Here is a 57,056-nt window from a genome sequence, read left to right as displayed (position 1 = left end):
ATCGTAATTGTTGAACCGCGCCAGCATGGCATACTGCCCGACAAAATCAATTGCAGGATAAAGTTGCTTGCGCTCCGCCTGCGCGCGAAATTCTTTTGCTCGCGCGGCTGCGTCCGCCACCTTCACCACTGGATTGTTCTTCAGCGCCTCGCTCGGCAAGTCCTGGTCCTGCGCCACCGGCGGCATCTCCGGAATTGATTCGGTTGACGTCTGGATTGCCGCTACTGGTAGTCCGGTCAGCTGTGATAAGCGCAAGCGCAGCTGGTCGGCCGCGGCCTGTGTTTGCGCGATGTCCAGCCGCGTTCTTGCGCCCGCAAGTTTAGCCCGCGTGCCCTCCACCTGGCTGTCCAGCCCAGCCTGTATGCGCTGCGCGACTATATCTTGAAATTTCTGTGCAGACTGTTGCTGTTCCTTTTGAACTGTCAACGATGAGTCCAGCAGATCAAGCTGCACATAATCCAGCGCCGTCTCCATAATCACGTCATTGCGGCGATCGGCATTTTGGGCCGTCGTGACATCTACATCGCTCTTTGCGGCCTTCACGTAATTGCGCTGCGCCAGGTTGATGAGCGCGCCCTGAAAATTCACGTTAAAGATTGAAGGCGCGGCGCCTTCAAGGCTCAGCGGAAAGCCATACGATCCGCCCAGCCCGGAGCCCAGCACGAACTGCGGCAGAAATACGTCCTTCGTCTGCCTCACTGCGGATTGCGCGCGCTGCAGGTCAGCTTGTGAGAGGCCAGTGGTAGCGCTGTTTTTAAGCGCCAGTTCAATGGCCGTGCGGAATGCCAGCGGTTTGTCCTTGCCGGAAGAAGTATCTTGCGCGAGTAGAGTTAGCGGGAGCGCCACGATCCACGCTGCAATCAGGACTAGACGGGCATGCAATTTCATTTTTCACCTGCGCGAATTTGTTCGGATGGTGTGGAAAGACGTGATTCTATCGGGAAACGCGCGCCAGCGCATCCTGCGCCGGGCGGTACTCTGAGGCCATGTTCAGCGCAGTCTGGAACTCGGCTGCGGCTTCTTTCTTTTTGCCTTGCTTTTCCAGCAAGACTCCCAGCAGGTAGTGCGCACGGAACGCCGGTCCATCTTCTGAAGGATCTTCCTCTGAAACATAATGCCGCAGCATCTGCGCTGCGCCGGCAAAGTTGCGCCCGGAATGCACCAGCAGCGCGGCTGCATCGAACTCGCTGGGTTCTCCCTGCTGCACCGCGCCAGCAGCACGGCGGACAGCGTCTTCCATTTCGCCCATCCGTCCTGTGCGCCGATAAAAATGTGCCAGCTCCACCCAGTAGCGCGCGGGCCGGCTGCTGGCCGCAATCGCCTTCTTGTATTCTGCTTCCGCGCCGGTGTTGCCCTGCTTTTCCTGCACTCGGGCATAGATATAACTGGCTAGGGCGCGATCATGCTCCGCAACGTAGTCGGCTTGCTGCCTGGCTTTATTTTTGTCGCCACCCAGAAAGCCGGGAGCTTCCAGGTAATACTCGCTCAGGTCAGAGCGCGCGGGCAAATTGTTGGCGTCCAGCGCTACGGCTCGTTCGAATTCAGTTTTTACTTTGCGCGCGAGCCCAAACGCGGTAAAAGGATTTGCCTCTTCCGCTTTTCTGCCCATCGCGCGGCCCAGCCACAAATGATACGAACTGTTTTCCGGATCAAGCGCCAGCGCCTTCTCCGCCATGTGCATGGAGTTGTCCCAGAGCTCAAGCTGGTAGTAGACACGGCAAAGTAAATGGTATGACCGCGCATCGTTTGGCGCGCGCGCAATGGCCAGATTTAGCGCGTGGATTGCCTGGTCGGCCCTGCCTTCCCGGAGCAGAGCTGCCGGATCGGCGTCCGCGCCTGCCATGGAACAAGCCACCAATAATAAGAGAGCTGCCAACCGGAACAGGGACCTCAACGCTCGACCACCTTTATGTCCATGCCGTTGCGCAAGGGCTGCGCGTTGATGGCGCCCAGCGCGATTACGGCGCCTTCTGGGATTCCTTTCAGCACTTCCACCCGCGTCAGGCTGGAAAGGCCAGTCTGCACTTCCTGCGCCAGGATCTTTTCGTCTTCAATCTTGTAAACATAGCGCTTGCCGTCCACGTCATGCACGGCCTCGCGCGAGACAGTAAGCGCATTGTCATGCCGCGCGGAAATAATGCTCACGTTTACGTTCACGTTCGGCAGCAGCTTGCGGTCTGTATTGTCGATCTCAGAGGTGATTTCGCCCACAGTGCGCGTTCCCACCATGGTCACTGAGGTCGGAACGCGCGTCAGCGTGCCGTCCCATGTGCGGCCGGGGATGGCGTCCCATTTGATTTCAACTTTTTGGCCTTTCGCCAGCCGCCCGATTTCTGGCTCATCCACAAAGGCGCGCACTCTCACTTTTTCCAGGTTCGCCACCTGCACCAGCAAGTCGCCGCCATTCACATAGCCTCCCGCTTTTACCGGGAGCTGGTAAACCGTCCCCGCAAAGGGCGCGGTCACGTTGGCGTGATGCAGCAATTCCTGCGCGGCGGTATAGGCCGCTCGGGCCTCCGCTGCTGAAGCCTCTACCCTGGCTACCTCCGGTGAAGAATAGCGGCCATTCACTTTGGCTTGCAGCAACTGTACGTCGGCATCGGCTTTTTTCGCCCGGTCCTGTGCCGCTTCCAGCTCTGCCGGCGATGCTCCGCCACTCTGCTGTAACTTCTGGATCGCTTTCAGGTTGCGTTGCGCTTCGGCCTGCTCCGCCTGCGCTTTAGTCAAATCAGCGCGGCTTGTCAGCAGCTCTTCCTGCGTTCCGCCGGCTTTAATGCCGCTCAGCGCCGCCTCTGCTGACCGCAACTGCGCCAGCGCATGCGCTGCCTGCGAGCGCGCTTCAGCGTCATCAAGCTTCACCAGAAGCTGGCCTACTTTTACGCGGTCGCCTTCCGCCACCAGGACTTTATTCACGGTGCCCGGCGCGGGGGCATGTGCCTCAAAGCTGTCGATCGGCTCAATTTTGCCGTTAGTGGAAATAATGCTGGCAATCTCCTGGCGAACAACTTTTTCCGCGCGCACAGGCGTCACTACGCGACGGCGGTTGATGCCGGTGAATATCAGCACCGCCAATATCACCAGGGACACTACCACTATCACAGGCCTGCGACCGTTATTTGCGCTTTGTCTCGCCATCGTCTAAAAAGTCAGTTCAATTGCCCAAACTTCCAAGTATATCCAAGCCGGAAGCGCGGCGTAGAATCCCCATCGTCTTGCGCTCTTCGCCTGACGCGATTCCAAACTCTTCTGCCGGGTGTTTCTATTTTAGATGATCGTCCCGCTCTCGCGGTTACGTCCTGAAAAAGCGGTTGTTACAATAGGTTCCTGATGTCACATCGTACAGGCTATACCGACGATCACGCAAAATCAGGGCTCGACCACGCCTTCCCTGAAATCGACACCTGGCCCAACCAGTTTCCCGCCTACGAAATCCTGATTGACGTGCCGGAGTTCACCTCCGTCTGTCCCAAAACCGGTCTGCCCGACTTTGGCGTGCTGGAAATCCGCTACATGCCCGCCAGACTCTGCCTGGAACTGAAGTCCCTCAAGGAATACCTCCTGCACTATCGCAATCTGGGCATCTTTCAGGAAAACATCGTGAACCAGGTGCTGGAGGATGTTGCGCGGGCCGGCAAGCCCAAGTGGGCGCTGGTGAAAGGCGTGTTTCGTCCGCGCGGCGGGATTGGAACGACCGTGGAAGCCAGATGGCCGAGGCCGAAGAAGTGATTTTGTATTAAATTTTCGGACCTATATACGAAAGTAAGGCCAAGCCTAGGCAAGCCGCACCCGAGCGTGTTTCGGCCAGACCGACCTGCAATATTCCCAAGCAGTGAGGTTGCACTCTCTGAGATAATACACTGGCCGTTCGGATAAGCGGGTGGGCGATATGTTCCCAGATGACTACGAGAAGCGCAGCCGCGATGCGGCGTCAGCGGCTATCTCCAAGGGGCATGTAGACGCTGAAAACCTGCGGGAACTGTTGATCTGGACTACCTCCGGAACAACAGAACCGATGGTGTCCGAGTATTTTTCCCGCCATCTCGATGACGAGCAGCTTCTGTCGGCCTTGTTCAAAATAGCATTGGAAGGCGAGGACAGTGGTGATGCGCCTTGGGCCGCGGCCAATATCATCGCCGAGTTCCCGGCCACTCTACTCGCGCGGCATAAGCCGGAATTACTCGCTCTCGCTGACGAGCAATGGGATTACCTGAACAGACCCGCGCGAGCCGCGCTTGCTAAGCTTGGAGTATGATCCGAGACCAAACCAGTCTCCATCCTGCGTCTTAGCATCGTATATAGCTTGTTAAATTTTGGTGTATGAAGAGTTCCAGAATTTCAATCTGGAGGCGAAGGATTGGGCTTGTTAAGTACTGTCCTTGGCTCCCTTTTGTTCGTAGCCGCCCTCTTCCTTTACTGAGATACGCATCATTAGCTTTGGACGACGAAGAAAGAATTCGGCATGCTCAGATTTTAAAGCTGATCTGGTGAAGATTTTTCTCGGATCGCCACTTCTGTTTATCGTCTCAATGTTTAGACTCGGTTGGAGTCGCTGGGCCGGAGTTTTGCTCAACGGAGCTGCGTTATTCTACGCTCTGGCGATAGTAGGCGCGATGTGCGCCCCCACGGATGTAGTTAGCATTTATCCTCACGGGTATAATCCCTCCAGCCCATGCCGCCAAAACTCTATCCTCGCCTTTTGCTGGCGGTGCTTACCGGACTGAATATCCTTAATTACATTGACCGCAATGTTCTCTTCGCGGTGCAGTCTGACGTGAAAAAAGAATTTCTGTTAAGCGACGCAAAGATCGGCCTGCTCACCAGCGCCTTCTTCTTCACCTATATGTTTGCCGCGCCTGTCGTCGGCTGGATGGGCGACCGCTTCCCCCGCAAAAGCATTGTAGTCTTCGGCATTGTTATCTGGAGCGGCTTCACGTTTCTTACCTGGTTCGTGCATGACTATAATCAGCTTCTTTTTCGTCACGCCATCGTTGGCATTGGTGAAGCCAGTTATGCGACCATCGCCCCCACGCTGATCGCCGACTCTTTCCCGACGCTCAAGCGTGGCCGCATGCTCTCCATCTTTTTTCTGGGATTGCCCGTAGGCAGCGCCGCCGGATACTTTGTCGGCGGCTACCTGGCGCACTATTTTGGCAGCTGGCGCGTGCCGTTTATGGCCGCCGGAATCCCCGGCTTTCTGCTCGCTCTTTTGCTCTGGATGCTGCCTGAACCGCCGCGCGGTCAACATGAAAAGACCGCACCGGCGGCCAGCACATGGGGTATGCTTCGCGGGCTTGTGCGCAATGGCGCATTCATCACTTCCACTCTCGGCATGGCGGCTTACACATTTGCCATGGGCGGCATGCAGGTCTGGATTCCCACATTCCTCGTTCGTCTGCGTGGGCTGGATTTAAAGACCGCCAACATCGACTTCAGCATTATCGTGATCATCAATGGCATTGGCGCAACGCTGCTGGGCGGATGGATTGGCGACCGCCTGCTCCGGCGCTTTTACGGCGCATATTATTCGTTCTCCGGCATCGCCATGCTCTTGGCGGTGCCATTCATGGTGGCCGCCATTTATGCCACCGGCTCGTTGATGTTTCCGGCCATGTTTGTTGCGGTATTTTTTGTCCTCGTCGGCACCGGTCCCACCAACGCGGCGCTGGTTAATTCCGTGAGCGCCAATATTCGCTCCACCGCGCTGGCCGCAAACGTCTTTATCATTCATCTACTAGGAGACGCTTTCTCCCCGACACTGATCGGCCGCATCTCAGACAAGACTGGGTCGTTGCAGACCGCTTTCTGGGTGGCCTTCGTCGCCGCTGGCATCTCCGGCCTCATTCTTCTTTACGGCGCAAAGTTCGCTCCGCGCTTCCAGGCGCAACAAACATGATTGTGTTGGACTGGACATTACTTTACTGGATATCAGGCCTGCTGCTGGCCCTGATCTGGCTTGTTCCCGCCCTGCAGCTAGCCATGCATTTTTCTGAAGTCGCCGACCTCACGCAGCCTGAGTGGAATCCTCCGCTAGATTCACCGCTGCCTTGGCTCACCATCGTTGTTCCGGCGCGCAATGAAGAAGCCGAGATTGAAGCCGCGCTTCGATCTCTTCTCCAACTCAACTATCGGAACTACCAGATCGTTGCCGTCAATGACCGGTCCACTGACCAGACCGGCGCGATCATGGAACGCCTCGCCGCAGAACCTGCCTCTGCCAGCAAGCTACGAGTAATCCATGTACACGAGTTGCCTTCAGGCTGGATGGGAAAGGTGCATGCCATGTGGCTGGGTTCCCGAGGAAACGCCGCACAGAGGGACGCCGCACAAGGAAACGCCTCACAGAGAAATGCACAGCAGACCAGCAGTGACTGGCTGCTGTTCACTGACGCTGATTGTGTCTTTCGGTCTGATACTCTGCGCCGCGCTATTCACTACGCGTCAAAGACCGAGACCGACCATCTTGTGCTTTTTCCTACCGCACACATGAAGACCCTGGGCGAGCGCATGATGATTTCATTTCCTCAGGTCATGTCCAGCTTTGCCATGCGACCGTGGAAGGTGCGCGATCCCAAGGCGCGCGATCACATCGGAGTCGGCGCGTTCAATCTCATCCGACGCTCAGCTTATGAAGCCATTGGCACCTATGAAAAACTCCGCCTCGAAGTGGTCGACGATATCAAACTGGGTGAGTCCATCAAGAGCGCGGGGCTTCGGCAGGACGTAGTCTTTGGCCCTGACCTTGTAAGCCTGCGCTGGGCCGTGGGCGCAGCAGGCGTGGTCGCCAACCTGGAGAAAAATCTTTTTGCCTTTCTGCAGTTTCGCATCAGCCTGGTGCTGGCCGTCTGCGCGGTTACTTTTTTTCTGTGCGTCTGTCCCTTTTTAGGGCTTCTGCTGGCTTCTGGCTGGGCGCGCGCCCCATTCGCCGTGGCCGTCGCCATGATCGCGCTCGCTTACACGCTCACCGGGCGATACATGGCCAGCTCTCCATGGATGTTTCTTACCTGCCCGGTGGCCGCGCTGGTATTCAACTTCGCCACTTTGCAGTCCGCCTTCCTCGCCCTGCGTGATGGAGCCATTACCTGGCGCGGGACAAAGTATTCGTTGGAGGAGTTAAGAAAGAAGCGCTGAAGCTGGCCACAGATAAGCGCCGATCAGAAAAATCAGCCGCGAATCAACGCGAAAAACGCGAATCGTGTTCATTCGCGAAATTCGCGGCCAGAACTGGCTTTGGTTTTTATCAGCCGCTCTCTGCGGAAATCTGCGGCGAAAAAATCCTACCTAAAAAGGTTCTTCAAGATAAAGATGGCGTTTGCCGGGCGCTCTGCCAGCCGCCGCATCAGGTAGGGATACCACTCCGTTCCGAACGGAATGTACACACGGCAGCGCCAGCCTTCTTTCACCAGCTTCTGCTGCAAGTCGCGACGCACGCCGTAAAGCATTTGGAACTCAAATGTCGAGGCGGCAATCTTTTCTTTTTGCGCAAACTCAATCGTGGCCCGGATCATGTTCTCATCGTGCGTGGCGATGCCGTGATAGACGCCGCTCTTCAGCAGCATCTTCATCAGCTTGACGTAATTCGCGTCCACGTCATCTTTCTTCGGGAACGCGATCTCAGGAGGCTCTTTGTATGCGCCTTTGCACAACCGTATTCGTATCCGCTGTGCCAATAGCTCTTCAACATCTTTTTCGCTTCGGAACATATACGACTGGATTACCGCGCCCACGCGGCCGGCATTTTCCGGCTGGCTGTGCAGCTTATGAACAAAATCCAGCGTCCGCTGCGTATACGGCGAGCCTTCCATATCAATGCGGACGAAATTATTGATCCGCACCGCGTGCTGCACCACACCCGAAGCAATCTCATAGGCCATCGCTTCGTCCACATCCAGGCCCATGTGCGTGAGCTTCAAGCTCACGTTGGCATTCAGTCCCAGCGCGTTCATTTGGTCCAGCATCTGGTGATAGAGCTGTGCGCTGTGCCGGGCTTCGTCGGCGTTGGTCACGTTTTCGCCCAGATTGTCCACGCTCACGCTCAGGCCCAGTTTGTTCATGGCCTGTGTGGCGGCAAGCGCATCTTCAATGGTGGTTCCGGCGACAAAGCGGCGAGAGAGCCGCTGGCCGATCCATGTTTTCTCCGCCGCCGAGCGCAGAGACTTGCTTTCTGACAGGGAAATGAAGGTGGCCCTTAACAATTGGGCTCCTGGATGGTTTGAGATGCGGGCATAGAAAGGAACTTACTTTTTTAACACAAGTGCGAGGGATTTGTAATTTGCGATTGGCGACTTGTGATTGGTTGTCTCGGGCAGAAAAGAACAATCACAAATCACAATTCGCAAATCATTAGTGTCGCTTACCTTCCGTGCTCTTCCAGAAACTTCTCCGCCTCGATCGCTGCCGCGCAACCTGATCCCGCAGCGGTAATCGCCTGCCGATATCGGCGGTCCTGTACGTCGCCGCAGGCAAAGACGCCGGGGACACGCGTCATCACAAAGTCACGGGTCTTCAGGTAGCCGTCGTCGTCCATATCAAGCTGGCCGGTGAACATCTTGGCGTTGGGCTCATGACCAATTCCCAGGAACATGGCGCTGGTAGGGAAGTCCCAGACCTTTCCGGTCTTTAGATTCTTCAGCTTGAGCGCGACTACTTCCTTCAGGCTGGGGTCAAGGACATCTTCCACCATTGTGTCCGTGAGGAACTCGATTTTCTCGTGCTTGCGCGCGCGGTCCAGCATGATCTTGGATGCGCGGAAGTGCTCGCGCCGATGGATTATCGTGACCTTGGTGGCAAAGCGGCTGAGGAACAAAGCTTCTTCCATGGCGGAATCTCCGCCGCCGATCACAGTAATCGGCTTGCCTTTGAAGAAGAAGCCGTCACACGTTGCGCAGGAAGAGACGCCATGGCCGATCAACTTGTGCTCGTTCGGCAGTCCCAGCCATCGCGCTGAAGCTCCGCTGGCGATGATGAGCGTTCGCGTTAGCACGGTCTTGTCACCCCCAAAGTCTAGCTTAAAGGGCCGCTCGTCCAGATTGGCTTTTACCAGGTGCGCGCGCATGTATTCTGCGCCAAAGCGCGCTGCCTGTTTGCGCATGTTCTCTATCAGCTCCGGCCCTTGGATGCCTTCAGGGAAGCCGGGAAAGTTTTCCACCAGCGTAGTAAGAGAGAGCTGGCCTCCAGGCTCGTGGCCTTCAATCACCAGCGGTTTCAGGTTGGCACGGGCCGCATAGATTGCGGCCGTAAGGCCGGCGCAACCGGTACCCAGCACTACTGTATCGCGAACGGAATTTTCCATGGCATCCATTAGATTCATAACCTTCGATTTAGTTTCAGTGCTTGGCCGCGGCCGGTTTTCGCTTGGGGGCCGGCGCTGCCGCCTTGGCATTGGCGTTAAGCCACGCGAGATCCGAGCGGAAGGCGGTACGCAGTCCCAGCGCCGCGCGATATTGCGCCATGATTTCAGATGCCTGATGAAACACCGGTTCGTAGGCGCTCTGGTCAACTTCCTCACAGCGTGACAGCACGGCAGAACTCTTGTTGAGCCGCTCAACTCTCACGCGAGAAGTCGGCGTATCCACCTGCAAGAGAGAAAGCGGCTTGGCTGCACTGGCAGACATGCGGTCTTCCATCACTACCTGCAGAAAATCTTTAGGATCGCGCGGCCGCAGCACCAGGATCTCAACCGTATTGGTTGCGTCCGTGCTCATGGAGTACTGCGCGGTAAGCAGCGGAGACTCCGCCGCAAAGTCCCTGCGCAGGCGGACGTACTTTGCGTCGGGAGCGTCTTTCAGCGAAGTGCGTCCGCGGGAAAGCTCAAAGTCCGTGCTGAAGGCCGGCTTGGACTGCACTGCCGCCAGCGCGCTCTTGATAATCGCTTGTTCATCGGTTCCCGGCGTACAGACGTTCAGGTAATTCACTTTGACCTGCGGCTTGCCGTCTGGCGAAGGCGCGGCAGGCTGGGCACTGGGTGTTGGCGCGGGTTGCTGGTCTTGTCCCATGGCCGCCGCTGCCACCAACAAAAATAGGATTGCGAGTGCGCTTTTGAACACGGTTTGGATTGTAGCACCAGGAGCGAAGTCAGGTGCCTGGGAGATTGTGTGACCGGATAACCTGAACAAGAGACGAACGGCACGGTTCGCCCAACCCCCAACATGGCACCCGATTCCCGTTGGGGTTCCTTAAGAGCCAGAGGCTAACATTTGAGTTTGCCCTGCGTCCAAGTGGCTGAAACACTTCTGTGCATTGCTATGAACGGGCCATTGGGCCAAGTGGTGGCATGGTCATGTTTCTACTCTTCGTCCAAGAAATTCTTTGTTAGGCGGCTCAAATGAAAAAGAATTATGCCCTGTTGTTGATCCTGGTCATGCTGCTTGCATTTGGGAACATTTCCCCGGCGCAGGACTTCGCCGAGATTCCCATCCCGCCCAACGGAAATAATGAAAAGGCCGAAGTGGCCCAGTGGATTGGGCTGGTGAAGGTGGCTATCTCTTATCACAGTCCTAATCTGCATGGCGGAGGCGGAGCGGACCGGAGCGGGCACATCTGGGGAGAAGTGGTGCACTATGGTTTTATTGACGAAGGCTTTGGGCCAACCAAGGCCGCGCCCTGGAGGGCCGGCGCCAATGAAACTACTACCATCTCGTTTTCGCACGATGTGAAGGTGGATGGCAAAACGCTCAAAGCTGGAACGTATGGCCTGTTTCTGGACGTGGAGAAAGATGGGCCGTGGCAGTGGATCTTCTCCACGAACAATGCGGGGTGGGGAAGTTTTCAATATGATCCAAAAGAGGATGTTCTGAGGGTGCCGGCCAACCCAGTGTCCGCGCCGCATACAGAATTTCTTACATTTGGATTTGACGAGCGTAAGCCGGATTCGACGGTCGCCTATCTCCAGTGGGAAGACAAGAGAGTCTCCTTCCGTATTGACGTGCCCAATGCCAACGAACTGTACGTGGCGCAGATGCGGCATAACCTGCTGTCATGGCCGGGTTTCGACTACAAGAATTGGCAGAATGCCGCGCAGTTTTGCGCGGCCAACAAAATCAATCTGGATGAAGCCTTGATCTGGGCTGATAAAGCCATTCATGGTCCGTTTCGCGGAGCTACCATCGGAAGCGAAGATTTCTCCACGGTGCAGACCAAAGCGGACGTGCTACAGGCAATGGGCAAAACCGACGAGGCAGATAAGCTGATGGACCATGCGTTTCAGCTCACCGGTGCCGATCTGCTGCCAGTCCATATTTACGGGATGCGCCTGCTGGGCGCCGGTAGAAAAGAAAAAGCTATTGAAGTCTTTAAATTCAACCAGAAAAGGCACCCAGAAGATAAATTCTGGGGTTACCTGGGGCTGGCGCGGGCATACACGGCTACCGGCGATAAGGAAAAAGCAATAAAGAACTGGGAGATTGTGGTGCAAAATATTCCGGCGGACCGGAAAGGCCAGCTTCCTGCATACGAAGCTGCCCTCAAAAAACTCAAGGAAGCGAGCTGAAATCCCGAATCCCGCATAGCGGGTGAGGGAGCCCTATTGTACCGAAGCGCTATCGGGTCGACACTGTGGTATCCCTTCCGACAGTGACTATAGGGCCAAAGTCTTCGTCGCTAAAGGGATCCCTCGCTTCGCTTCGGACTACGGAAAAAGCAACTCGCAACCCGCTACTTTTTCAAATACGAGTCCACCCATCCATTCACGGTCTTGTACCATAGCTCGCTGTTCTGCGGTTTGAGTATCCAGTGTCCTTCATCGGGGAAGTACAGCATTTTTGAAGGGATATTCAGCCGTTGCAGCGTGGTAAATAACTGGAAGCCTTCAGAGACGTCCAGCCGGTAATCAAGCTGGCTGTGGACAACAAGCGTCGGCGTCTTGAACTGCGCGGCAAAAAGATGTGGCGACCATTTGCGGTAGCCTTCGCGGTTGTTCCATGGCGTATCGCCAAACTCCCACTCCGGAAACCACAGCTCTTCCGTGCTGCCGTAAGCGCTTTCCGTGTTGAACATTCCATCGTGCGATACAAGGCACTTGAATCGATTGGTGTGTCCAAGGATCCAGTCAATCATGTAGCCGCCATAGCTCGCGCCCAGGGCGCACTCGCGGTCTTTGTCGATAAACGGGTAGGTTTTCTCCGCGTAATCAAGCCCATTCATCAGGTCGATGTAAGGCTTGCCGCCCCAATCCTTGTTCACGCCATCCACAAACGCCTGCCCATAGCCGGTTGATCCGCGAGGGTTGACCATGATCACCACGTAGCCATCGGCGGCAAAAAGTTCGGCATTCCAGCGGTAGGACCATTCGTCGCCCCACTGGCCTTGCGGCCCGCCATGGATGAGAAACTTGACGGGATATTTTGCGTCCTTGTTGAACCGTGGCGGCTTCACCAGAAATCCCTGGACCTTGGTCCCACCAGCGCCGGCAAACCAGAATGATTCCACCGGCTGCATGTCAACCTTTGCCAGCGTCGCATCGTTCAGGTGGCTAAGTTCCTCGGCAACATAGTTCGACTTGTATGCCATTGTGGAGGTGGGGCCGGTCCTGCCGGATTTTGCGGTTGAGCCGGATGTCTGACCTTCGAGCGCGATTTTGTAAACCTCGCTAGGCGCCGCCACAGAGAGCTGAGTAAAGACCATCGTCTTGCCATCCGCGGAGACGCTCAACTCGTCATTGGTGCCGCCGAGGATTTCTTCAATGTCCTTTATGCCCGTCCCTGTGGGTCTGGCGCCGGCGAGGGCGACGGGCAGATTCAGCCGGTAGATCGGCGATGCGCCTTCTTTTTCCGATGTGAAATAAATAAACTTCGAATCGGGCGACCAGGCGATGGTTTCCACCCACTGATCAAAATTTTCAGTCAGGTTTTTGATCTCGCCGCTCTTGCGATCGTAAACAACCAGCCTGAACCGGTCGCTCTCATACCCGGCGCGCTTTTGCATGCGCCATGCGAGCCACTTGCCGTCAGGCGAATAGAGCGGCGTGGAGTCGCCTCCCGGACTGGTGCTGAGCTTTTTCGGTTCGCCGCCGGTTATGGGCACCACAAAAATGTCATTGTTCGTGCTTGTCGCGCCAACCTCATCCCAGTTGCTCGTAAACGCCACTTCTTTTCCGTCCGGAGAAATCGCATATGGATCCTGTCCGCCCAGGCTGAAAGGAGGAACGTCATGGTCGCCCGGAGTCAGGTCTTTTGCCGCTCCGCCTTCTGCCGAAACAACAAAAAGATGGCTGCGCTTGCCGCTGGTGTAATGGTTCCAGTGCCGGAACAGCAGATGTTCGAAGACCATTGCCTTAACTTTGGACTTGGCGCGCTCTTCATCGCTGAATTTGTTGCAGGCGTCGTCCATGCAGCCGGGAAAAACTTCAGAAATAAAAACAATATTTTTGCCGTCGGGAGACCAGATGGCGCCATCGGCTTCCGTGGAGATGCTGGTAATTTTCGTGGCTGCAACGCTGGGTGTACCTGAGGTTGAGTCAAAGCCCCTCACCCATATCTGCGTGCCGCCTTCCGCCGCACTCAGGTAGAGATAGCTCTTTCCGTCGGGCGCCCAATGTCCGCCACTCTCGCCCGCGGGGGTTACCGGGAGTTGTCGCGCGGCTCCGCCAGCCATGGGGACCACCCAGAGATGGGAAGTCCGTTTATTCTCTTTCAGGTCAACATCCACAGCGGCAAATAGCACCCATTTGCCGTCTGGCGAGATTGCCGGGCCGCCAATGCGCTTTAAGGACATCATGTCCTCAAAGGTGAAAGCCTTTTTTGCCGCTGGCTGGGCGGAAAGCTGAACAAAAACGCCTCCCATGAGTAAAATAGCCATGGCTGAAACGATTAAGAGCGTAAAACGGCGCATGCGGTCTCCTAAGAAGAGCAAGTTAGTGTAAAACCTTTTTGCGGTTTCAAGCCAGCATGCAATCGTTGACTCGGTCGAATAAGCCCATAAGATTCAATTGAGGACGATCAAAGGAACCGGAATGAACTGCTCCAGGATTATGCGTCTCGTTTTTATTTTTCTCTTTGCCCTGATGATGCCAGCCGCGGTCTTGGCCCAGACGAATTGCGATGAAGGCACAGGCCCGATGAATCCTGCCCAGCCACAGGGCATGACGCCGCAACAGATTATTGAGAAATTTGGCGCCAAAGAAGAAGTCTTCCGCCAGGCCCTCAACAATTATGTCTATACGCAGGACATCACCGTGCAGGAGCTGGACGGCAATACCGTGAGCGGCGAATTTCGGCTGGTGCAGGACATCACGTATGACGATAAGGGCGGACGCGTAGAGAACGTTACCTTCGCGCCGCAAAATACCTTGCGGCAACTGAGCCTGAGCCGTGAAGACTACGAGGATTTTCGCTACAAAATGGCCTTCGTCCTGACCACCTCTGACCTGCCTCAGTACAACCTGCTTTACGTGGGGCAGCAGCGCCAGGATGAAGTCGATACTTATGTTTTTGATATCGCGCCCAAGACGATCGTCAAGGGGCAGCGCTATTTCCAGGGTCGCATCTGGGTTGACAATCATGACTTGCAGATAGTGAAGAGCTGCGGCAAAACCGTGCCGGATGCAATCGCCACCAAAAAAAAGAAGAATGTGGAAGAGAACCTTTCACCGAAATTCGTGACGTATCGCGAGCAGATTGACGGCCAGTACTGGTTTCCCACGTACATTCGCGCTGACGATGTGCTGCATTTCCGCCAGAATGATGTCCACATGCGCGAGATCATCAAGCTGACAAATTACAAACGTTTTGGCTCGAAGACCAAAATTATCTTTAAGGGCGAAGCCAAGGAAGATCCGAAAGATGATCCCAAAGCCAGCCCAAAAACGCCAGATAAAAAACCATAGAACCTGCCAGCCTTTAAGCCGCTTAACACCAAAGGACCATTTCCATTGGGCGAGGAGCTTCTTCGTTTTTATTTGTTAAGCGCTCGTACATCATGCTGCGGTTAGCTCTCGGTGCGCATCTAAATTTAAGAGATATCTAGGAAAAATTTATGCGGCACCTTAGACTCACGTTGCATGCGTGCGCAATGCGCTTCGTCCTGAAGATCGTTGCTCTGACGATTTTGCTTTCTCCACTGGCTCTAACAGCCCAGACCAATTGCGATGCCGGCGATGGCCCGCTAAATTCCGCGCCTCCGCAGAGCATCAGCGTGCAGGACTTGATCCAGAAGTTCGCCGGGCAGGAAGCGGTCTTTAAAGAAGCACGCAATCACTATACATACACGCAAGAGGTATCGGTGGAAACCCTGGACGGCGACACCGTTGATGGCCAGTTCAAGGAAACTACCGACGTCCTGTATGACGATCATGGAAAACGCATTGAGAACGTGACTTATGCGCCCATGAATACGCTCACGCGCGTGCAGCTGACGAAGGAAGACTATGACGATTTCCGCAATCATCTGCCCTTTGTGCTGACCACGGAAGACCTTCCGCAGTACAACATTCTTTATGCCGGCCAGCAGCACGTAGACGAACTGGATACGTATGTTTTCGACGTGGCGCCAAAGAAAGTGGATAAAGATGGCGGGCCGCGTTTTTTCCAGGGGCGCATCTGGGTGGACAACCGCGATTTTCAGATTGTGAAGACCTGCGGCAAGAACGTTCCGGACACGCACAAGAAAGGGCAGGAGAACCTCAGCCCCAAATTCGTGACGTATCGGGAACAGGTGGACGGACAATATTGGTTCCCCACCTATACGCGCGCCGATGATATTTTGCACTTCAGGGATGGGGCCGGAGACGTCCACATCCGCGAAACATTGAAATACACGCGCTACAAGCGTTTCGGCGTGAAGACCCGGATTATCTACAATGGACAGCCGATCAAGAACGGATCAGAACCGAAGTGAACGAGCACCTGGCAATTGGCAAATAGCAATTAGCAGGGCCATTTTTCGAAAACACATTGCTGGGAATCAAACACTTGTGCGGTTCGTCACCAACACAGGATAACGCACGCAGCAAAATCAAAGCTCGGTGTCGGCGGCTTCTAGTCGGAGAACAGGAAAGGGTTTTGGCAAATTGCCAACTGCCAACTGCTAATTGCTAATGATGTAGCAGCCACATAAACCAGCCGGCAACAAACAGTCCGCCCAGGGCCATGGCAAAGCAATAAGCGCCGTAGCGAACCATTTCATTCGGTGTGTTGCGTTGCGTAATTCCGAACACGATGGAAAAAAAGAACGCAAACAGCGTTGCGGCGGTGAAGTGAGAGAGTTGCAGTGCCAGCATCATGGTTTTTTTCCAATCGCAATGTGGTATGCGTCCACGGCTGCCATGATGTTCAAGAGACCCGCCACAACAATGAATTTCGTTCCATAGTCGGCCACGGCGGACGTGATGGAAGTGCCGCCCCAATCAAAGATCCGCGCCATAAAGTAAAACGCCCCTGAGCCCAGATCGCCGATGAAGCCAAGAATGTCCAGCAGGTCGCCGGTATTGGCCTGATAAACCTTGCCCTGCATGGCGACACCAAAGGCAAACATTCCTGCCACGGAGCCAAAAAGAAGCAGGCCGCGTATCCAGCGCTTCTGGATCAAATGGCCCGCGCCGGGTATCAGCCAGCCGATCAACGGAGCCATGGCCGCCAGAGCGGTAAAGGGAACTGCCACGGCGGTGGATTGCGCGTCGGGTGTAGTGGTTTCTGTTTTCGCCATCAAATAATGACCAGTTCGTTTTGTATTTTACCTGTTACTTCAGCCGCGCCATTGCGCGTGAGCACGTTTACTTCACTGCGCACGCCAAATTCCGGCAGATAAATGCCCGGCTCAATGGAAAAACAGGTGTTGGGGATGATTTCGCGGTCGTCCTTGGTCTCAAGGTTGTCCATATTCGCGCCGTTGCCATGCACGTTTACGCCGATGGAATGCCCCGTGCGGTGCGTAAAGTATTGCGCGTAACCGGCGTTGGTGATGTGCTCACGCGTCGCCTGGTCCACTTCCCAGCCAGCAATGCGGCGCTTTCCGGCAAACGCTTCCACAACTTTCTTGACGCCCGCATCCCGCGCGCCGCTCACGATGTTAAAAATCTCGATTTGTTTTTCCGTCGGCGTGCCCAGCACCCCGGTCCAGGTAATGTCGTAATAGACGGCGTCCGGCGTGTTCTTTTTTGCCCAGATATCGAGTAGCACAAAATCGCCGTCTTTGATCGCCGACGAGCCTTGCGCTTGCGGCCCGTAATGCGGATTGCCGCTGTTGGCATTCACCGCCACAATCGGCAGGTCTTCAGTGACCAGCCCCTCGCGGCGGAAGGCCTCGGCCAGCCACTGTTGGATCTGGTACTCGGTTACGCTGCCCTTGCGGACGCGCCGGCCGATTTCCTTGAAGCATTCCGGTACAATGGCGTCAATGGCATCACGCGCGGCAAAATGACTGGCGATCTGCTCTTCACTCCACGCGGCTTCAAAGCGCGCCACCAAGTCGCCGGAGCTTACAATCTCCTTGCCAAAGCTACGGACAAGCTCCACCGTCCCGGCATCCACCAGCCCAATGTAGGGAATCAGGTTGTTGGGCGAATACTGCATGGCCACCGTGCGATGGCGCACCAGCATGGCCTGCAGGTTGTCCCAGAGTTCGCGCCAGCTGGAGTACTCGCGCTTTGTGCCCGGCACTGAATCCAGATGCCCCGCCTCAATGCGATGCACCAGCTTCGTCGGCTCGCCCTCACGGGGAATAATGTAAAACCAGCGGCGCGTTACCATCAGCCCTTCGGGCAGTCCCAGCACTTTGTAACCAATGGGATCGCGATGGTGATGGTCATAAAACAGCCACGCATCGATGTTGCGCTCATGCAGGGCTGACTGAATAGCTTTCAAATCCATAAGTGGTTCTTCTATTTAAACACATTTTTCGGAATGGCCGAGCGCAGCCGAGGGAGCCCTATTCCAACGATGAGCTTCCAGAGTTAAATGGAAGCCGCAGGGCTCCTCCGCTTCCTCCGATCCTCTGTGTTCCTTCGTATCCTTTGTGGTTAAAGATTTTGGGTTTCCGATCCCGGCGATCAACGCGCGATCACGGCGATCCTTGCAGCCCTCTGCCTGCGTCCCTCAGCCACGGACCCACCCCCATAAGACCTTTATTAAAAACAAAGATTAAACCTCAATTCGACCGAACGGTGACCGAGCGGTCGAAGTCCATTTTTTCCTTTTTCGGGTCTCCAATCGCGATCAATTTCAGCCGTGTCTTTGCATTTTTACTGTCCGGTCGGCAGAGGGTCGCAACGCGTGAGAGACGGCGCTTTCTTGCTGACTGCTGCGTGCTGATTAACTATGTTTTCAAAGATCTCTTGCGCTATGGCCCAAGCCACAGCATTTTATCGTCTTTTGTTCGCCAAGACAAGCAAATTGTAATTGGCGCACCCCAGGAAACCTTCCAGCAGCTTTCCCATATCCTTACGGAAATCCCGCAGCTTTGCCCTCGTTCGGTCACTTTCAGCTTGCTCAAATTGCGGGAGGCGGGATTCGATCAAATGCAAGGACAATCGGCATGTCCGGCATCCATCAACAAATGCCTCCCTATCTTGAACTAGCCCCGTACGTTTTTTACGCTAGTAAGCGATGAAAGCAGAGATGCCAAAAGCGCCCCAAGCGTGGACGAAGCGATTTGACAAACAACCCGGCTGCAATGAGATTTTGGCTCGGCTGAAGAAGAGAGGACGTGACCCTGACACCATACGTTGGTACTTGTGGTACGACTGTGACCCTGAAAACTGGAGCAAACTCCAAAAATCGCACGAGCACAATAGAAGGGAAATAAGGAGATTCAAGGAGGGACTCGCAGTGTTGAGGCTTGAACTTTTCAATCAGATTGAACAATCTCTTCAGTTTTTCAGGTGCGGCAAAGCCACACTACTGCACATTCCAGAGGTGTTGAGAGAATTCCGGGAGTGGTTCGATCTAAATTGCGCGCTTAACAAATCCAAACAACTCAACTTCCATTGGCACCTTTTGCCAGTTTTTGATTTCTGTCGGTTTGGCATCAGCCCTGAGAGATGCGAGTGCCAGGGCTGGGAGCGTGATGTGTCTGACCTCGTGAACGCAGCTTTTGATGCGCATTCCTGGATCAAGGGACGACCGAGGATCACCGTCGATTCTATTCGTCGCTATACGCAGCGTAAACGCTTCTACAGTAAGCGCGACATGGAACGCTTTTTTCCAATAAAACGCTGAAACTGTTCACCGGATAGGCACGTTCTTGCGCGAATATAGTCGCAGAAGAACCATGAAAAACAAACTGTTACTTTCCAAGCGTGAGTCGGCGCAGATTCAAAACGCCGCTAGGAGGCCTGAATGACTCCCCAGAAATTGCGCCGGGTCTTCGAGTGGTTCACGGCAGCCGAACTCTTGTTTGCGCGTGCGATTATCTTTGTAATATTCCTTTTCGGATTATGGCAGCTTTTTCTTCGGTTTAAATAATTCTTGTTCAAAGAATTGAGCCAGCTTTTTGTGCATTATAAAAAATGCGTGCCGCGTACCAATCCAGCATTTCATTTCTTCAGATCGTGCACCAGCTTTTTAAACTCTCCTGATATTAGTCGTGGTCCTTCCACTCAGTGAAATCCGGAATGTAGTATTCGCGGATTTTGGGCTGAGTCCTTGCCGCGGTCGGCCCTGGCTGTAACGGTTACAGCCGGTTGCGCACTACACATTGTGCGTCGATGTACGCACGCAAGGAGAAATAAGATGTCTTTACCAGTACAGCTTGTCGGTGGTCTTGGTGGCGCCATCGGTTCCGATTTTCGCCGCTCCCTCAATCAGCTTATGTTTGTCGAATTCAATGGCAAACTTTCCCGGCTGAATCTTACCCGCACTGCGTCGGTTGTGACGTCGGGCACTGTGACGTTGCTGGCCAGCTATGGATTTAATCTTGACACCGGTATCGAAGACGCAACCGGGGCACCCCTTACTGGTGACATCTGGTGGTCCCCTCCAGGCGGCATGGTTCGCATCGGCAGCGCGCAGATGATCAATCTCGGCGTGACCGATTATGCCTCTCTTACCCCAGATACGCTTCAGAGTCTGTCCTATTCCAGCGCTACGATTCCGCAGGCCAAGTTTGTGACTGGCAACGTGTTTGCGGTCCATACAAATGGAGGAAATTTTTCCAAAGTCAAGGTGGTTATTTCCGGGCTCAACCTGCAGATTCAGTGGACCACCTACAAACTGGATTCGCCGTACGCCTTGCTGGGCACTGGCTATCAGCAGCCCGAAGATGTGAAGGTAAGCGCTGATGGAAGCCATGTCTACGTTACGGAACGGACCGGCCACTTGCTCAAAGTTCCACTTGCCACTCCAAACCGCACGCCGGCAATGGTGCTTGCGTCTGGCATGAACGCCCCGCAGCAGCTCTTCCTTGACGAGGCGCATAAAGCTGCCTATGTGGTGGAGTATGCGCCGTCCGGCCATCTGTGGCGAATCGACCTGACATCCGGTAACAAGACCGCCGTGCTGAAGGGCCTGCAGAATGCAGTAGGACTGGTGCTCAGCGCCGACCTGCAATTCGCCTACATAAGCGAACAAACCACCGGGCCGGATGCGGGACGAGTGAGCAGTTTTCAACTGAGCAATGGCGTGCGCCAGACTCTGGTCAAGGGTTTAACGGCACCGTTCTACCTTACTTGGAGCGATGATACACAAAGCTCCCTCCTCGTTCCCGAGCGCGACCCGGCCAACCGCATCACAATGATCAATGTGGCAGCGAAGAGCTCACAGGTGGCTCTCAGCAGCGTAGGATTTCGGCCATCGAGTGTCACCGTGGTCGCCCCAGGCCAGATGCTGATCTGCTGTGATCAGGTCATCGATGAAGCAAATTTTCTCGCTTTCCAGCCAGGTGGGCCATTGCTTATGGGCATCGGCTTTATCCCCTTCGACAAGGTGGTCCCCGACGTCCCCGGGCCGACCGTGGGACTGGCCGATACCACTGTGGATCCCACCTATTTTTACCAAGTGAAGGACACGCCCTTCGGAGGCTCACTGCCACTGACGCTCAACTACATGCGAGCGTTGAATGATGGTGCGGCGTTTTACCGCGTTTTCGTCCAAAATGCGAGCCTGGGCTTTGTGCTTCAGGATGTTACATGGACGGACGAACATTGGAACGGGTTCGAATTTGTGCCCATCACCACTGGGCCCAGAAACGTTGCCGGCCAGCCAGGTTTCTTTCCCACGCGCGCTGTGAGCGATCTGTTCCAATGGATGAACCCATCGCTGGGAGGCTTCGTTCAGTCGACCGGCCTGCCCAATGGTCTTAACACCATCTGGATCGAGTTCGTGGATGGATCGGGCAACTTCATCGAATGGTCCAAACCGCTGACCATCTTGGTGGATAACAACCATTGCACTGCAACACTCTCGCAGCCGACTTTGCATGGCAAATTCGCAGATACCGACTGCGGTCTGCTGCACTACGGCGTAAAAGATGCATCGCCGGTTACCATGCCGTTTACGGCAAGTCATCCCAACAACTTTGCTTCCTTTAGCTTCACCGTGGTCAAGGGAGTCAACCAGGTCACGTTGCCGCCTCTGCCCGTTTCCGGTCCGGTTTCCACAGCGCTAGGCCTCTCACCGGTTGTCGAAAGCGTGCAGGATCTACTCGGTAAATGCACAATCGCCGCATTTGCCGAAGAGGTCTACGTCGCCGCATCTGCGAACAACGGGTGGGGCCGACAGAGCCAGTACGATGCCTCGCAATTAATCGCTTACGTTTTGGCGCCTTAACACTCTGATCTAACCTTGCGGCGAGTGCGCGTTTGGAGCGCTCGCCGCCTGTTTGAGTGGGGGATTCGGAGACAATCCTTTACTTCATAGGTCCCTCATTTTCTGCGACCTCTTTTGGCATCAGCGTCCTGTCATAAATCCACAGCAGCAGCGCGGTAAGCACGCCGACGGCGATCACCGCCCACCACATTTTTTCCGGCTGGTGTGTGACCTCGCCAAAGTGATGGATCAGCTTGCCTCCAAACCAGCCGGCAATCAGTGATCCAATGCCTATGGGCAAAAACGCAAAGCCCATGTATGTGCCCTGCTGTCCTGAGGGAGCCAGGCGGGAGATGTATTCGTAATAGCGTGGCGACTGGATGATTTCACCCAGCGCGACAACGCCAAGCGTGACGTATGCCATCAACACAGTGGGGTGAAAGATCAGGAAAACCCAAGCCACGGCTGAGATAATCGTCCCCAGCGTAATTGCGCGAAACGGCGCGACCTTTTGTGTGGCCACATTCACCAGCACCGTCAATGCGATCACGAGCAAGGGGCCGGTGATCAGCATGATTTCAGTATCGGTGTTGGGATTGATGTAGTCATGAACATAAATCGGCAGAATGATGAACTCTTGCCAGTAGACAATCCAGTAGCCGGAAAAGATCAGCAGAAACAGCATGAACCGTGGATTCCCTAAAACCATGCCAAAGTTTTTGAGAGACTCCGCAAGACTGGCGGTCTGTACTTCGCCGGAGCGGCGCGGTTCGCGGAAGAAGATCAGTACGGCAAAAAACATCAGGAAGACGCTGCCCGCCGCGACGCGGAAGACGTTTTCCACACGCATATGGCTGTGTACCCAGGACGCGACAAATGGCCCTGCTGCTCCGCCGATGTTGACCAGCGTGTAATAGATCGAATATCCAATGGAACGAACGTTTTCTTTTGAAGCTCGTGCCGTCGTCCCAACCACCGCAGGCTTCACCAGCGCGATCCCCAGCGCAGGTAATGCTAAAACCATGCTGACCAGCACAATCAGTGGCATGTGGCCGCGTATTGGGCCGAGCCAGGACGCCCCGAGAGAACCGAGCAAAAAATAAGAGCAGCTCAGAATCAAGTAGGCCAGCGACAAAGCGCGCCGAAAGCCCAGCCGGTCGGCAACCGTGCCGCCGAAAGCGGCCATGAACCATACGAGCCCGCCGAATAGTCCGGTAAGGCTGCTGGCCTGCTGCACGGGAAACCTCAGCGTTTCATGCAGGTAGCGCGCCAACGAAGCGAACGCGGCGTAATACGAGAGTCGCTCGAACAGCTCAGTGACGTTGGCGACCCAGAATGGCCGTTCAAAGCCGATCTTTATCTGCTCCAGGCGTTCAGAAAAGGACAAGATTTCACCTCGTCGGGCAAATTTACGATTTCAAATTTTCAGCCAGCTTTTGCTCTGCCACAGGTTTGCTCACACCCGCGATTCGCACTATTTTGTTTCGGCTGGTTTCACCGCTGGCTATGGTAACGGAGGAGCGCGGAATTGCAAACAAATCCGCAAAGAATTCAATCACCGCCTGGTTGGCTTTGCCCTCTACCGGCGGCGCGGTGAGCGCCAGCTTGAGCGCGTCTCCCACTACTCCGGTGATGGCATTTTTGCGGGCGCGAGGGTGGACCTTCACGGCAAATGAGATTCCTGTGGCGCTTTCATGGATGGGAATCATGCCGGCTTTAGCCGCGCGCCGAATATGGCCGTGCCAACGCGCACGCAGGTCGATCCTTCTTCAATGGCAACTTCAAAATCATGCGACATGCCCATGGAAAGCACGTCCATCTGGATGCCGGGCAGCTTGCGCGCTGCGATCTGGTCGCGCAGGTCGCGCAGCATACGGAAATACGGCCGTGCGCCTTCAGGATTTTCCGTAAATGGCGGCACGGTCATCAGCCCGCGTATCTGGACACTCTCAAGCTGCGGCGCGGCACGGAGAAGACTTTCAAGTTCGGGTGAATCGAGTGAAATACCGGCTTTGCTCTCTTCCTGGCCGACTTTGATTTCGATCAGCACATCAAGCTTCTTGCCTGACTCGCCCGCAGATTGATTCAGCTTTTCCGCCAGTCGCAAAGAATCGACGGAATCGATGGCCTGAAACAGCTCGGCTGCCTTCTTCGCTTTGTTGCTTTGCAGGTGGCCGATCAGATGCCACTCAGCATCTTTCAATTCGCTCAGCCCGGCGGATTTACCTTCAAACTCCTGCACGCGGTTCTCGCCAAACACCCGCAGCCCCGCCGCGTAAGCTTCTTTAATTCGCTCTGGTTCCATGGTCTTGCTGACAGCCATGAGCACGATGGAACTTGCGTCGCGGCCAACACGCGCTGCCGCGCGGGCAATGCGCTGGCGGACGGCGGCAACGTTGTCGGCAATCGGCATGAAGAAAATCTACCACGGAGGCACCGAGACACGGAGAAAACAAAATCAGGTTTGCCGCTGATTCCGCAGACGAACGCAGATAATTCCAATTTCCGCCAGAGTTATTAAGATAACCTTTTGAATCTGCGTTAATCAGCGCAAATCTGCGGCCAATTCCGCCTTTCTCCGTGCCTCTGTGTCTCCGTGGTAGGTTCTGAAGTTTACCGCAAGTCCACGCCCACCACGTCGGGCATGCGCCTTGCCAGCGAGCGCAACATCGGCGGCAGGGCAGCTTCCCAGAATGACCATTCGTGCTGGCCGGGAAATTCCGTCATCTCATAGGCGATGTGTTTTTTACGCAGCACGTCGGCAAATTGATGGTTGCCGATGATCGTGTCATCGTCCGTGCCGCAGGCCATAAAGATAAAAGTGGCGTGCTGCGGCTCGGCTTTTTCCGCCAGCAGGAACACGTCGTTTTCTTTGCGCGTCTTGCTGTCAGCGGGACCAAAGATGTCACTGAATCCGAAGCTCTTGAATGCCTTGTCATACTCCGGATCGCGCGGAGCGGTGACCGCGCCGCTCAGGCTCCCGGCAAAGAAAAACAGTCCGGGATACTTCAGCGCGAGATTGATGGCCGCATAGCCGCCGCTGGAGATCCCGGCAATCGCGCGCGCGTCGCCGCCATTGATGCGGAAGCGCTCGCCCACATCAGTAAGTACGTCCTGGAGAAAATAGTCTTCCCATTTTTCTTTGGGATTGGTGGCCGAATTGATGTACCAGGAGTTCTCGCCTTCAATCGATACGGCGATGAGCTGGTAGCGCTCCAGATAGCGCGTTAAGTTGGAGTGCGCTTCAAAACTGCGGTAATGCCCGGTGAGTCCATGCAGCAGGTAGAGCACGGGATAGCGGTTCTCAGTGCCGAAATAGTCTTTCGGCAGAATTACCCGATATTGCATTTCACGTTGCAGTGCCTTGCTGAAGAACTTCACGTCCTGCACGCGCTTGTTGCTCTCAGGCTGCGGCGCAGGCGCGGGACTCGCCGCTGGAATTGATGTCGAAGGAGAAGCAGAGCGCGTTTGTGCGTGAAGCGGCAGGGAAGAGCAGACAAGTACAGCGCACAGGCCGAAAATAGCCAACATCGGCGAACGAGAAATTTTGGGCATAGGCAAAAGACGGCAGGACGCAGGGAATGTTAGCAGAGCAGGCAAAAGCGGTTCACCGCAAAGATCGCTGAAGTCGCTAAGGAACACAGAGTCCTGTTGCAATCCTTGGCGCTCTTTGCGGTGAAACTTATTTCTTCTCGCCTTCCAGCGGTTTGCGGGCGAAGTGATAAAGCGAGGCGGCCAGCAACGCGAACATGATCACCGCAATGATGTTGGCAAAGTCCGCATGGTCCGCAATAAAATGAAGCTTAGGCCCCCAGGAAATGGAGTTTTCCGGAAGCCAGTGCTTGTCTTCGCAAATTTTGATGAACATACCCAGCAGGCCCACGATGCCGCCCGCGGCTATGAGTCCGCTGGAGTAAAGCGAGCCGGGACTGACTTCACTTTCTTCTGAAGTCTTGCCTTCACGCTTGCTGCGCAATTCCACCAGCCAGCGCACCACACCGCCGGTGAAGATCGCCAGAGTGGTGGCAATCGAAAGATAGAATCCTACGGCGAATGAAAGAGAGCGGATGCCCAGCAGTTCCACGGCTATTACAAGGAAGACACCTAAAAGAATCAGACCCCATGGCAGGCGCCGCTCAAGAATACCGTTGATCACCGTTGCCATGAGCTGTGCCTGGGGCGCTGAGGCGCTGTCACTCCCGATACCCTGGATCCACTGCACTTCAAATTTCTGGCTCTGCGGATTGTAGAAATAGTATCCGTTCGGAACTGTGGGCGAGTTGATGGCCGTGTACAGCTTCATGCCCTGGACGGATTGCTGCGTGGCTGCCCCGCCCGCCGTGGGAGCAACTGGAACAGCCTGACGGTCGAATTTTCCGGAATATTCAGAGACTCCCACGGGAGGATGTTGAACGTCAATGGCGATGTTGGCAGGGCGGAAAGATTCCAGCGCCGCATTCATCAGGCCCAGTGTCATCCCAATGGCGACGACAGAAACTGTCACACCCACCATCAGAGCAGCTTGCTGTTTCGCCGGCGTGGCGCCGACCAGAAAGCCTGTCTTCAAATCCTGTGACGTATTGCCGGCATTTGCTGAGGCGATACAAACCACGCCCCCAATAGTGATGGCCAGCGCGGAGAATGCGGTTCCGGTCCAGCCCATGACCAGAAACATGGCGCAGGTGGCCATCAGAGTTGCAATCGCCATGCCGGAGATTGGGTTCGACGAGCTGCCAATCAATCCCGTGATGCGCGATGAGACAGTAACAAACAAAAATCCGAACACTACGACCAGGATCGCTGCGAAGAAATTGTTTCCTGCCGACGTTTCCGCATGCAGGATGGGCTTGAAGGTCAGCAGGGCCCACATGAGCAGCAGGAGAATGCCCGAGCCGAGCAGGGCCCACTTCAAATTAATGTCGCGGTCTGTGCGGCGGAGGCTGGCCGCGGCCGCGGCGCCTTTGGCGAGATCTTTGGCGCCGGCGCGCAGGGCATTGACGATGGTGGGAATGGTGCGAAGCAGGGTAATTAGCCCGGCGGCAGCCACGGCGCCTGCACCCATTGGACGGATGTACGCGCGATAAATGTCATCGGGCCCCATATTGGCGATCGGCATGGTTCCTGGAAAAATTGCGCCGGTGACGTGCGAGCCGAAGAACTTAATGGCCGGCATGACTACAAGCCACGCAAAGACGCCACCGGCAAAGATAACGCCGGCAATGCGTGGTCCGATGATATAGCCGACGCCAAGATATTCAGAAGTTGTGTTGGCACGGACTGAGGCGCCGGGATACCAGCCTGGCGTGTATGTCGGCGTGCTGGGCCAGACCTTAAACATGTTTTCGTTCTGAAAAAAAGTATAGAGCGCGCCCAGGCCCAGCCCGGCGAAAACGCGTCCCGCGAACGAACCGCCTTTATCGCCGGCGATGAGCACATCGGCGCAGGCTGTGCCTTCCGGATAAAGAAGGTTGCTGTGCTCCTTCACGATCAACTGCCGCCTGAGGGGAATCATGAAGAGGACGCCGAGCCATCCGCCGATGAATGCAAGAAGAAAGATGCGCGCGTATTCCAGTGGGAAGCCAAGAAAGATGAGCGCCGGTAAGGTAAAGATCACGCCGCCTGCCACGGATTCGCCGGCCGATCCAGCCGTCTGCACGATGTTGTTTTCAAGGATGCTGGCTTTGCCCAGCGCGCGCAGAACGCTGATGGAAAGCACGGCAATGGGGATCGAGGCTGATACCGTCAACCCGGCGCGCAAGCCGACATAAACCGTAACCGCTCCAAATAGAATTCCAAAGAGACCGCCAAAAAATATGGCGCGGAATGTGAACTCCGGCCGAACTTCGTCCGGGGGAACGTACGGTTGAAATTTTGGTTCTTCCACTTTCGCTGGTACGGTTTCGGCCACAGTTTCCTCCACGAACAAGTCTTTAAGCGCGCATGAAATCGAGGGGCAAGTTAGCACATCCAAGCGGCTTGTTACAAATTGTTGAACCACAAAGGACATGAGGCCTGTCTCGCGGATTATTTTTGTTACAAAAGGACAGTTCTGTTCATTGCAGCAGTGGTCTCACTGTTTCGTTGCTTCCGGGCAGCAACAAAGCTATACTCTGCTTGAGCACAGCCTTCTACGGGTTTTTTTGAAGGAGGGTAGTCTTCAGTAGTAGTGTTCTAGACCGGGCTCAGCAGGTTCCCCATCGCACCACACAGTTGCGCGATGCGATGAAAAGTGCGGTCAAAGTTGCCTCGTCCAGCCTGTTTTCCATCCTGTTTCCTTCTGACTGCCGCATCTGCCACGCTCCTCTCACCAACATTGCCAGCTTGCCAGTATGCGAACTGTGTTTGGCAAAAATTGTTCCGCTGGAAGGACCTTTGTGCCAAATATGCGGTGAGAAGCTGTTCCATCCCAATGCGGAAGCAGAGGATGTCCCTATGTGCCCAATCTGCTGCCGGGTCGGGGCGCATTTCCGCCGGGCTGCGGCCTATGGCGCTTACGAAGGCGCGCTGCGCGATCTGATCCACCTTTTTAAGTACGACGGAATACGGCCAGCCGGGAAGATTTTGGGCGGCTTGCTCAACCAGACCGTTGCCGCAATGGCTTTGCCGGATTCGGTGATCGTTATCCCGGTGCCATTGTGGTCCGGCAGGCGTACGACGCGCGGGTTTAATCAGGCAGAAGCCATTGCCAGAAGTTTCATCGACTTTCAAAGTTCCAGCAGCATCCAATTAGATACATCAATCCTGGTACGGACACGCGAAACTGCGTCCCAGACAGGGCTGACGCGCCATCAACGGCGGGCCAATGTACGCGGAGCGTTTGCCGTGGTGAAGGCAGAGAAGATAAAAGGCCAGAGCATCCTGATTGTGGATGACGTAATGACCACCGGCACGACCGCGGGAGAATGTGCCCGGGTGCTGCGCCGGGCAGGCGCCAAAGAAGTTTTTGTGGCCACGGTAGCGCGGGCCACCAAAGAAGCAGGGAGCGTTTTGGCGATGGCCGCCAGCGCTTTATCGGGAGGAACACAGGGCCATGCATGAACGGGACAAGCGAAGTAAACGCCATTATGGCGAAACTCCAAAGGAACCACCTAAGCCGCGCAAAAGCATGCTCATGCAGACTCCGGTCCTGGTCCTGAACGCGTCGTATGAGCCCATCAACATTTGTGCGGCGCGGCGGGCGATTGTGCTGGTGCTGAAAGGGCTGGCCATGCCAGAAGAAGAGAATGGACACTTTCTGCATGCGGCGCGGCTGGCTATGCGTGTGCCTTCAGTGATTCGTTTGCTGGAGTATCGCCGGATTCCGCACCAGACGCGTGCTCTGTCCCGCAAAAACATTCTGCTGCGCGACCGCAACACCTGCCAGTACTGCGGCGTGCTGCTGTCTTCCGCCGACCTAACCCTGGACCACGTAATCCCGCGCTCGCGCGGCGGGTCTTCTACCTGGGAAAATCTGGTGGCCTGCTGCCATCCCTGTAACCGTCGCAAAGGGAACCGGCTGCTTGCGGAAACCGATATGAAGCTATTTAAGGAGCCCAGGCCCTTTACGCTGCATACCAGTCGGCACATCATGCGTATGATTGGGCGGTCAGACACCAAGTGGAGGAAGTACCTTTTTTATTAAGAACTTCCGCTGTTTAATCAAAGCCAAAGTATGTCTCTGGCTTGGCTTTTTCGCGCCCGCCATTCCGAATATAGGCATGGCGCTTCCCAGAGTAAATTCTGCTTGCTGGCAACGTCTGCAAATCATTCCTCATCAATCACTTAGGGCTTAGTTCGCAGGCCGCTAGTGGCCCTAAAAATGCACTTACCTTTGGTGCCTGCCGTTTCGTCAGTTAACTGTCGAAGCAAAAAATACAACGAAGAAAAGTTCCCAGGTGCGGTGCCAACGCGCCAACGGAGCTATTTACCCCAGGGAGATTTGATGGCAGAAACGGTTTTGGAGCAGATTCTGGATGATTTGCGCAGTCAAGCGGTAAAGCATTATCCCCAGCGTGGTGATTTTAAAAATTTGCGAGTGGTGGGCCACACTCCGAAGAATGACCATTTTATTTATGACGTGTGCATTGATTTTGCCGCAGGCAGTGAGCGGGTAGCCATCAAGATTTACAAGGCGGGCAAGAGCGGAAGCAATGCCAAGTCCGTGGCCCGGCAGGAGAATGCCAATCTTCAATATGTGAACCAGACGCTGGCGAAAAAGAAGCTGGATGGAGTTCCGCGCGTTCTGGGCGACTACAGCGATCTTTCCGCAGTGGTGACGGACAAAGTGGCGGGCCTCCCGGTGCAGTCGATCATCATGAAAGCCGCGCTGCTGCCGGGCTTTGCCGATAATGGCAGCATCGCACTGGTAGCACTGCGGGCCGGTGAATGGCTGCGCGGTTTCCACAAGGCCACCGCCGATGCGCCAGAACCGTTTGATGGCGTAGCGCTCATTGCCAGCATGGAAAAGCTTTGCAAGAGCTGCCAGGCGGAAGGCCTGGACGATGAAGCTGTTGACCTGATCATGAGCGGCGCGCGTAGCGCATTGCCTCGCAATCGCAAGTCACTGCCGAGTTCCGCGGTGCTTTGTGACTTTACTCCACTCAATGTGGTTGTTACTGAAAAGGGCGTCGGCTTCTGCGACTTCGCCCGCATGAAGCGCCGTGGCAATTCCTTTGAAGACCTGGCCACGTTCCTGGCTTCAGTGGAGGCTCTGGAAAAATATCCTTTCTGCAACCGCGGTATTACCACACAGATCCAGCAGAACTTTCTGGATGCCTACAATGTCAGCCAGTCCGACGCGGCCATTCTGCGAGTCTTCAAGATGAAAGCTCTGCTGGGAATGTTTGCCCAGGGCCGGACAGTGAAAGAAAGCGCTTTGCGCAAGAAAGTAATGTGGGCCAATGTGATGAAGAAATTCATCAACCAGGCGGCGCAGAGATCCATGTCGCCGGCGGCAGCATAAGAACGTTGCCTTACGCCGCAGATTTCCGCTGATGGACGCAGATTAGGAAGCGTAGCCGCGAATTTCGCGAACAAACACGAATGAAGAACTAAGTTATGATTCGCGTTTTTCGCGTCGATTTGCGGCTGTTTTTTGCCTTCCTCCGGTCGATTTCTTCTTCTGCTTCGTCGTTCTGGTCCGTGAAAACTTGTACTCAAACTCCGCCATCCGCACTTTCCTGCCGCTGAATTTCACCCCTTCCATCTCCAGTCGAAAGCGCTGATCCAGACCGCCTTCTCCGGGGATCGCAATTCTGCCTCCGGCTGCCACCACGCGATGCCAGGGAAGTCCGTGCGACTGGCCTAATGTGCGGACGACGAGCCGCGCACCGCCGGGAATTCCGGCTGCCCGGGCAATTGCTCCATAGGTTGAGACATGGCCGCGCGGGATATTCATGATCGCGTCACGGATATTGGTCCTGCGGATCTCGGCCAACGTCGGGTTTGGCCGCTTCACTTTTGCCATGACCACATTTTAAACAGGCCCGGATGCTTTAACGTCCGCAATAGTTCAAGCTCCTATGGGTCATTGCATCATCACAGAGCGGTGATAAGCTTCAGCCCATTGGGGGATGCAACATGGCATTGTGGGTGGAAAATGAGGCGCGCAGAGCGAACCGAAATCTGCTTCTGGTGAATGGCGGAATATTAGCCATCATCATTTTGGTTGTTGCGGGCAACTACCGTTATTGCGCCAACTTTGTGCTGGGCTGCCAATCGATTTCAGGCGCAGAGTTGGCTGCGCTTACGTCACCGGACCAACGTTGGCGTAACTTTGTTTCGGTCAGCGGCACAAAATCTTTCAACACGGAATATCGCGACGTCGTCAACCACATGGAGGGAAACCGCGTTGTCTCCACAGAAATCAAAGACGAATACATTCTCCTGCGCGTGGGCGACAAGATCCTGCTGGTGAAGGCTGACCCGGGGAAAGAAAAACTTGAATATTCCGGCGAACTGGTGGCCACAAGCGAGCAAGTGAAAGAGGACTTGCTGCGTCCGCTGGCGACAGAAGACGCTGGCCTTGCTAGTGAAGTCCTGCCATTTACGCTCAACGCCGTTGATTATCGAAGCAATGGCTATACCATGCTTATGATTGGACTGCCGCTGCTTGCTCTGGCGCTGTGGAACTGCCTCAAGGCGATGCGCCGCATCGCGGAAATACAGCTCTCTCCCGTGTGGAAGCACCTTGCGGTGTATGGCAATGCCGAGCAGCTTTCACAGCAGATTGAGGCCGAGCTGCAGCCGGCCATGATTCGCACATACGGTAAGCTTCAGATCGCGCAGCAATGGATGGTCCGGCGCAAAACATTCAGCACATGGGTGTCACCGGTCGGCGACCTGGTGTGGATCTATAAGAAGGTGACCAAACATTCCGTCAACTTCATTCCCACGGGAAAGACATATTCCGTGGTGCTGGTGGGTCGCCATCGCCAGCGGATTGAAGAGCAGATGAAAGAAAAAGCCGTGAATGAAATGCTGGCGGACCTGGCGGCGCGATTGCCGTGGGTTCTTTTCGGCTTCACCAAGGACATGGAAAAAGCATGGCAAAAAGATCCTGCGGGCGTGATTGCGGTGGTGGATACGCGCTATCAGCAGCACAATAACAAGTCTGCCGCAACTGCCGCGCCAGGGCAGTAAACTACTTTATCCACATAGAGTTACTTGCATGTTCAAGCCCCGCATCAGCGGGGCTTTCCCAATTCTGGAAGTGCTCCCAAAATTTGTGTGATCCATGTCATTGACCTCAAATTCGGCCTGTTTTAGACTGCTATTTCATGATTTTGAAATTGAAATTCAATTTCATTTTCAAAATGGATTTCCGGGAGATTGGGAGAGAACGATCCGTGTCGTCTAGACGTTTAAAAGCTTTCGCCCTGCTGCTATTGCTGGCGTCGCCATTATTGACGCCGCGCACAGTCTGCGCGCAGGAAAATTATTTTGTCACTTACACACACCACATGGAGGAGCCAGGGAACCTCGAGTTCGCCACCAAGTCCGTGACTGGATTCCCGCAAGCGGGCAATGCGTTTTGGGGAAATGCCATTGAGATGGAATATGGCGTAAAAACCTGGTGGACGTCAGAGCTTTATCTGGATTCGCAAACCACGGCCAATGAGAGCAGCGTGTTTACCGGCTTCCGCTTTGAGAACCGCTTCCGTCCGCTTTTGCAGGAGCACTGGATCAACCCTGTGCTCTATGCGGAGTTTGAGGACATCAACAGCGCGGACAAAGCACTGCTGGAAGTAGTGGGACATGACGGCATCGCGGATTTCCTGGGGCGCAATGACCGCAGCGAGAAGGAGCGCGAGGTTGAGCTGAAGCTAATCCTGAGCAGCAACTTCAAAGGCTGGAATGTTGCCGAGAACATTATCGCGGAAAAGAACATTGCCGGCGAGCCGTGGGAGTTTGGCTATGCGGTGGCCGTGAGCCGTCCTCTGGCGCTGGCGGCCAGCGCCAACGAATGCCGCTTCTGCCGCGAGAATTTTGCCCTGGGCGCGGAACTTTACGGCGGCCTGGGCGACCGCTACAGCTTTGGCCTGCACGATACATCGCATTATCTGGCTCCAACGCTGGCGTTTCACATGCCCAGCGGTCCGACGTTCAGCATTTCTCCTGCAGCCGGACTGAATAGCAACAGCCACGGCTTCCTGCTGCGCTTTGGCGTGGCTTATGAAATTAACCAGTTTGTTTCACGGCTGAGGCGGAAATGAAGATGAGCGCTAAAAGACTTTTCCTGTTCATTAGTTTCATCGCCCTTCTGGGATCGCTGTTTCTTTATGCCGAAGCCGGTGATGGTGTGTGGTTAACCAGAGTGCCGGACAAGCAACGCATGCGCGAGAATCCATTTGCAGGGCGACCCGACGCAGTGGCCGCAGGCGCGAAGCTCTTCCGGCAAAACTGTTCTACCTGCCATGGCAGCGAAGCTCTGGGAACTAAAAAATATCCCAACCTGCACTCGGAGCAAGTGCGCAGCGCGACTGATGGCGAACTGGAGTGGCTGCTGAAGAACGGCAGCATGAAAAACGGAATGCCATCCTGGTCGAGATTGCCGGAACAACAGCGCTGGCAGATTGTGGCTTTCCTGAAAAGCCTGCAATAAACGACTCATCACAGAAACACGAAGAAGCCCTAAATACATCAGGGAAAAAAGAAAGCCAAATATTTCACCGCGGGAACGCGGAGAAAAGCTTTTAAAACATGGAGGAAGCGAACAGTGGAGGCGGAGCCACAAGTAACTCCGCCTCTGATTATGCGTGTTAACGCCTATTTGTTGAAGTTTGCCTTGACTGATGTATTGCCGCCGATCGTCAGAGTGCAGATCGGCTCGGCGCCACTGCAAGCCCCGCCCCAATTGGCGAATGTCTTTCCGGCCGGCGGAATTGCGGTCAAGGTAACCACGGTTCCCTGATCGAACTTTGCCGAGCAGGCGCTGCCGCAATCGAGCACGCGATCAATTCCAGCCGGGGTGGCAGAGACCTTGCCGGGATTACTGAGGCCCACTGAAAGCGTGAACTGCGTTGTGGAGCCGCCGCCACCACCGCCCGTGGCCGGGCTCGGCACAAACGTTGCAGTTATGGCCATTGCGTCACTCACGGTGATGGCACATGTAGTTGCCGTACCTGTGCATGCGCCGGTCCAGCCGGAGAATGTGTTGTTGCTGGCCGGCGTTGCGGTCAAGGTAACCACAGCGCCCAGGGAATTGGTGGAAGAGCATTTGTTGCCGCAGCTAATTACCTTGTCCGCGGATTCAACTTTTCCCGTGCCCGCTATGGTCACGGACACGCCGGGAACAGACACATTGGCGGCCGCCATTTGTGCATTGATCATGTCACCCAATTCGCCGGGTTGCGGCGAATTGCACAGGCCGCCATCGGCACACTGCACTTCATGGGTCGCAGGATCGTAGGCGCCAGTGTAAGCGTAGGTTTCATAGCGGCGAATCACAGAACGCGTGCCGCTATCGACTCCTCCTTGATTGACCTGGCGGTTGCGCTGGCGATGGTTGCCATCCGGCGGCGGCGCGGGTTGCATCAGGACCCAGTCGGTTTCAATCTGCGTTATGTCCTGCGGTACGATCGGATTGTCACTGGTGAGTTCATCGAGCGCGACTTCGCGCGTCATCTCGGTCTTATAGACCTTCATCCATGTCGCGTCGCCGAATTGCGGAAGCGCGGCTGGGAGAGGCGGCGGAGGCGGAGGCGTCTGGATTTCAGCCATCAGAACAGGCGGTGCGCCGACAACCGCGGGCGGCACCCACGAGTAGACAGGTGTCGGAACAAAGATGTTGTTGGGCGAGGGAACTAGCTGGCCGGGATTTACCGGATCAGCAAACAGCCAGCGATAGCCGACGATCGTGTAGCCAGTGGCTGTATATAACGGACGCACACCAAAATGGTCACAGCCTGCATTCAGATAGGCAGTGTTCCACTGGTAGCAGGTCCCGGCAAACGGCACGCCGGGAGTTTTGGGCACGGTGGTAGAGGTGAAGAGCTGCATGAACGGGTCCCACGCGCTCTTGTAACGGACATAAACGCCAGTGGCGTAAGGCACAACTTCCGGTGCTCCGTATTTGTTGCCGGGCCAGGACGGACCGAGGTCCGCCGGCTGAATACCTTCAATCTGGATTTCAAATCCATTGGCGTCCTGGCCTTCATTGTTGGCCGCATCAAAATTGCTGGGTGAGCCGACGATGGAGGCTTGCTGCGCCTGTGCTACATGCGGGGCCGCGATCAGGCCGAGCGCCAGCGCACTCAGCAGTGCGAGGCGTCGAAACATAAACATATTGCTGAACATCATTGATTGTGTACTGCTCCTTACGGGGTTGTGAAGCTGAGCCAAGGCTGGATACAGCTGCTGAACCAGTAGAGTGTCAGGAATTTCCAGAAATAGCTCGCGCGTGGTTACCTTCGGGCAGTCGCTCTGTTTCCATATTCGCCAAGCGAGTCAATTCGCGACGACATTTTTGTACTGTCCGGACGGCGTAGACCATTCGACGAAGCATGCATGACAAGTAACCCATTAGCGTGACATCGACTGAGATACTGAGGCGCGTGAGAAAAGTTTTGCAACACAGAGAAGAGAAGGGAACAGGGCATTTCCAAAATCGCTGAATTGGAAACGCAGTCTTAATCGGGGGGCACGGAGATACACAGAGTAGCCTGACCTGCCTCTGTGTCCTCTGTGGTAAAGAGGCTTCTAGCTCCCGTTCGGCCGGCGTTCACGCTCGTACGGTTTTTCCAGATACTTCCGCGCTTCGTCCAGAGCGCCCTGCGTGGGATCCCCGGTCTGAATGGCCTGGCGATATTCATTCACGGCGCGCTCACGCTGGCCGGTGGTGTCAAAAATTTTGCCCAGCATGATGTGGCTCCAGACCTCAGTCCAGCGAGGATCGCCGTCACCATTGAGCGCTTCACGAAATTCATTGGCCGCCGACTGGTAGTTGCGCTGCGCAAAGAAAATATCGGCAATGCGATAATGCGCCAGCGAACTGTTTTTGTTTACGTCCAGCGCCTTGTTCAACTCGGTGAGTGCTTCAGAAAGATTGCCCTGCGCGGTCAGTTCCTGTCCGCGGCGGATAGCGACGCGCACGCGCAGATCAGGGGAGTTCTTGAGCACCCAGTTATTGGGATCGAGCACCAGTCGGCGCGGCTTGCCGAACGTCTCAATGGAGAAAGCGGAATCCGTCCCCACCACCTCAATGCGCTTCATCTCGGTCTGTCCGTCCGTATCGACCTTTAATTCCAGCGGCATGCGGAACAGATCAAGGTCCTGCGTAATTTCCCCGACAACGCGGAAGCCTTTCTTCACGCGATAGACGGTGTATTTCATCTTGAATTCAGGCGCGCCGGTGCCGTCAACCCACTGCGCAAAGAACGCGGTGAGCTTGTCGCCGTGATTCTTTTCCGCGATGGCCTCAAAGTCGGCCACCGAAGCGGGCTTCCCGGCGTACTGCGTCATAAAATCTTTTACCGTTTTATCGAACGCCGCATCGCCGATGACCCAGCGCAGCATGTGGAAGATCATGCCGCCTTTGTCGGTAACCAGCGCCTGGAACTGCGGAGAGAACGTATCCAGCTTGCCGATGCTACCCAGAGGTGTTGTGTCATAGGCCAGCGCGCCCACGGCCATATCGCGTGACGCGTCTTCAAAAGCCTGCTGTCCGGCGGTGCTTTGCACGTAGCGCATCTCGGAGTCGCGCGCGCCGCCATCCACCAGCCACCAGTCGTCTTTGCTCGCCGGGCTAACGGTAGAGCCCCACCATTGATGTCCAATGGCGTCGGCCAGCAGGCGGTAATTGGTTTTTTCGCTGATGTCGCGCGTGGCCAGGGCCGCGATTTCCGGCGCCCACCACATGGGCACGGTGTCATCGGGCAACTCAACCAGCTTCAGCGTTCCGCCGCCCGGCGCGGGACCATACAACGACGTGAAGTATTCCAGCTCCTTATTGGCGGTATCGCCATAAGCGGAGGCAAACTGCTTTTTGTTGGCGCCAAAATAAACTTTTACGCTGCCGACAGAAGCTTCTTGAAAATTGCCGGCCACAATTGTCCCGGGAAAGCTGGGCTTGTCCCAGGTAAACGTAGTCACGGTTTTGCTGCCCGCCGCGGGCTTGGCCGCGCTTGCGCCGCCGCTGCCAATCACGGTAGTTCCCGCCGGGGCCGTCACGTTAATGGTGGCGGTAAAACGATCGATGCCGTAATTCGTAACCGGGAACCAGCGTCCGGGATAAAGAAGATAGATGGCGTCTTCGCCGATATAGGCCAGCTTGAGCCCTTCCACAGGACTGTCATCGGCATTGGCCAGCGCGCCTTCATAATCGAAAGTGAGCGTTGTGCTGCTGCCCTTCGTCAAAGTGTTAGGAAAGCTGATGCGGACAGCATTTTCCTGGGTAACGCGCTCGGCTGTCAGGGGCTTGCCTTTGTCGTCCAGCACCTTGGTCACGCGCAGGCCGTTGTGCAGGTCAAAGCTGGCAAAGTTGACGTCTTCCAGCGCCATGAATTTCACCTTGGCGCGCGCCGTAAGGCGGTGGGTCTTGGGCACGATCTCTGCGTCAATCACGTAATCTTCAGCCTTCACGCGTGAGCGGTCAGCCGCAAGCGCGGGCAGGCAGAAAGACGCGATCAGGCCAATAAACAGTAAGGCACGTCGCAGGGGTCGTCGTGCGATTTGCATGTATTTCTCCAAAAAGTGCTGAAAGCTACTCAGGTTAGATGTAAATTCTCCCAGAAAAGCTGCCTTAATACCAATGGAAGCATACAGGAACAGAGCTTCTCTCCGGACGAAAGAGGCTTCAGCGTGGCTTTCCGCATCGGCTTGCATGGCGATTTTTACGCCGTTGCCAGCGTTCCCAGTATCTCCCGTGCCGCGCGTTGCGCTGGCGATTCCGTATGCTGGCTGTCGCGAAGCCGCTGTTGCACCATTTTCAGGTCAGCCTCCATCTGCTGCCGCGCGGGCCCGTCCGGGATGATGGCATTCAGTTCACGCAAAACGTTTTGTGCGGTAAAGTCTTTCTGGATCAGCTCCGGAACGATCTTCTTCCCGGCGATCAGGTTCGGCATGGCGAACGTGTCCAGCTTTACCAGCCTTCGTCCCAGCAGCCAGGTAAGCGGCGCCAGCCTGTAGACGACAATAAACGGCGTTCCAGAAAGCGCGGCTTCCACCGTGGCAGTTCCGCTCGCGACCACGGCCGCCCGGGCGTGCATCAGCGTGGCGGGGGCGTTGTCTGTAAGGGTGATCCTGATCGGCGCGGCCCAATCACGATAAAGCCTTTGCAGAAGCCATTCTTTATTCAGGGTCGAAGCCACTGGCAGGATAAATTCAAAGCCACCAACTTCAGTCTGTAAGCCTTCCGCGGCAAAAAGCATTCTTTCAATGTTGAAAGCCAATTCTTTCTTGCGGCTGCCGGGTAAGAGAGCAATCCATTGTTTCTTCGGATCAAGGTCATGCCTTTCCGCAAACTCCTCCCGCGAAATCTGCGGTTGCGGCACATACGCCAGCGGATGCCCCACATAACTGACCTCAACCCCGTGCCGCGCATAAAACTCCTGCTCAAAAGGAAAGATCACAATCATCTTGCGGACATATTTCCTGATCTGCTGCACGCGTCCGGTGCGCCATGCCCATATCTGCGGGCTCACAAAATAAAACACCGGAATGCCCAGGCCATGCAGCTCGCGCGCCAGCCGCAGGTTGAAATCAGGGAAGTCGATCAGGATGGCGGCGTCCGGCTTGCGCCGTGCTGCTTCCGCCACCAGATGCTTGAACCGCCGCCGAATGTCCGGCAGGTGTTTTACCACCTCAACCAGCCCCACAACGGCAACCTCATTGGCGTGGACCAGAATCTCCGCGCCGGAGGCTCGCATCTTTTCTCCGCCCATGCCAAAGAAAGTCGAGCTGGGCACTTGTTGGCCCAGCGAGTCGATGAGCTGTGCGCCGTAAGTGTCACCTGAGGCTTCGCCGGCGGAGAGGAGGAAGTTCATGTTTTTTCTGTAATCCAGAGCGTACGCGAGGGAACCCTGCCCCTGCAAGAATCGTCTGTCGGATCCTTTGGCCTTCTCCGTGCCTCCGCGTCTCCGGGGTGAGATTTTGCTTTTCACTTCCGGCGCTCGGCTGGTTGTTGCCGAGGATTCAAATTGCGCCATCGTCCTGCCGATTCTTTGGCCTTCTCCGTGTCTCCGTGGTGATTTTGTTTTCAGATGGCTCCGCTTTTTCATTTGGAGTTACACCCATCCAGCGCTGCTGGACAAGCCGCAGCTCGCATTCAAATACAAAAACAAACCTGCTCTGCATTTGCTGCAACATTGTTAACGCCGCTACACATCTTATCTGTCACTTGAGATGTTTTATGGGGGAAAGACTTATGCGCCATCGCACCGTCACTTTGTTTCTGCTGTTCAGCTTTTTGCTTGCCACCGCCGCCTGGGGCAGGGAAGACAAGCTCACCAACACCGGAGTTGCTCCCGCCGCAGAGGGCAAAGTCACTACCGACAAGGACCGCAACGGCAACACCGGAGTCGATATCGAGGTAAAACACATGGCGACGCCGCAATCTCTCACACCGGGCAAGCAGACCTATCTAGTCTGGGTGCAGCCGCGCGGAAAAGATCCTGAGCTGCTGGGAGCATTGCGGGTGAATGAAAACCTGGAAGGCAGCCTAAAGGCAGCCACCACGTACAAGGACTTTGACGTTCTCATCACGGCCGAAGACAGCGTTAAGGCCGATACGCCCTCAAGCATGGTGGTACTGAAGGGGAGCGTCGAGAGGAAGTAGCTCGGCTCGACCGATCCTCCGACCACCGAGGGGGCGATGCTGTTCTTTGGACTTGGTTTTTAGGCGAGCAGCCAGGTGGACCGGAATAGCTATGACCCTGCATGCGGCAATCTGATACCATTGCCGCGCATGAGCGCCCAAGAGCAGGCAGCTATTTCGGCCGGAAAGACAGTTGCGTCAAAGAGATCGACGACGTGGTGGCCGCTGGCGGTGCTGGTGGCCATCAATGTCCTCAATTTTTACGATCGCCAGGTTGCCGGCGCAATTGTGGAGCCTGTCCGCAAAGAGTTCCATCTTACCGATACGGAAATTGGCGGGCTTAACTTTGCTTTTACCATGCTCTATGGTCTGGTCGGGCTGCCGCTGGGACTTCTGGCAGATCGTGTGAGCCGCAAGAAACTTCTCGCCGTTGGCATTGCGGTGTGGGCAATTCTCACGGCCAGCGCGCGGTGGATCAACAGCTATTCTTTTCTGGTGATTTCGCGGCTGGGAGTAGGCGTGGGAGAAGCCACGGCCGCTCCCACGGCCACCAGCTGGATTGGCGATCTCTTTCCCGCGGAAAAGCGCTCCAAGCCGCTGGCGCTTTTTATGCTGGGCGTTCCCGTGGGCGGAGCGCTGAGTTTTTTCTTCAGCGGCCCCATCGCGCAAAGAATGGGATGGCGCGCCGCCATGATTGTGGCCGCCCTCCCCGCGTTGATCTTGATTCCTTTGCTGCTCATGCTGCATGAGCCTGCGCGCGGCGCTTCTGAAAAGCATGCGCCCCCGGTGGATGCCGGCTCCATCTGGGCCGTGCTGCGCGTTCCCACCTTCTGGTGGATCGCCATCTCCGGCGCGCTGGTGAACTTTAACCTGTATTCCGTTGGAACGTTTTTCCCGGCGTTCTTCAGCCGCATCCATCACATGAGCGTCGCCCGCGCGGGCGTGACCACGGGAATCGTCTATGCCGTCGGCGGCATTCTGGGCGGATCGTGCGCGGGCATCTGGGGTGATCGCATCGTTAAGCGCAACCGCAGCGGACGGATGAAGATCGCCGCCATCGCAGCGCTGCTGGCCGCCCCGCTTTCATATTTTGGAATTCATCAGGGCATTGGGTCGATCGCGCTTGCCCTTCCGCTGCTCACCATTGCCTACGGCCTGCTGAATATGTATTACGGCCTGGTCTACGCCTCGATTCATGATATTGTCGCGCCCGCGCTGCGCGGCACCAGCATGGCGATTTACTTTCTGGTGATGTATGTGATCGGCGCGTCGTGGGGAACGTTGATCATCGGCAAGATGAGCGACGTTTTTGCGCTGCACGCGGCGCACCTTGCCGGACTGGACAAGATTAACGAGCAGTTCAAGGCCATCGGCCTGCAACAAGCTTTGCTGCTGATTCCTGTGCTGTCTCTTTTGTTGGCGGGAGTTTTGTGGGCTGGATCAAGGACGATTGGACGCGATATTGAGAAACAGCAAAGAGCGGCCTAAACACCAGTTCCAGAAGGGATCTGGATTTATGTGGCACAGGCACTCCTGCCTGTGCCTGCATCCTTCACGATCCATCAAGCACAGGCAGGAGTGCCTGTGCCACATAGATTCGAAATGGCTTGCCTTTTTCAGCGCAGCTTGATTCCCAAATCCCTCAACTGAGTCTCATTCACCGGAGTCGGCGCATCTACCATCATGTCAATCGCCTTGGCGGTCTTAGGGAAGGGAATCACCTCGCGCAAGCTGTCCTCTCCGGCCAGGATCATCACAATGCGATCAAGTCCAAGCGCGATGCCGCCGTGCGGAGGCGTGCCGTATTCCAGCGCGTCCAGGAAAAATCCAAAGCGCGAGCGGGCTTCATCGTCGGTCATGCCCAGCGCGGTGAAGATCTGCCGCTGGATGTCCTGACGATGGATACGAATTGAGCCGGAGCCCAGCTCCGTGCCGTTCAACACCACGTCATAGGCCAGAGCGCGGACTGATCCGGGATCGGATTGCAGCTTGTCCATGTCCTGCTCATGCGGCGACGTAAAAGGATGATGCGCGGCGTTCCAGCGATTTTCTTTGTCGTCATACTCGAACATAGGAAAGTCTGTGACCCAGAGAAACTTGAAATCACGCGCCACTTCGCCGGTGCGCTCAAAGGCTTTGTGCTTGTCGGCATATTTACGCGCCAGTTCCAGACGGGCTTCGCCACCGGAAGTATATTGCGCTTTCTGGTTGGCCGCCGAGCGCGTCTTGCCTTCAGCGGCAATGCCAACTACGGGCACTACAAGATCATCGGCACCGGCTTTGCAAAGTTCGCGGATCTTTGCCGCGACTTGCGGGCGTTTCTTTTCCATCTGCACAAAGTCATACAGCACGCCGGCAAAGTCTTTATTGCGTTTGGTCAGCTCTTCTGAGAGTGCGCGCAGCTCTTTCTTCTCGCGATCAGAAATCTTGCCGACATTCGGAATTCTGATGCCAACCATGTTCAATGCGCCATCAATGCGCAGATCGGCCAGGTCTTCATCGGTAAAGGCCGGGCGGATATCGGTCATCGCGGGCAAACGCATGTCTGGCTTGTCGATCCCGTATTGCCGGATAGCCTGGTCATAACTCATGCGCACGAATGGCGTCGGCAAAGCAATGCCTGCCGCTTTGAATGCCGCTTTTAAAAAGCTTTCCACCACTTCATACACGCGATCGGGCTGCGGGAAGCTCATTTCCAGGTCGATCTGCGTGAATTCCGGCTGGCGGTCGGCGCGCAGGTCTTCATCGCGGAAGCAGCGCACAATCTGGAAATATTTGTCGAACCCGGAGATCATCAGTATCTGCTTGAAGAGCTGTGGCGACTGCGGCAGCGCGTAAAATTCGCCGGGATGCACGCGGCTGGGCACCAGATAATCGCGCGCGCCTTCCGGGGTGCTGCGCGTCATGAACGGCGTCTCAATTTCCAGGAATCCGCGCGCGGCCAGGTCCTGGCGGATTGCCAGAGCCACATTATGGCGCAACTGAATATTCGCCTGCATGTTTTCGCGCCGCAGGTCGATATAACGATACTTGAGCCGCACCTCTTCATTGATGGGCCCAGCCTCACTTGGCAGAAACGGAGGCAGCTTGGATTCATTGAGCAGCTTGAGCTCGTCGACGGTGACTTCCACTTCGCCCGTTGCGATGTTCTTGTTCACGGTGTCGGCATCGCGGCGGCGGACTTTTCCAATGGCCGCGATCACATACTCTGAGCGCAGCGCGCTGGCCTTCTCATGCACCGCCGGGTTCACGCCCTTATCGAAGACGAGTTGTGTCATTCCGCTGCGGTCGCGGATATCAATAAAAATCACGTTGCCCAGATCGCGCCGGCGGTTCACCCAGCCCAGCAATATCACCTGCGATCCCGTATGCTCGGGACGCAGCTCTCCGCACATGTGCGTGCGACGAAGATCACCTAAAAAATCAAGCGGCAAAGAAGTACCTTTCTTAATCAGGCTGAAACTTTGATTATAAATCGGGAGAAAGCCAAACCCACCACTGAGGCACGGAGACACGGAGAAAGGCAAAAAGAGTGCTTACCCTAAAGGCTATTTGCCGTCTAAACCAGCGCAGGCTTTATGACAAACTTTCTTGCATCATTGATTTTGACATCGACGCTGACACTTCAACCACAGAGCGCGGCCGCTCCGCCGCAGGACCATTCCAAACACGAGGGAATGGAGCATCGCGGGAACCAGGGCATGGGCTTCGACCAGCAGAAGATCACGCATCACTTTCTGCTGCGGAAAGATGGCGGCGCAATCCAGGTGACGGCCAACTCAGCCGACGACAAGACGAGCAAAGAAGAAATCCAGATGCACCTGCACCACATTACCCAGGCCTTCAAGTCGGGCGATTTCAATATTCCGATGTTCGTTCATGACCAGACACCGCCGGGCGTGGATACGATGACGAAGTTGAAAGACCAGATCAAGTACAAGTATGAGCCGGCGGCGAATGGCGGCCGCGTGGTAATTTCATCGGCGAACTCTGAGGCGGTGGCGGCGATCCATGAGTTTCTGAAATTTCAGATTACGGAGCACAAGACAGGAGATCCGCTGGAGGTGAAGTGACTTCCGCGGTGCTGATGTGATTCGCAAGGTTGCGCACTTTCTATTGCCAATATGCTAATTTCTTGGGCTGTCGTCGCTTCGCTGCTGTGATTAGGTTCTTCAGTTTTTTGACTATTTCGCTTTTTGGAACACGGTATTGTTTTCCTCGTATGAGGTCCTTGATAGGGAATATCCCTGAGCGAACTTCGTCCTCTCCAACGATCAATGCGTAAGTCGCACCTGATTTGCTAGCAGTCTCAAGCGATTTTCGTAATGAAAAGGATTCGCTTCCCACAACTACGCTCAATTCCAGACTGTGGCGGATTTCTCGTGCCAGAAGAACAGCCCGTGAGTTCATTCCCGAGCCAAACGGAGCAATGTAGACGTCTAGATGTGGCATTTACTTTTCTTCCTGCGGCATTAGTGTCATTACTAGTCGGTCCTCACCGATGGCAAAACCAATCCCTGGCGCTGGCGGTCCCCCTAAAGCTTCAGAAAGTCCATCGTAACGACCTCCGCCAACGATTGCATTCTGCGATCCTAAAGCACCGTGTTTGAATTCGAAGGCTGTACGTGTGTAATAGTCTAAACCCCTCACCAGTCGGTCATTGACAATGAAAGGAATCTGCAATTCGGTCAAAAGTTTCTTGACCTCCTCAAAGTGAGTTTCGCAATTCTCATCGAGATATTTGGCCATTTTGGGAAGCCGATCAATAATCGGCTGATCCGCTGGCACTTTGCAATCGAGTACGCGTAATGGATTGGTTTGTGCGCGGCGCTGGCAATCAGGACACATGTCTTGAACTACATTCTTTAGGGCATCTTGCAATGCTTGTAAGTAAATTGGTCTATCATTGGCACACCCAACAGAATTGATTTCAAGTACCCAGCCCTGAATGTTCAATCGGTCAAGGAGCGTTTTGAGCATTTCTATCATCTCAGCATCGACAGAGGGGGATTCACTCCCAGCAAAACTAGGACCGATCAGTTCTGCTCCAATTTGATAGAACTGGCGATAGCGACCTTTTTGCGGCCGCTCGCGGCGAAATTGCGGTCCAATATAGTAGAGCCTCTGTAGCTGGCCTATTTTGCCCAAGTTGTGCTCGATGTAAGCACGGACCACGCCAGCTGTATTTTCCGGACGTAAAGTTAGTGATTGCGATTTTTCACTTTGCGCTCGGGCTCGATCCTCCCAAGTGAACATTTCTTTGGAGACGATATCCGTTTCTTCCCCCACTCCTCTGGCAAAAAGCTGGGTATCTTCGAATATAGGTGTGCGAATTTCTTGAAAGTTGTAAAGACGAAACACATCGCGGGCTGTCGCATCCACAAAGTTCCATATTGCGGTCTCCGGTGGAAGAAGGTCCCGCGTGCCGCGGACTGCTTTAATCAAGCCTTGCCGCTGCCGTGGAGGTGATAAACGAGAACGTAAATTATTATCATCCTTAAAAATTGCAGCGAAATCCGGGTCAAGGATAGACCGCTTAATAGCAGATCGGACTATTTCGCTAAGAAGATTTTGAAGGCGCAGTAGCTCTCCTCTAAGTCTGACCAATTCTTGTCCGATTGATACGCCCGATCTCGAATTGAGAATTTGTTCGAGATCCCTAAAGGAAGCAGGAATATTTAACAATTCCGCAAGTCTAAGTCCCCTTACAAGGAACTGTCTCTCAGGAGTCTCGTAGTCACTCGGGATATGCACTAAGCCATCAAGTGCAGCGCACAATGTGGGCCAAGACATGTCCAGCCACATGTCCCCAATAGCGTAATCGAACTTGAACAGCGCTCGTTGAACCCTGAGTGGCAGGGCAAACCAATTCATTTTCGAATGAAGATCTTTCAGCTCCTCGAGATTTTCAACCGTGAGCCAATCTCGCGCATTCTCGTCCGAAATATAAGATGCTGATGAATGGCCCTTTACAGGGCCAGGCACGAGCCCTTGAATCTCACCGTCGGTAAGAAATAATCTGGCTGAATATGCTGTCGAGGCTGTCGTGGGATGAACAATTCTTGATAACGCGATGCAAGTGTAAAGCCGCTTGTCTTCATCCCACACATAGCTTTGAGTGGCACCGAGTTCTCGGACAAACGAATAGAGCTGGCTATATTGTCTGATTCTCTCGCTCTTGAACTCGCCAGGTGGCTCTGTTGCCTTAAAAATTCGATCTGCGAGCTCTTTGTCAATTTTTCCAATCCATAAATCGTCCGCTATTTGGAAGCGAACTTGAGGAATAGTCGCGATTTCGTCCAGCGGTCGCAACCTAATATTTGCATTATCCTGCAGTGCAATATCTCTAGTGAAATCCAACTCTCAAAAACCTCGCTTGGCTTGTTTGAGGTACGCAGCAGTGTAATCGACGTAATTGCTGCCGTACATCATGATCGTCTTTTGCGTCTCTTCGTCGTCAATCTTCTTCTTGAACTTTCCGGGAACGCCCATCCACAGCGAGTATGGCTCAATGATCGCCCCTTCCGGAATCACCGTTCCGGCGGCGATGATGCAGCCTTCGCCGATCTTCGCGTTGTTCAGGATCACGCAGCCCATGCCGATGAGGCAGCGGTCGCCGATGGTGCAGCCGTGCAGCGTGACCGAATGCCCCACGGTGACCCAGTCGCCCATGGTGACGCCATATTTGTGGCGCATGCCATGGAGCACGCTGCAATCCTGCACGTTGGAGTTCTTGCCAATGCGGATGGCAAACACGTCACCGCGGATCACGGCATTCATCCAGACGCTGGAGTTTTCACCGATTTCAACGTCGCCAATGATCTGCGCGGACTCATCGATATAGCACGAATCGTGAATGCGCGGCGCGATTCCCTGGTAAGAGCGGAGCATAAAGTTGAATCTTTAAAACTAACACGTGTGGCAGATCAGCGGCAATGAGGGAAGTCCGGCAGCCCGCTCTGAGATCGATAACTAGCGTTTCCGCGACAGATCAGGGCTTTGACGAGTAGCATACTTCTTTTTGCGACGGGGTCGCTTACATTTGCAGGGATCAATGCCGCATGCTCCGCATAGGCTGCGTTCTCTCCGCTTCAGAACTTTCCGCACCGCTATGCTCAGTTTTTTTGCCTCGTTCTGTATGTCCGGATTCTAGATTAAGAGTCGGCAGCGATCAAAAGTCCGATTGCCCGGCGAGGCCGGCTTGCGCGCCGAGCCGCTTGCTGCAGGTGCGGAGGAATTTTGCGGAACAATAGACTCTCAAGCGGTTTGGAGCGAAGCGACACTAATGCAGCTCTACGCCCATCAACTCCGTGACCATCGTCCATTGTTCCCAGGCGTAACGCCAGATTGAAACGGAGTGCAGGTTTTCAAACGAATGGAAGTCGCGCTCATTCATTGCCTGGTTTTCTTCCAGATAGACCTGGCTAACAAAATCACAGTCATTGCAGCGCACTATATAAGGATAGTTTTCGGCCATTCAGTCACACGTTGGGGGATGGCCCCATTGTGGAACTTTTCTTAATCCTATGCACTAAGGCGGTTCACTTAGGGTGAATGAGATATTTAGCTGATCGTGAAAAACATTGCACAATGGCGAGGCGTTGCCAAAGGGCGATCAAGAAAAGCAACAGTCGGAAAAACTGTTTGAAAGATAAATGGTCGAAAATAAAATGATCTATAGAAAGAGGTTGGAAAGTGCGACTCGAAGCTACGATCGCATGATGCGGGCTTTGATTTCGGGTTCCCAGATCACGTTGCCGGGCTCCAGGGTTTCAACGCCGACCTGGCCTTGCTGCGAAGTGCCGTCCTTGCCGATCCATGCAACTTTGTAGCGAGCGCGGCGGTTTTGGCGCTGCAGCCAGATGGTTTGTCCCACGCTTTTAATACCTGGTGGCGCGACGAGGCGGGCACCGGTAGCGGAAATCTCATAAGTGCAGCAATTCTGCGATTCGATACTGGCAACATCCGGAAAAACTTTTACGGGCACGGCAAGATGCAGCCGCTTCTCATGACGCTTTTCAGGAGCGGTTACAACGGAAGATGCGCCAGCCGGCGCAGGTGTGGCAACTTGCTTTGGTTCCATGACCTTTCGAGTATCGCGGCTGGCCTCTTTCTGGTCAATATTACTTTCGTTTGTTTAGTTTGAAACGGATTCCAATCCTACGGCGGACCCTGCGTGATGCGGCAAAACCAGTTACAATAGTTCCTTAGTCCCTCCTTGACGAGACAAAAACATGATTCATTTTCCCGTGCCAGAGGCCCTGACCTTCGATGACGTGTTGCTTTTACCCGCGCATTCTGACGTTGTGCCCGCTGAGGTAAATACGCAGACGCAGCTTTCGCGGAACATTCGTCTGAATATCCCGATCATCAGTGCCGCCATGGATACCGTAACAGAATCTCGCCTGGCCATTGCGATTGCGCAGGCGGGCGGGCTGGGCATTGTGCATCGGAATTTGTCGATTGAAGAGCAGGCTGACGAGGTGGACAAGGTCAAACGGTCTGAAAGCGGAATGATCATGGACCCGATCACGCTTTCTCCTGATCACAAAATTGCCGACGCGCTGGAGCTGATGCGCCGCTACAAGATTTCCGGCGTGCCGGTAACCAAGAACAAAAAGCTGGTTGGCATTCTTACCAATCGCGATCTTCGGTTTGAAACGCGCACGGACATCCTGATCAGCAAAATCATGACCAAGGACAACCTGATCACGGTGCCGGTGGGCACCACGCTGGAAGATGCGGAGAAGATCCTGCATGAACATCGCGTGGAAAAGCTGCTGGTGGTGGACGACAAGTACAACCTGAAGGGCCTGATCACGGTAAAAGATATCCAGAAGAAACTGAAATATCCGGGCGCGGCCAAAGATCAGCATGGGCGGCTGCGCGTTGGCGCGGCCGTTGGCGCGACGGGCGATTATCTGGAGCGCGCGCAGGAAATGGTCAAAGCCAAAGTGGATGTGCTGGCGATTGATGCAGCTCACGGGCACACCAGCCGCGTGATTGATGCGGTAAAGACGATTAAGGCAAAACTTCCTGACGTTGATTTGCTCGCCGGCAACGTTGGCACGCATGAAGGCGCGTGTGCGCTGGTGAAGGCGGGCGCTGACGCCATTAAAGTTGGAATCGGGCCAGGATCAATCTGCACAACGCGCATTGTTACCGGCGCGGGCGTGCCGCAGATCACGGCAATTGCTGAAGCGGCGCGCGCGTGCCGTGACGCGCAGATTCCCGTGATTGCCGACGGCGGCATCAAGTTCTCCGGCGACATCAGCAAGGCCATTGCCGCGGGCGCAAGCGTGGTGATGATCGGCTCACTGTTTGCGGGAACGGAGGAGAGCCCGGGCGAAACGATTCTTTATCAGGGACGCTCGTTCAAGTCATACCGAGGCATGGGATCGCTTTCCGCCATGGCTGCAGGCTCAAGCGAGCGTTACGCGCAGACCACTGAAGACGCGTCCACGGAAAACATGGGCATACGCGATGAAAATCGCGGAAGCAATCGCGTGGACAAACTGGTGCCGGAAGGAATTGAAGGCCGCGTTCCGTATCGTGGCACGCTGGCGGAGATGGTGTATCAGCTCGTCGGCGGCGTGCGGTCCGGCATGGGGTATTGCGGCACCAAGACTATTCCTGAGTTGCAGCAGAAGGCGCGATTCATCCGCATCAGCGGCGCCGGACTGCGTGAGAGCCATGTGCATGACGTGATCATTACGCGTGAAGCTCCCAATTACAGGCTGGAATAGGCGGAAGAAGATTGTCATTCGCCGTTCAAGAGCCTGTAAGCACCGCAGCGCCGCACAAGCTGCGCGCGTGGATCCCCACGCTGATCTGGCTTTGTGTGCTCGCGCTTTTTTCCACTGACACGTTCTCCGCCGAGCACACAGGCAGCGTGCTTTTGAAAATTTTCCACGCGCTGTTCGGCACTCGCTTTGACGAACAGTTCGACCAAATTCACTTTCTCGTCCGCAAGTCAGCGCATTTTTGCAGCTATGGATTCCTGGGAGCGCTGGCATTTTTTTCGTGGCGCGCCACGTTGCCGGCGCGTCCGCGATGGACATTCCGCTGGAGTTTGCTGGCGGTGCTGGTTGCCGCCATCGCCGGCAGCCTGGACGAATTTCACCAGATCTTTGTTCCCTCACGCGGCCCAAGCCTGCGGGACGTGCTGATCGATACTATGGGCGGCATTTTTTTCCAGCTGGCAATTGCCCTCTGGATAGGCTGGCGCGACAAGCGAACTGCATCATAAGTCAGGCTTATACGATCTTTATTCGCCAAAATCTCTCTATTTTTTGCATCTTTCCGGCAAAGTCAGCAACTCTGGGTGAAAACTTCTGCATCAGACAAGACTCAGCCACTCGCCGTGGAGGCAGGAATGAGAATCTGGCGTGCGATGAAGGTCTTCTACGAGATCGTTACCGATCGCGAAATTTATTTCCTGCTTGGCCTGGCCATCCGGGACCTGTTCCGCAAAACCAAGTCAGACCCCAAGCCGGCTGTGGTGGTGAAAAAGCGCGCCAAAGCCATGTCCGCCGGGCGGTCCTGAAAAAGATTGCAGCAAAAAAGGTGTCCCTCCCCCCTTTCCCCCGTAAAAGCAAATAACCCCGCACACAATGTGCGGGGTTATTCGGTAAGCTGTTGGGATTGGCTGAAGGCGCGGAGGCCTTACACGAATCACAACTTCGCTCAGGACTTAAAGACTCACGCCTTAAGCCTCAGCCACCTCACGTAAACCACTACAATCAGAATTCTTCATATATTTGGATCGCCCTCCTTTCCCGTGTAACCGCAGAATATCGCCACATAACTAAAAAGTCAACAGTGCGATTTCCACTTTTCTGGGGCTGCGCGCGCGGGGCTATTTGCTCCAGAGATCGCGCCGCCAGAAGGGAAATAGATCATCCAGTTCCACGTCTTCACGCCACGAGCCGCGTGTGCCGTAACCGACGTACACGGCCGACGATTCCACGGAAATCTTTGAGCCGGCTGGGACTCTGGAATCTGCGTTACTGAACCCGGATTCCTGCAAGGACAGGCGTGCCCACGATTCCAGGACAATCCCTTTATCCAGGACACGATCGAGGACACTGATAAGGTCATCCGTATTGGCGACAAGTTCGCGCATTTTTACCTCAATAGTAGGATGCACAAAACCAATACCGCGATCAACGCGGATGAATTGGGCTGCTCTGCTTGTCCCGCTGCTCTGCTTCCTCCACGCGCATCCACGTGTTGAGCGACGCCAATTCCAGATCGGTGGCCTTTCGTCCCAGGGATTTTTTCATCCTGCGCCGCACACGCACGGTCACAATCCAGCCTGAGACGGTCAATGCAATCGCGAAGCCAACTATGTATAGCGTGTAGAGGGTTCCAATTCCATCAAACATTGGTCGTTCCTTGTCAGCTCACTTCGTTTTCTTCGGCATGGCTTTGGCTGGGCTCGCACCGGCGGTCACAAATACCGGCTCAATGTCCGTGGGAACGCCTTTCAGCCGCTCCAGGGCTTTCTGCACTTCAGGACGCAGCACCATCATTTCGCTCATCAGCTTCTTCGTGCCGGCATAATCGCCGGTGGCTTCCAGCGTGAGCAGCTCGTGGTCCAGCCCCGCGACTGCGTCTTTGATCTTGCCCAGATCCACGCTGAAGGTGCCGTCAGAGTTCGCGACGAAAGCGCCTTTATCAAGAAAATAATTGAACTGCACGGCCATGCCCTTGGCGTGCGAATCCTGCAGGCCAAAGCGCAGCGTGCGGAATGAAGACGCAAGATACGTGGTGTAGAGCTTGCGCTCCGCGTCTGGGCCGTGCGGAAGCGGCGCCTGCATCGCGCCTTTGTCGGCTTGCGTCATCAGGTATTGCAGCGCGAAGAGGCCGGTCACGTCGGCCTTGGCTTCTTCCACGGCGCTGTAAAGTTCTTTCAGCTCCAGGCGCGGGTTCGTATCGCGACCGTTGACCTTGATCTGGTGCGGGCCCAGTCCGTGCGTGAGTTCATGGGCCACAATGTGGGTGAAGAACAATTCAAAGCTCAGGTCCTGCTGCGCCGCCGGTTGCAGCACCACTTTCGATATCGGCTCCAGCGTGGATTTGAATTTTGCTTCCTGAATATTTTTGAGCATCACGCGCTTGCTGCCCTTCTGCTGGACAACTTTATCGTCATTGGGCAGGTTGTAGGCCGCGGTCTGCACGCCATGATTGCCGTCGCCGGCGGCAAAAACTTCATTTACCACGCGGATGGGCGCCGCCGCTCCCAGCTTGGGCACGCGATACTTCGGGTCTTCCGGCAGATTGTTTTCAATCTCCTGCAGGTGCTCACCCAGGAACGCCAGCCGCGCGGATTCTTTCTCGTCGCGCACGTTGATGTAGGCCTCAAACGCAGCTTTGTAGCCAAACAGCTCGTCGTTGTACGTCTCATACGGGCCAATCGTCACGTCCACGGGCGCGTCCAGGTCCATCCACGCCATGTCGCTTTCAAAATAATTGTTGGTGCTGAAGGCGGCAGCGCGCGTGGTAAGAAACTTTTTGAGCGACGCGTTGTCCGTGAGCGCGGCGGCCTGTTTCAGCAGCGCGGCCGCTTTGGCGAGATCGGTTTTGTATTCCTCGCTGTAGGGGACCATCTTGAGTTTTTTGTCCGCGCCGCGACGAATCACGGTAAAGAACCCTTCCGCCTGCTCTTTCGATTCCGGATAGAGCGTCTTGGCCCAGGCCTCAAATTCTTCCTTGGTCATGTCTTCCGGATAAAAATTCGCGCCCGCCGGCTTCTTCGCCGGCACTCCGGGCAGGAATGCCTTGTGCTCGTCAATCTCTGACCATGGGCCTTTGTTGATCCAGAAATAATGCAGCCGCGCCTTGCCCAGCGCGGACTTATCCAGTTGCAGCTTCTGGTAAAGCGCCAGGTCGCCGCTCCAGAACTGCCGCATAAAAAGGTGGTTCACGATCCGTCCGGCCTCAATCAGCTTGGCCAGCGCTTTCTTGTCCCCGGCGGAGAGGCTGGAGAGATCGACATCCAGAGGCGCAGGCGCAAACCGCGCTGCCATCTGGTTGAGTTCGTCGGCGTTGGGAAAAGAAGTGTTGGCGGAAGCAGGAGCAGGAGTCTTCTGGGCAGTAGCCATGAGAGTTGATACCAGTAGAAATGTCAGGAGTCGGCGCATGGGCGTTAAGAGTCCTCGGGAAAAGGATAACGTGACGGGAAATGATATGCTAGGGGGCATGACAGCCAAACAGGAAGCCAAATCGTTGCTGGAAAAGCTTCCGGACAACTGCTCTATCGAGGACATTCAGTATCACCTTTACGTGCTGGAAAAGGTGAGAAGCGGGCTGGAGGATGCGCGCCAGAATGGCACGATCTCCCAGGAAGACGCCGAGTCACGTCTGAGCAAATGGCTAAGCGAGTAACCTGGTCCGCACGCGCGCTTGCCGATGTCGAATCCATTGCCGCTTTCATCTCTTCCGATTCTCCTGCTTACGCAAAGATTGTTGTCAAAAAGATAGTAAAGCTCACACGTCAGCTTGCTCGTTTTCCGCAGTCAGGCCGTGAATTTCCAGAATTTTAAGACCCATCGCTCAGAGAGCTGCTCGCCTACAGCTATCGCATCATTTACAAGGTGGAAACGGAAGAGGTAGTCATAGCGAGCGTGATTCATGGCAAACGCGACATGAGGTAGTGCTTCGGGTTGATCGTCCATTCCATATGCGGATGGCGGGCGACGGCACGTGTGCGCCGCCGCCTCGGCGGTAGGGAAATTAGCGATCTACGGGTATCTCATCAAGAATTGCTGCTGATAGCACGGCGTTCCGTGTGGTCCAAAACATGTATTCGGTGTCGCCGCCTACGGGGGTTAAGTCTCGATTACTACAGATAACCCAGGCCCTCCGCACACGGAGCCTTCGACTCATCCTAGCATCGTTCCCCCGCTCGGATTCGCTCAGGATTGTGCAGTTAAGATTTTCGCTGTACGCCCTGCTCGTTCTCTCGCCGAGCATTTTTGCACACGCCTAGGTTCCTAAACCCATAGGAACAAACTATGGCGCTCGATTTCCACCCCCTGCTAACTTGCGCAAAAATAAGGCCCATAGATTCCAGCTACAAACCATAGAAACAAAATATTGGAATCTATTTATCCAGCATGATGAACTCTGGCCAGCTCTGCATTTGAGCAAGTGCAGAACGCGCGGAGGAATTCATGAGTGAGAAAGTGCAGTCCCTTACCGTACCAGGAGAAACAGCAACTCAGCCCGTTCCCCAACAAGGCTCGCATTCCGTAAGCATGTCCCCAAGCAACGGAACGCAAACCGAGGGAAAGAAAAACGGCCACAAAAATAATTTGCGCACTCAGCTGGCTGATCGCAGCCGGCGCTCGTTTCTGGGCAGGGCCGGCGGCCTGACCGCAATGGCCATGGCAGCCGGCTTAGTCCCGCTTGAACCGTTGCTGGGCGGGAAAGCGACCGAGGCGGAAGCGTCGGACATAGTTTATTCAGAAAACAACCGCGCCAATAATGCTTTCAACTATCGCAAGCAGGAAGCGCAAGCTGAGAAAGTCAGCCCTCCGGTTGCGCCGGACAATGGCGATTTCGCGCTGTACACGGACCACAGCGGCACGTGGAGCAAAACGCTACAGCATGACAATCTGGGAATAGTGAATGCAACATCCTTCAACAGCTTTGTGAACGCTCTTACCAGCACCAACTTTGCCGATTTTCAAAACATCCTTGTCGGCAATCCCGGTGGAACCAATCCCAATGCGCAGCTGAATGGACCACAGACGTCGCTGGCGTATGACCTGGAAGGTCTGGATTCGCACGCGACGGTCATTGATCCCGCGCCCACCACTGCCAGCGCGCAGACCGCGGATGAGGAAGTGGAGCACTACTGGGCGGCCATGCTGCGCGACGTCAACTTTACCGCTTACGACGGCAACGCACTTGTGGCCCAGGCCGTAACTGAATTGAACAATCTCACGTATATCAAGAGCACCGCAAACAATGAGTATCCGTTTCCGGTGACAGCGCAGAATTTATTTCGCGGCCGGATCGTCGCCGGGGATGGAAATGTTCAAGGACCATATCTCTCGCAGTTCCTGCTGCACCCGACTAGCTTTGGCGCTCTGCCTCTCAGCATGATGTTCAAAGTCTTTGCGCCGAACCAGAACTTCATGACCAGCGTGGCGGAGTACATCAACGTGGAGAACGGCTTCCCGCCCAGCGGCTCGCTGGCCTTTGATCCAACTCCCCGGTTCTTGCGCAACGGCAGGGACATGGCCTCGTACACTCACGTGGACGTGCTCCACGAAACGTATTTCCTCGCTTTCCTGCTCCTTCTGAACCTTAATGCGCCGCTTAACCCAGGCAATCCGTATATCGGCTCAAGGACGGAGCACGGCTTTGGCACGCTGGATGCGGCAGATTGTTCCGCTACGCTGCCTGAGATGGCGACCCGCGCCCTCAAAGCGGCGTGGTTCCATAAGTGGGTCGTTAACCTGCGGCAGCGTCCAGAAGATTACGGAGCACTGGTGCATGCGCGCCTCACCAACCGGAGTCCGCTCCCGCAGGCCGCGGCACATTTGCATGCTGACGTTCTGAATTCGCAGGCAGTCGCCAAGACATTCTCGCAATTTGGCACTTACTTGCTGCCACAGGCCTTCCCTGAAGGAGCGCCCACTCATCCGTGCTATCCCACGGGCCACGGCACCGTCGCAGGCGCATGCATCACCGCCCTGAAGTTTTTCTTTGACGGCAGTAAGAAGATCCAGCCGTTACTCCAGGCCGCCGGAACTGACGTAATGCAGCCCAGTGAAGATGGCCTTTCACTGGTGCCTTACACCGGCACAGACGCTGCCAACCTCACCATCAACGGTGAGCTCTCAAAACTGGCACACAACATCTCATTTGGTCACGGAATCCACGCGGGCATTCACTTCCGCAGCTCCAGCCGGGCTTCCATTCTGCTGGGCGAGCAAGTGGGAATCAGTCTGCTCAATGACCGGGCTGTGGGCTACAACGAGCCGTTCAGCATCAGCATCACCAAGTTTGACGGCACAACTCAAACGTTCGTCAATAGCAGTCCGGGCGTATTCAACAACGGCACAAGCACGCAGACTACGTGCCCAGCGCTCGCATAAGCTGTAAAGGCAGCATCTTGGCAGTATCAACAGCAGGGGCAGCAGCCGGTTATCGGTTGCTGCCTCTTTAATTTTGGATATTCGTATTTGCGATTACTTATGCCACAAAAAAACCAAGTTCAGGTCAATGGCTTCATGCGCTCTTGGACAGCTCGGAAATTAAGTTTTTACTTGCGTCAACCTGCTCATTTTCCATTCTTCGCAATAAATTGGTTGTCCCCGAATCCAGTCCCGTTTGCGAGCAGCCGAGTTCAATAATCTTGCGCACTTCGGCTTTGGTGTCGCGGATCGCCTGCAGAATGGCTAGCGCGCGAGGCAGAAAACACTCGCCCAAAACGGTAAGGCGCGCTGCCCGCGGCAGCCGGTAGAATAACCTTCCTCCCAACTCGTCTTCCAGCTTATGAATCTGCTGCGACAAAGAGGGCTGCGCTACATACTCAGACTCTGCTGCGCGTGTGAATGTTCCTTGTTTCACGATGGCACAAAAATATCTAAGCTGATGAATTTCCATAGCGGTGCTCCTGGTTTGACAAAGCGCACGCAGATACCGGCCTTTATCTTGCGTGGGCAAACGGGTGTTGATCAACCTTACAATGCAGGTTTGATATTGAGCTGCTTATCGGAGATTGGTGTTTGCTAGAGATACCACGGTGGCGCGGGAGCAGCCTGCCTGAATGAAAGCAGTGTCCTGCCGCTGTAGTCAAAAGAACGAGGACAATTCTGATATGAAAAGCGATGAACTACGGTATTTACGATGGTCATCTTTTTCTCCAGAGAAACGTCACAAACATTTCGGGGCCCGAGGCAGGAGATCACAGCATAAGCAAAAATATGAGAAAGCTCAATTTAAATTCGGTTAAATTCTGTTCCATTTTGGGAATAATAAGGGCCATGCTATTGGTCTAACTGTGACATTTCAAGAGGTTGTCCATTCGAGCAAAACCAGAGAAGCTGATTGTGATGAGCAGTCAACTCAAATCTGGAGGCCCGAATGGACATTCATAAGAATGCACGACTTACCTTTATCCGTCGAGAGCAGTT

At 55.1% G+C, this 57,056-nt stretch carries 50 protein-coding genes and 2 pseudogenes (1 of these 52 running past the window's edge); 24 read left to right on the top strand and 28 right to left on the bottom strand.

Annotation, left to right across the window (positions count from 1 at the left end):
* The 3 genes in view from LAO76_20680 to LAO76_20670 are tightly spaced (at most 47 nt apart) and all read right to left on the bottom strand, a layout consistent with a single transcriptional unit that may run on beyond the window.
* Window positions 1-888 carry the 5' portion of a TolC family protein gene (locus LAO76_20680; protein MBZ5493340.1) on the bottom strand. It extends 438 nt beyond the left edge of the window, so only the first 888 of its 1,326 coding nucleotides appear in the window; it begins with the start codon at window positions 886-888; the stop codon falls past the left edge of the window.
* Window positions 889-934: 46 nt separating this feature from the next.
* On the bottom strand, window positions 935-1,843 hold the full coding sequence (locus LAO76_20675; GenBank protein ID MBZ5493339.1) for a hypothetical protein: 909 nt from the start codon (window positions 1,841-1,843) through the stop codon (window positions 935-937).
* A 47-nt stretch (window positions 1,844-1,890) separates the two neighbouring features.
* Window positions 1,891-3,135 (bottom strand): efflux RND transporter periplasmic adaptor subunit, encoded by a 1,245-nt coding sequence (locus tag LAO76_20670; GenBank protein ID MBZ5493338.1) that lies wholly within the window; start codon window positions 3,133-3,135, stop codon window positions 1,891-1,893.
* Between the two features lie 192 nt (window positions 3,136-3,327).
* Between LAO76_20670 and queF the strand changes: the two genes are divergently transcribed.
* From queF to LAO76_20650, 4 genes are all read left to right on the top strand, one after another.
* On the top strand, window positions 3,328-3,726 hold the full coding sequence (gene queF, locus LAO76_20665; protein ID MBZ5493337.1) for a preQ(1) synthase: 399 nt from the start codon (window positions 3,328-3,330) through the stop codon (window positions 3,724-3,726).
* 160 nt (window positions 3,727-3,886) lie between these two features.
* A complete protein-coding gene (locus LAO76_20660; protein MBZ5493336.1) occupies window positions 3,887-4,252 on the top strand; it encodes a hypothetical protein in 366 nt (121 codons plus the stop codon).
* Window positions 4,253-4,669: 417 nt separating this feature from the next.
* Entirely contained in the window at window positions 4,670-5,893 is a 1,224-nt protein-coding gene (locus tag LAO76_20655; GenBank protein MBZ5493335.1) for an MFS transporter, read from the top strand.
* Entirely contained in the window at window positions 5,890-7,128 is a 1,239-nt protein-coding gene (locus LAO76_20650) for a glycosyltransferase (GenBank protein ID MBZ5493334.1), read from the top strand. The genes LAO76_20655 and LAO76_20650 overlap by 4 nt, the downstream gene beginning before the upstream one ends.
* A 146-nt stretch (window positions 7,129-7,274) precedes the next feature.
* Here the strand turns inward: LAO76_20650 and LAO76_20645 are convergent, their stop codons facing one another.
* The 3 genes from LAO76_20645 to LAO76_20635 all read right to left on the bottom strand — a co-directional run bounded on the left by LAO76_20645 (window position 7,275) and on the right by LAO76_20635 (window position 10,043).
* Window positions 7,275-8,192, bottom strand: a complete 918-nt coding sequence (locus LAO76_20645) for a proline dehydrogenase family protein (protein MBZ5493333.1) — start codon at window positions 8,190-8,192, stop codon at window positions 7,275-7,277.
* 158 nt (window positions 8,193-8,350) lie between these two features.
* A complete protein-coding gene (gene trxB / locus LAO76_20640) occupies window positions 8,351-9,289 on the bottom strand; it encodes a thioredoxin-disulfide reductase (GenBank protein MBZ5493332.1) in 939 nt (312 codons plus the stop codon).
* Window positions 9,290-9,323: 34 nt separating this feature from the next.
* The gene (locus LAO76_20635; GenBank protein MBZ5493331.1) at window positions 9,324-10,043 is read right to left on the bottom strand and encodes a hypothetical protein; all 720 of its coding nucleotides are present in this window, start codon (window positions 10,041-10,043) and stop codon (window positions 9,324-9,326) included.
* 278 nt (window positions 10,044-10,321) lie between these two features.
* Here LAO76_20635 and LAO76_20630 point away from each other — a divergent pair, with 278 nt between their 5' ends.
* The gene (locus LAO76_20630; protein ID MBZ5493330.1) at window positions 10,322-11,485 is read left to right on the top strand and encodes a DUF2911 domain-containing protein; all 1,164 of its coding nucleotides are present in this window, start codon (window positions 10,322-10,324) and stop codon (window positions 11,483-11,485) included.
* A 164-nt stretch (window positions 11,486-11,649) separates the two neighbouring features.
* Here LAO76_20630 and LAO76_20625 read toward each other — a convergent pair whose 3' ends face one another.
* Window positions 11,650-13,824, bottom strand: coding sequence for a S9 family peptidase (locus tag LAO76_20625; GenBank protein MBZ5493329.1), 2,175 nt, complete (start codon window positions 13,822-13,824; stop codon window positions 11,650-11,652).
* 139 nt (window positions 13,825-13,963) lie between these two features.
* Between LAO76_20625 and LAO76_20620 the strand changes: the two genes are divergently transcribed.
* Both LAO76_20620 and LAO76_20615 read left to right on the top strand, forming a co-directional pair.
* On the top strand, window positions 13,964-14,818 hold the full coding sequence (locus tag LAO76_20620; protein ID MBZ5493328.1) for a hypothetical protein: 855 nt from the start codon (window positions 13,964-13,966) through the stop codon (window positions 14,816-14,818).
* Between the two features lie 185 nt (window positions 14,819-15,003).
* Window positions 15,004-15,828 carry a hypothetical protein gene (locus LAO76_20615; GenBank protein ID MBZ5493327.1) on the top strand — a complete coding sequence of 275 codons (825 nt, stop codon included), beginning with the start codon at window positions 15,004-15,006 and terminating at the stop codon, window positions 15,826-15,828.
* A gap of 196 nt (window positions 15,829-16,024) precedes the next feature.
* On the opposite strand, the gene LAO76_20610 is transcribed toward LAO76_20615, so the two are convergent.
* From LAO76_20610 to LAO76_20600, 3 genes are read right to left on the bottom strand one after another with little or no spacing between them, the layout of a single operon-like run.
* Entirely contained in the window at window positions 16,025-16,210 is a 186-nt protein-coding gene (locus LAO76_20610; GenBank protein MBZ5493326.1) for a hypothetical protein, read from the bottom strand.
* Complete coding sequence (locus tag LAO76_20605; protein MBZ5493325.1) at window positions 16,210-16,635, bottom strand: hypothetical protein; 426 nt, start codon at window positions 16,633-16,635, stop codon at window positions 16,210-16,212. The genes LAO76_20610 and LAO76_20605 overlap by 1 nt, the downstream gene beginning before the upstream one ends.
* Window positions 16,635-17,798 carry a M24 family metallopeptidase gene (locus LAO76_20600; GenBank protein MBZ5493324.1) on the bottom strand — a complete coding sequence of 388 codons (1,164 nt, stop codon included), beginning with the start codon at window positions 17,796-17,798 and terminating at the stop codon, window positions 16,635-16,637. The genes LAO76_20605 and LAO76_20600 overlap by 1 nt, the downstream gene beginning before the upstream one ends.
* Window positions 17,799-18,545: 747 nt before the next feature.
* Here LAO76_20600 and LAO76_20595 point away from each other — a divergent pair.
* Both LAO76_20595 and LAO76_20590 read left to right on the top strand, forming a co-directional pair.
* Window positions 18,546-19,145, top strand: coding sequence for a hypothetical protein (locus tag LAO76_20595; protein ID MBZ5493323.1), 600 nt, complete (start codon window positions 18,546-18,548; stop codon window positions 19,143-19,145).
* Between the two features lie 513 nt (window positions 19,146-19,658).
* Window positions 19,659-21,692: a hypothetical protein gene (locus LAO76_20590; GenBank protein MBZ5493322.1), complete on the top strand. Its 2,034-nt coding sequence runs from the start codon at window positions 19,659-19,661 to the stop codon at window positions 21,690-21,692.
* Between the two features lie 79 nt (window positions 21,693-21,771).
* On the opposite strand, the gene LAO76_20585 is transcribed toward LAO76_20590, so the two are convergent.
* The 5 genes from LAO76_20585 to LAO76_20565 all read right to left on the bottom strand — a co-directional run bounded on the left by LAO76_20585 (window position 21,772) and on the right by LAO76_20565 (window position 27,678).
* Entirely contained in the window at window positions 21,772-23,058 is a 1,287-nt protein-coding gene (locus LAO76_20585) for an MFS transporter (GenBank protein ID MBZ5493321.1), read from the bottom strand.
* 22 nt (window positions 23,059-23,080) lie between these two features.
* Window positions 23,081-23,380 (bottom strand): DUF167 domain-containing protein, encoded by a 300-nt coding sequence (locus tag LAO76_20580; protein ID MBZ5493320.1) that lies wholly within the window; start codon window positions 23,378-23,380, stop codon window positions 23,081-23,083.
* Window positions 23,377-24,084, bottom strand: a complete 708-nt coding sequence (locus tag LAO76_20575; protein MBZ5493319.1) for a YggS family pyridoxal phosphate-dependent enzyme — start codon at window positions 24,082-24,084, stop codon at window positions 23,377-23,379. The genes LAO76_20580 and LAO76_20575 overlap by 4 nt, the downstream gene beginning before the upstream one ends.
* Window positions 24,085-24,284: 200 nt before the next feature.
* Window positions 24,285-25,226 (bottom strand): esterase family protein, encoded by a 942-nt coding sequence (locus tag LAO76_20570; protein MBZ5493318.1) that lies wholly within the window; start codon window positions 25,224-25,226, stop codon window positions 24,285-24,287.
* 127 nt (window positions 25,227-25,353) lie between these two features.
* Window positions 25,354-27,678, bottom strand: coding sequence for an oligopeptide transporter, OPT family (locus LAO76_20565; protein MBZ5493317.1), 2,325 nt, complete (start codon window positions 27,676-27,678; stop codon window positions 25,354-25,356).
* Between the two features lie 215 nt (window positions 27,679-27,893).
* On the opposite strand from LAO76_20565, the gene LAO76_20560 reads away from it, so the two are divergent.
* From LAO76_20560 to LAO76_20550, 3 genes are all read left to right on the top strand, one after another.
* Window positions 27,894-28,709, top strand: coding sequence for a ComF family protein (locus LAO76_20560; GenBank protein MBZ5493316.1), 816 nt, complete (start codon window positions 27,894-27,896; stop codon window positions 28,707-28,709).
* Window positions 28,710-28,782: 73 nt separating this feature from the next.
* Complete coding sequence (locus LAO76_20555) at window positions 28,783-29,292, top strand: HNH endonuclease (protein MBZ5493315.1); 510 nt, start codon at window positions 28,783-28,785, stop codon at window positions 29,290-29,292.
* A 300-nt stretch (window positions 29,293-29,592) separates the two neighbouring features.
* On the top strand, window positions 29,593-30,612 hold the full coding sequence (locus LAO76_20550; protein ID MBZ5493314.1) for a hypothetical protein: 1,020 nt from the start codon (window positions 29,593-29,595) through the stop codon (window positions 30,610-30,612).
* Between the two features lie 93 nt (window positions 30,613-30,705).
* Here LAO76_20550 and LAO76_20545 read toward each other — a convergent pair whose 3' ends face one another.
* Window positions 30,706-31,116 carry an MGMT family protein gene (locus tag LAO76_20545; protein MBZ5493313.1) on the bottom strand — a complete coding sequence of 137 codons (411 nt, stop codon included), beginning with the start codon at window positions 31,114-31,116 and terminating at the stop codon, window positions 30,706-30,708.
* A gap of 113 nt (window positions 31,117-31,229) precedes the next feature.
* Between LAO76_20545 and LAO76_20540 the strand changes: the two genes are divergently transcribed.
* The 3 genes from LAO76_20540 to LAO76_20530 all read left to right on the top strand — a co-directional run bounded on the left by LAO76_20540 (window position 31,230) and on the right by LAO76_20530 (window position 33,753).
* Window positions 31,230-32,291 (top strand): hypothetical protein, encoded by a 1,062-nt coding sequence (locus LAO76_20540; protein ID MBZ5493312.1) that lies wholly within the window; start codon window positions 31,230-31,232, stop codon window positions 32,289-32,291.
* A gap of 206 nt (window positions 32,292-32,497) precedes the next feature.
* Window positions 32,498-33,364, top strand: a complete 867-nt coding sequence (locus tag LAO76_20535) for a hypothetical protein (GenBank protein MBZ5493311.1) — start codon at window positions 32,498-32,500, stop codon at window positions 33,362-33,364.
* A gap of 2 nt (window positions 33,365-33,366) precedes the next feature.
* A complete protein-coding gene (locus LAO76_20530) occupies window positions 33,367-33,753 on the top strand; it encodes a cytochrome c (GenBank protein ID MBZ5493310.1) in 387 nt (128 codons plus the stop codon).
* Between the two features lie 164 nt (window positions 33,754-33,917).
* Here LAO76_20530 and LAO76_20525 read toward each other — a convergent pair whose 3' ends face one another.
* From LAO76_20525 to lpxB, 3 genes are all read right to left on the bottom strand, one after another.
* Entirely contained in the window at window positions 33,918-35,450 is a 1,533-nt protein-coding gene (locus LAO76_20525) for a hypothetical protein (GenBank protein ID MBZ5493309.1), read from the bottom strand.
* Between the two features lie 399 nt (window positions 35,451-35,849).
* Complete coding sequence (locus LAO76_20520) at window positions 35,850-37,826, bottom strand: tetratricopeptide repeat protein (GenBank protein MBZ5493308.1); 1,977 nt, start codon at window positions 37,824-37,826, stop codon at window positions 35,850-35,852.
* Between the two features lie 155 nt (window positions 37,827-37,981).
* Entirely contained in the window at window positions 37,982-39,133 is a 1,152-nt protein-coding gene (gene lpxB, locus LAO76_20515) for a lipid-A-disaccharide synthase (GenBank protein MBZ5493307.1), read from the bottom strand.
* A gap of 380 nt (window positions 39,134-39,513) precedes the next feature.
* Here lpxB and LAO76_20510 point away from each other — a divergent pair, with 380 nt between their 5' ends.
* Together LAO76_20510 and LAO76_20505 are read left to right on the top strand one after the other, a co-directional pair.
* Complete coding sequence (locus LAO76_20510; protein ID MBZ5493306.1) at window positions 39,514-39,924, top strand: hypothetical protein; 411 nt, start codon at window positions 39,514-39,516, stop codon at window positions 39,922-39,924.
* Between the two features lie 129 nt (window positions 39,925-40,053).
* The gene (locus LAO76_20505) at window positions 40,054-41,391 is read left to right on the top strand and encodes an MFS transporter (GenBank protein ID MBZ5493305.1); all 1,338 of its coding nucleotides are present in this window, start codon (window positions 40,054-40,056) and stop codon (window positions 41,389-41,391) included.
* A gap of 128 nt (window positions 41,392-41,519) precedes the next feature.
* On the opposite strand, the gene aspS is transcribed toward LAO76_20505, so the two are convergent.
* Window positions 41,520-43,298 carry an aspartate--tRNA ligase gene (aspS, locus tag LAO76_20500; protein MBZ5493304.1) on the bottom strand — a complete coding sequence of 593 codons (1,779 nt, stop codon included), beginning with the start codon at window positions 43,296-43,298 and terminating at the stop codon, window positions 41,520-41,522.
* A 183-nt stretch (window positions 43,299-43,481) separates the two neighbouring features.
* Between aspS and LAO76_20495 the strand changes: the two genes are divergently transcribed.
* The gene (locus LAO76_20495) at window positions 43,482-43,976 is read left to right on the top strand and encodes a hypothetical protein (GenBank protein ID MBZ5493303.1); all 495 of its coding nucleotides are present in this window, start codon (window positions 43,482-43,484) and stop codon (window positions 43,974-43,976) included.
* A 40-nt stretch (window positions 43,977-44,016) separates the two neighbouring features.
* On the opposite strand, the pseudogene hisS reads toward LAO76_20495, so the two are convergent.
* From hisS to LAO76_20475, 4 genes and pseudogenes are all read right to left on the bottom strand, one after another.
* Window positions 44,017-45,696 (bottom strand): annotated as a pseudogene (hisS, locus tag LAO76_20490) (histidine--tRNA ligase).
* Between the two features lie 570 nt (window positions 45,697-46,266).
* Window positions 46,267-46,794 (bottom strand): gamma carbonic anhydrase family protein, encoded by a 528-nt coding sequence (locus LAO76_20485; protein MBZ5493302.1) that lies wholly within the window; start codon window positions 46,792-46,794, stop codon window positions 46,267-46,269.
* 391 nt (window positions 46,795-47,185) lie between these two features.
* Window positions 47,186-47,380, bottom strand: coding sequence for a hypothetical protein (locus tag LAO76_20480; protein ID MBZ5493301.1), 195 nt, complete (start codon window positions 47,378-47,380; stop codon window positions 47,186-47,188).
* 231 nt (window positions 47,381-47,611) lie between these two features.
* Window positions 47,612-47,986 carry a PilZ domain-containing protein gene (locus LAO76_20475; protein MBZ5493300.1) on the bottom strand — a complete coding sequence of 125 codons (375 nt, stop codon included), beginning with the start codon at window positions 47,984-47,986 and terminating at the stop codon, window positions 47,612-47,614.
* Window positions 47,987-48,137: 151 nt separating this feature from the next.
* Here LAO76_20475 and guaB point away from each other — a divergent pair, with 151 nt between their 5' ends.
* The 3 genes from guaB (at window position 48,138) to LAO76_20460 (ending at window position 50,449) form a co-directional block, all read left to right on the top strand.
* A complete protein-coding gene (gene guaB / locus LAO76_20470; protein MBZ5493299.1) occupies window positions 48,138-49,649 on the top strand; it encodes an IMP dehydrogenase in 1,512 nt (503 codons plus the stop codon).
* Between the two features lie 11 nt (window positions 49,650-49,660).
* A complete protein-coding gene (locus tag LAO76_20465; protein ID MBZ5493298.1) occupies window positions 49,661-50,152 on the top strand; it encodes a VanZ family protein in 492 nt (163 codons plus the stop codon).
* A 126-nt stretch (window positions 50,153-50,278) separates the two neighbouring features.
* Window positions 50,279-50,449 carry a hypothetical protein gene (locus LAO76_20460; GenBank protein ID MBZ5493297.1) on the top strand — a complete coding sequence of 57 codons (171 nt, stop codon included), beginning with the start codon at window positions 50,279-50,281 and terminating at the stop codon, window positions 50,447-50,449.
* A gap of 312 nt (window positions 50,450-50,761) precedes the next feature.
* Here the strand turns inward: LAO76_20460 and LAO76_20455 are convergent, their stop codons facing one another.
* Genes LAO76_20455 through LAO76_20445 form a run of 3 tightly spaced genes read right to left on the bottom strand, consistent with a single transcriptional unit; the run spans window position 50,762 to window position 53,048 of the window.
* Entirely contained in the window at window positions 50,762-51,028 is a 267-nt protein-coding gene (locus tag LAO76_20455) for a gas vesicle protein (GenBank protein MBZ5493296.1), read from the bottom strand.
* 40 nt (window positions 51,029-51,068) lie between these two features.
* Window positions 51,069-51,290: a hypothetical protein gene (locus LAO76_20450; GenBank protein ID MBZ5493295.1), complete on the bottom strand. Its 222-nt coding sequence runs from the start codon at window positions 51,288-51,290 to the stop codon at window positions 51,069-51,071.
* Between the two features lie 18 nt (window positions 51,291-51,308).
* Window positions 51,309-53,048: a hypothetical protein gene (locus LAO76_20445; protein MBZ5493294.1), complete on the bottom strand. Its 1,740-nt coding sequence runs from the start codon at window positions 53,046-53,048 to the stop codon at window positions 51,309-51,311.
* A gap of 46 nt (window positions 53,049-53,094) precedes the next feature.
* Between LAO76_20445 and LAO76_20440 the strand changes: the two genes are divergently transcribed.
* From LAO76_20440 to LAO76_20430, 3 genes and pseudogenes are all read left to right on the top strand, one after another.
* Window positions 53,095-53,292: a hypothetical protein gene (locus tag LAO76_20440; protein MBZ5493293.1), complete on the top strand. Its 198-nt coding sequence runs from the start codon at window positions 53,095-53,097 to the stop codon at window positions 53,290-53,292.
* Window positions 53,277-53,561: pseudogene (locus LAO76_20435) on the top strand (type II toxin-antitoxin system RelE/ParE family toxin). The gene LAO76_20440 and the pseudogene LAO76_20435 overlap by 16 nt, the downstream one beginning before the upstream one ends.
* Window positions 53,562-54,080: 519 nt before the next feature.
* Window positions 54,081-56,015, top strand: a complete 1,935-nt coding sequence (locus LAO76_20430) for a phosphoesterase (protein ID MBZ5493292.1) — start codon at window positions 54,081-54,083, stop codon at window positions 56,013-56,015.
* Between the two features lie 133 nt (window positions 56,016-56,148).
* Here LAO76_20430 and LAO76_20425 read toward each other — a convergent pair whose 3' ends face one another.
* Complete coding sequence (locus LAO76_20425; protein MBZ5493291.1) at window positions 56,149-56,526, bottom strand: LysR family transcriptional regulator; 378 nt, start codon at window positions 56,524-56,526, stop codon at window positions 56,149-56,151.
* Window positions 56,527-57,056 lie beyond the last annotated feature (530 nt).

This window comes from Terriglobia bacterium (assembly GCA_020072645.1).
GTDB lineage: Bacteria > Acidobacteriota > Terriglobia > Terriglobales > Acidobacteriaceae > Angelobacter.
This window is presented reverse-complemented; position numbering and strand designations above follow the sequence as displayed.

What these genes read in the sequence shown, in the direction of transcription:
- LAO76_20675 (MBZ5493339.1), bottom strand. Translation starts at nt 1,843, where the DNA reads ATGGCAGGCGCGGACGCCGATCCGGCAGCTCTGCTCCGGGAAGGCAGG.
- LAO76_20670 (MBZ5493338.1), bottom strand. Translation starts at nt 3,135, where the DNA reads ATGGCGAGACAAAGCGCAAATAACGGTCGCAGGCCTGTGATAGTGGTA.
- queF (MBZ5493337.1), top strand. Translation starts at nt 3,328, where the DNA reads ATGTCACATCGTACAGGCTATACCGACGATCACGCAAAATCAGGGCTC.
- LAO76_20660 (MBZ5493336.1), top strand. Translation starts at nt 3,887, where the DNA reads ATGTTCCCAGATGACTACGAGAAGCGCAGCCGCGATGCGGCGTCAGCG.
- LAO76_20655 (MBZ5493335.1), top strand. Translation starts at nt 4,670, where the DNA reads ATGCCGCCAAAACTCTATCCTCGCCTTTTGCTGGCGGTGCTTACCGGA.
- LAO76_20650 (MBZ5493334.1), top strand. Translation starts at nt 5,890, where the DNA reads ATGATTGTGTTGGACTGGACATTACTTTACTGGATATCAGGCCTGCTG.
- trxB (MBZ5493332.1), bottom strand. Translation starts at nt 9,289, where the DNA reads ATGGAAAATTCCGTTCGCGATACAGTAGTGCTGGGTACCGGTTGCGCC.
- LAO76_20630 (MBZ5493330.1), top strand. Translation starts at nt 10,322, where the DNA reads ATGAAAAAGAATTATGCCCTGTTGTTGATCCTGGTCATGCTGCTTGCA.
- LAO76_20625 (MBZ5493329.1), bottom strand. Translation starts at nt 13,824, where the DNA reads ATGCGCCGTTTTACGCTCTTAATCGTTTCAGCCATGGCTATTTTACTC.
- LAO76_20620 (MBZ5493328.1), top strand. Translation starts at nt 13,964, where the DNA reads ATGCGTCTCGTTTTTATTTTTCTCTTTGCCCTGATGATGCCAGCCGCG.
- LAO76_20615 (MBZ5493327.1), top strand. Translation starts at nt 15,004, where the DNA reads ATGCGCTTCGTCCTGAAGATCGTTGCTCTGACGATTTTGCTTTCTCCA.
- LAO76_20610 (MBZ5493326.1), bottom strand. Translation starts at nt 16,210, where the DNA reads ATGCTGGCACTGCAACTCTCTCACTTCACCGCCGCAACGCTGTTTGCG.
- LAO76_20605 (MBZ5493325.1), bottom strand. Translation starts at nt 16,635, where the DNA reads ATGGCGAAAACAGAAACCACTACACCCGACGCGCAATCCACCGCCGTG.
- LAO76_20600 (MBZ5493324.1), bottom strand. Translation starts at nt 17,798, where the DNA reads ATGGATTTGAAAGCTATTCAGTCAGCCCTGCATGAGCGCAACATCGAT.
- LAO76_20595 (MBZ5493323.1), top strand. Translation starts at nt 18,546, where the DNA reads ATGCCAAAAGCGCCCCAAGCGTGGACGAAGCGATTTGACAAACAACCC.
- LAO76_20590 (MBZ5493322.1), top strand. Translation starts at nt 19,659, where the DNA reads ATGTCTTTACCAGTACAGCTTGTCGGTGGTCTTGGTGGCGCCATCGGT.
- LAO76_20580 (MBZ5493320.1), bottom strand. Translation starts at nt 23,380, where the DNA reads ATGATTCCCATCCATGAAAGCGCCACAGGAATCTCATTTGCCGTGAAG.
- LAO76_20575 (MBZ5493319.1), bottom strand. Translation starts at nt 24,084, where the DNA reads ATGCCGATTGCCGACAACGTTGCCGCCGTCCGCCAGCGCATTGCCCGC.
- LAO76_20570 (MBZ5493318.1), bottom strand. Translation starts at nt 25,226, where the DNA reads ATGCCCAAAATTTCTCGTTCGCCGATGTTGGCTATTTTCGGCCTGTGC.
- LAO76_20565 (MBZ5493317.1), bottom strand. Translation starts at nt 27,678, where the DNA reads ATGTCCTTTGTGGTTCAACAATTTGTAACAAGCCGCTTGGATGTGCTA.
- LAO76_20560 (MBZ5493316.1), top strand. Translation starts at nt 27,894, where the DNA reads ATGAAAAGTGCGGTCAAAGTTGCCTCGTCCAGCCTGTTTTCCATCCTG.
- LAO76_20555 (MBZ5493315.1), top strand. Translation starts at nt 28,783, where the DNA reads ATGCAGACTCCGGTCCTGGTCCTGAACGCGTCGTATGAGCCCATCAAC.
- LAO76_20550 (MBZ5493314.1), top strand. Translation starts at nt 29,593, where the DNA reads ATGGCAGAAACGGTTTTGGAGCAGATTCTGGATGATTTGCGCAGTCAA.
- LAO76_20545 (MBZ5493313.1), bottom strand. Translation starts at nt 31,116, where the DNA reads ATGGCAAAAGTGAAGCGGCCAAACCCGACGTTGGCCGAGATCCGCAGG.
- LAO76_20540 (MBZ5493312.1), top strand. Translation starts at nt 31,230, where the DNA reads ATGGCATTGTGGGTGGAAAATGAGGCGCGCAGAGCGAACCGAAATCTG.
- LAO76_20530 (MBZ5493310.1), top strand. Translation starts at nt 33,367, where the DNA reads ATGAGCGCTAAAAGACTTTTCCTGTTCATTAGTTTCATCGCCCTTCTG.
- LAO76_20525 (MBZ5493309.1), bottom strand. Translation starts at nt 35,450, where the DNA reads ATGATGTTCAGCAATATGTTTATGTTTCGACGCCTCGCACTGCTGAGT.
- LAO76_20520 (MBZ5493308.1), bottom strand. Translation starts at nt 37,826, where the DNA reads ATGCAAATCGCACGACGACCCCTGCGACGTGCCTTACTGTTTATTGGC.
- lpxB (MBZ5493307.1), bottom strand. Translation starts at nt 39,133, where the DNA reads ATGAACTTCCTCCTCTCCGCCGGCGAAGCCTCAGGTGACACTTACGGC.
- LAO76_20510 (MBZ5493306.1), top strand. Translation starts at nt 39,514, where the DNA reads ATGCGCCATCGCACCGTCACTTTGTTTCTGCTGTTCAGCTTTTTGCTT.
- LAO76_20505 (MBZ5493305.1), top strand. Translation starts at nt 40,054, where the DNA reads ATGAGCGCCCAAGAGCAGGCAGCTATTTCGGCCGGAAAGACAGTTGCG.
- aspS (MBZ5493304.1), bottom strand. Translation starts at nt 43,298, where the DNA reads ATGTGCGGAGAGCTGCGTCCCGAGCATACGGGATCGCAGGTGATATTG.
- LAO76_20495 (MBZ5493303.1), top strand. Translation starts at nt 43,482, where the DNA reads ATGACAAACTTTCTTGCATCATTGATTTTGACATCGACGCTGACACTT.
- LAO76_20485 (MBZ5493302.1), bottom strand. Translation starts at nt 46,794, where the DNA reads ATGCTCCGCTCTTACCAGGGAATCGCGCCGCGCATTCACGATTCGTGC.
- LAO76_20480 (MBZ5493301.1), bottom strand. Translation starts at nt 47,380, where the DNA reads ATGGCCGAAAACTATCCTTATATAGTGCGCTGCAATGACTGTGATTTT.
- LAO76_20475 (MBZ5493300.1), bottom strand. Translation starts at nt 47,986, where the DNA reads ATGGAACCAAAGCAAGTTGCCACACCTGCGCCGGCTGGCGCATCTTCC.
- guaB (MBZ5493299.1), top strand. Translation starts at nt 48,138, where the DNA reads ATGATTCATTTTCCCGTGCCAGAGGCCCTGACCTTCGATGACGTGTTG.
- LAO76_20460 (MBZ5493297.1), top strand. Translation starts at nt 50,279, where the DNA reads ATGAGAATCTGGCGTGCGATGAAGGTCTTCTACGAGATCGTTACCGAT.
- LAO76_20455 (MBZ5493296.1), bottom strand. Translation starts at nt 51,028, where the DNA reads ATGCGCGAACTTGTCGCCAATACGGATGACCTTATCAGTGTCCTCGAT.
- LAO76_20450 (MBZ5493295.1), bottom strand. Translation starts at nt 51,290, where the DNA reads ATGTTTGATGGAATTGGAACCCTCTACACGCTATACATAGTTGGCTTC.
- LAO76_20445 (MBZ5493294.1), bottom strand. Translation starts at nt 53,048, where the DNA reads ATGCGCCGACTCCTGACATTTCTACTGGTATCAACTCTCATGGCTACT.
- LAO76_20440 (MBZ5493293.1), top strand. Translation starts at nt 53,095, where the DNA reads ATGCTAGGGGGCATGACAGCCAAACAGGAAGCCAAATCGTTGCTGGAA.
- LAO76_20430 (MBZ5493292.1), top strand. Translation starts at nt 54,081, where the DNA reads ATGAGTGAGAAAGTGCAGTCCCTTACCGTACCAGGAGAAACAGCAACT.
- LAO76_20425 (MBZ5493291.1), bottom strand. Translation starts at nt 56,526, where the DNA reads ATGGAAATTCATCAGCTTAGATATTTTTGTGCCATCGTGAAACAAGGA.